The organism is Methylobacterium brachiatum, assembly GCF_020523825.1.
Taxonomy (GTDB): domain Bacteria; phylum Pseudomonadota; class Alphaproteobacteria; order Rhizobiales; family Beijerinckiaceae; genus Methylobacterium; species Methylobacterium brachiatum.
On record NZ_JAJALK010000005.1, the window covers coordinates 440,694 to 481,826 of the forward strand.

The window sequence follows — 41,133 nt, forward strand, 5'->3', positions numbered from 1 at the left end:
TGAACGCCTCCTGGATCGGATGGAGCGCGTTGCTGCCGCCCCGGTCGCCGAGGCCGGCAAGCCCCTCGACCGTGGTGATCTCGGCCCCGTCCTTCATGACCGCCAGCGTTAGGCAGGCATTCACCCGGGTGCCGTTCACCAGCACCGTGCAGGCGCCGCACTGGCCGTGGTCGCAGCCCTTCTTGGTGCCGGTGAGGTCGAGCTTTTCGCGCAGGAGATCGAGCAGCGTGGTCCAGGGCGTGACCTTGAGCGCCCGGCGCTGCCCGTTGATCGTCAGGGTGATGTCGAGCGCGGTGTCGGCCCGCACCGGCGGACTGTTTTCGAGGAGCATGCTGTCGTCCACGATCTGGGCCGGCCGCGGGGCCGGACGGGGAACGGAAGATCGGTCTGGGGCGGCGACGAGCCGGCGCCCACGGGGCCAGTCGATCGATAACCATTCCAAACTACGCCTGTTCCGCGGACGATCGGTCTCAGGGCCGGACATCCGGCCGTTGCCGGGCCCGCCCCGCCTCGGCTAACCCTGTCGTCGCGAAAAAATCCCTGCCGCATCCCGGAGCTCCCGATGGCCGCGCTCGACGCGATCCTCAACGACATCGACACGGACTTGGAGAACGCCCTGGAGCGGCTGTTCGCCTTCCTGCGGATCCCGTCGATCTCGACCGAGCCGGCCCATGCCGGCGATTGCCGGGCCGCCGCCGCCTGGCTCGCCCAGGACCTCACGGCGCTCGGCTTCGAGACTTCCGTGGAGGACACCTCGCTGCACCCGGTGGTGCTCGCGACCAAGCCGAAGCCCGGCGCGCCGCACGTCCTGTTCTACGGCCATTACGACGTGCAGCCGGTCGACCCGCTCGACCTGTGGACGACGCCGCCCTTCGAGCCGCGCATCGCGTCGGATGCGGAGGGTCGCAAGACCATCGTCGGGCGCGGGTCTTCCGACGACAAGGGTCAGGTCATGACCTTCGTGGAGGCGTGCCGGGCCCATATCGCCATGAGCGGCGAGCTGCCCTGCGGCGTCACGATCCTGATCGAGGGCGCCGAGGAGAGCGGCTCGCAGGGCCTGCCCGAATGGGTCGCGGCCAACCGCGACCGCCTCGGCTGCGACGTGGTGCTCGTGTGCGACACCGGCATGTGGGACCGGACCACGCCGGCGATCACCTCGTCGCTGCGCGGGCTCGCGTATTTCGAGGTGAAGGTCACCTGTGCCGACCGCGACCTGCATTCGGGCTTCTTCGGCGGCGCCGCCCGCAACCCGATCCACGTTCTGTCGAAGATCATCGCCGATCTGCACGATGAGGACGGGCGGGTGACGATCCCGGGCTTCTACGACGGCGTGCACGAGCGCCCGCCCGAGGTGCTGGAGCAGTGGCGCGGCCTGGGGCTGACGCCCGAGACCCTGCTCGGGCCGATCGGCCTGAAGGAGCCGGCCGGCGAGCGCGGGCGGATGCCGATCGAGCTGGTGCAGTCGCGTCCGTCCTGCGACGCCAACGGCATCATCGGCGGCTATACCGGCGAGGGCACCAAGACGGTGATCGCTTCAACCGCCTCGGCCAAGATCTCGTTCCGCCTCGTGGACGACCAGGACCCGAAGGTTCTGGCCGAACGGTTCGAGGCCTTCGTGCGCGAACGGGTGCCGTCGGACTGCACGGTCGATGTCATCACCTACAAGGGCTCGCGGGCGATCAGCCTGCCCTTCGACATGCCGCAGCTCGGGGCCGCCAAGGCGGCGCTCGCCGAGGAATGGGGTGTGCCGGCCGTCACCGTGGGCGCCGGCGGCTCGATCCCGATCGTGGGCGACTTCAAGCGGCTCCTGAACCGCGACACGCTGCTGATCGGCTTCGGCCTGGACGACGACCGGATCCACTCACCCAACGAGAAGTACGACCTGACGAGCTTCCACAAGGGCACGCGCTCCTGGGCGCGGATCCTCGCGGCGCTCGGTCAGGGCTGATCGTCAGGGCGGGACGCCGGCATCTTCGCGTCGATCCAGGCCCACAGGGCCCGGATCTCCTCGGCGGCGGGGCTCGCGGGCGCGTATTCCGTGACGCCGAGCCCGGTCGCCAGGGCGTCCTGATGGTCGACCCGGTGGATGATGCCGGGCTCGGCCAGCACCCCCAGCGCCCGCAACTGCGCGGCATAGGCGCTGGTGCGCGGCGAGGGCGGCGGCGGGCACTGGTTCAGCACCAGGGCGAACCGGCCGCGCAGGCCGAGATTCATCAGGGCCTGGAGGGTCGGGCGCGCCGCCACGATGTCGAGGCGCGAGGGCCGCACCGGCATCAGCACAAAATCCGCCCCCTTCAGGGCCGGCGCCAGCCCGGCGGAGCTGCCGGCGGTGTCGAGCACCGCGAGGGTCGTGCCCTGCTGGCCGAGGAGGTCCAGGATCTCGGGAAGCTGGCCGATCTCCCAGGGCTGGATCCGGTCGACCGCCACGGCGTTGCGCTCGCGCAGCGCCCCCCAGCCGGCCAGGGAGCCCTGCGGGTCGAGGTCGAGGGCGGTCACACGCTCGCCGGCCTGCGCCGCCGCGACGGCGAGCGAGGCGGCCAGCGTGGTCTTGCCGGTGCCGCCCTTCTGCACCGCCACCGCGAGGATCCGCGGCTGGGTGCTCCGGCGCAGGGCGCGCTCCGATACCTGTTCGGATCCTTGGGGATCCATGCCTCTCCTGCCTGTCGATCTCGGGCCCGGTCCCCGCGATCGTCGCAGCGCCGGAAGATGGTTGTCCGTACCCGTGTTGCGTGTGCGATCACCGCACCGGCGACCGTAGCCCAGCTACCATGACGATGTGATCATGAACACCGGAGGCTTGAACCCAGCTTATCCGGACACGATCCGAGCATCTGAAGACGAGCCGGCCGCGTCCCGACCGCATTTGATCTCCGGCCTCACGCTGATCTGCGCGATGACCGGCCGCCCTGCATTCGGATACGCGGCGTCCGATCCGCATCATTATTGATACTGATCGGGCCATAGCGTAGACACAATCGGAGTGTCAAGGAATTTATCAATACATAAATATCGGATTATTTTAGATCATCGTCCCATATTCGCTTCCAAAGATCTTGCCGAAAAGAAGCTTGCTATCCGGATACAGGACGACATGTCGTTCTTTGACGCTGGATACGCCGGATCGCATGATCGTGTCGGGATCTCACGATGGCTAGGTCGCGCGGCGATCCGGGGCGGGATCGGATCGCACCCTGCTCGGATCCGGGATCACCCGCCGCCGCCGCGCGTTGGGCCGCCGACCCGCTCGCCTGCTGCAGGAACCGCATGCCCCTCGACCGCCGCCGCCTGATCGGATCGGGCCTCGTCGCCCTCGCGGCCGGATCGGCCCAGGCGGGACCAGCGCCGGCACCGTCCGCCACGCCGCCCGCTGGCCGTGAGCCTCCGACCAGCCGCCCCGCCGGCACGCTGGAACTGGCGATGGCGGCCAACGCCCCATCGACGCCCACCGGCCTGGCGATCGCCCGGGGCGGCCGGATGTTCGTGATGATGCCGCGCTTCACCGGGTCCGAGCCGGTGACCTTGGGCGAGGTGCTGCCCGACGGTTCCGTGAAGCCCTATCCGGATGCCCAGGCCAACACGCCGGACCCGAGGGATCCGCAGGCGACGCTCTTCCACGTTCCCAACGGCGTGTTCGACCGCAACGACACGTTCTGGATCCTCGATTCCGGCCTGCCGCAGGGCAAGGGCAAGCCGGTGCCGGGGGCCGCCAAGCTCCTGGAGATCGACATCACGCAGGACCGGGTCCGCCGGGTGATCCCCCTCGATGCCGGCGTGGTGCCCGAGTCCTCGCTCAACGACCTGCGGGTCGATGTCCGGGCCGACCGGGCGCTCGCCTACATCACCGACCAGGGCCAGGGCGGCCAGGGGGCGATCCTGGCGGTCGACCTCGCCAGCGGACGGGTGACCCGCCGCCTGGCGGATCATCCGAGCACGGCGACGCAGGAGGGCCTGGTCAAGTTCGTGGAGCTGCGCCCGGTGATGGAGCAGAAGGGCGATGCTCCCGCGAAACACCCGAAGGGCGGGGCCAACGGCATCGCGATCAGCCCGGACGGCAGCCGCCTGTACTACGCGCCGCTGATGAGCCGGCGCCTCTACGCGGTGGAGACCGCCGCGCTCCTCGACCCGAACGTGTCGGACGCGGCCCTGGCCGCCAAGGTCCAGGATCTCGGCGAGAAGGGCATGACCGGCGGCCTGACCACGGATTCGAAGGACCGGGTCTATCTCAGCCTGCAGGAGCACAACGCCGTCGGCCGGCGCCTGCCGGACGGGACCGTGGAGGTGCTCGCCGCCGACGATCGCCTGATCTGGGCCGACACGTTCTGGATCACGCCGGACAGGTGGCTCTACATCTCGAGCGCCCAGGTCAACCGGCGGCCGGAATTCAACCGCGGCCAGGATTTGCAGCAGCCGCCCTACGCGATCCTGCGGATGCGCATCGACGCGGACCCGGTCCTGTAGGGTGGGATTCGGCACCGCGTGATCGGTACGGCCTCGGCTATGTGCTGCTCTCCTAGTGCAGCCGATTCCGGACCGCCGTGATGGACCTCTCGCACGATCCCGACTTCTTCGCCGTCCTCACCGACAGCTACCGGCGGCGCCTCGGCGCGGCTTTGGTCCCCGACGGGGCGGATGCGGCCTGGCTCTACGAGCAGGCGCCCTTCGTGGTGCTGGCCCATGACGGCGGCGCCGACCCGCGCTTCGTCTACGCCAACCGGGCCGCGCAGGCCTGTTTCGGCTATGCGCGGGACGAGCTGGTCGGCCTGCCGTCGCGGTTCTCGGCCGAGGCGCCCGAGCGTGCCGAGCGGCAGCACCTCCTCGACGCCGTGGCCCGGGACGGGTTCACCCGCGGCTACCGGGGCCTGCGGATCGCCAAGGGCGGCCGGCGATTCTGGATCGAGCAGGCGGTGGTCTGGCAGCTCGACCGCGACGGCGTGACGGTGGGCCAGGCGGCGACGTTCTCGCAGTGGCGCGACGCGTAGGGATCGGACGCGTCGTATCGGCGGCTGGACGCCCTTCGACGCGCGCTTCGCGCTTCCACGCGAGGGGAAGCGTTGAGGATTGGGGGCCGGCTCCGGGGAGGGAGCGGCAGGCCCGGCTAGCCTGACGATTCGTAAAAGCCGGCGTGGTCGCGCCTGCGGCACGCCCGCGCCCGTCACGTCAGGTCGAATCCGCGCCCCGAACGTCGGAACCAAATATCTGCCAATCCTTCGGTCGCAGCTCGAAACGCACCGTTAACCTTAATCAGTGATTTGCCAGATCATTAGTGGCTTCGCGCGGGCTGAATCGGCCGCCGCGCAAGGATGGCAAATCATGCGGCTGATCGTCGGCACCTTGGTCGTCTTCGCCTGCGTCTTCGGCAGCTACGCCGCGATGGGTGGTCACCTGCTCGTCCTCTGGCAGCCGTTCGAGTTTGTCATCATCCTCGGTGCGGCGATCGGAGCCTTCATCATCGGCAATACCGGGCCAGTGCTCAAGGCCGTGCCCGCCATGCTGGGCACGCTCGTGAAGGGCCCCAAATACACGCAGAACAGCTATGTCGAGCTGCTGGGAATGCAGTATTCGCTGTTCAAGCTTGCCAAGCAGAAGGGTTCGATGGCGCTCGAGCCGCACATCGAAAACCCGAGCGAGTCGACGCTTTTCAACGCCTTCCCGTCCTTTGCAGCAAACCACCACGCGGTCGAGTTCGTCTGCGACTACATGCGGATGGTCACGCTGGGCGCCAACAACGTCTACGAGATCGACGCCCTGATGGATGAGGAACTGGAGACGCACCACCAGGAGCAGGAGCGTGTCGTGTCGGCCATGCAGTCGCTCGCCGACGGAACGCCGGCGCTCGGCATCGTCGCCGCCGTGCTCGGCGTGATCAAGACGATGGGGGCGATCAAGGAGCCGCCGGAGGTGCTGGGCCATCTGATCGGCGGCGCACTGGTCGGCACCTTCTTCGGCGTCTTCGTCGCCTACGGCTTCTTCGGGCCCATGGCGCAGTCGCTCAAGAGCCTCTTCGAGGCCGAGTCGAAATACTACCTTTCCCTCAAGGCGGGTCTCCTCGCCCATATCGGCGGCCAGCCGCCGGTGATGGCGGTCGAATTTGCCCGCAAGTCTCTGATGAGCGACGTCCGCCCGACCTTCAGCGAAGTGGAAGCGGCAACCGCCGCTCTGCCCGCCCAGAACTGACCCGGTATCCGGCAGGGATTCGATGAGCACGATCATCATCAAGAAGGTCAAGAAGGCCGCTCACGCGCATCACGGCGGGGCCTGGAAGATCGCCTATGCGGACTTCGTAACCGCCATGATGGCGTTCTTCCTGCTGATGTGGCTGATCAGCATGACGACGCAGGAGCAGAAGGTCGGTCTGGCGGAATATTTCGCGCCGGCGGCGTCGAGCCCGGCAACCAGTGGTGCGGGCGGGATGCTGTACGGCACCGCCCTGGACACGTCCGGCAACAAGGCGTCCACGCCCCGGGACGCGCAGAGGGGCTCTGACGAGCAGGTGGACAGACCGCGCCAGACCCGTCCGGGCCGCGCCAACGAACTCGATACCAGCCGCCCGGCCGCCAGCGTGCAGGCCGATTACAGCGCCATCGCCAGCCTCCGGCAGGCGCTCGAGACGATGCCCGACATCGCCGAACTGTCGAAGAACATCGTGATCGAGCCGACCAAGGAGGGCGTGAACGTGTCCCTCGTGGACCAGGACGGCCGCGCCATGTTCCGCGAGGGCTCCGTCGAGCCCTACGAGCGCACCCGTCGCGTGCTGGAGGCGCTCGCGCCCGCCATGCGCCGGTTGCCCAACCGCCTCTCGATCACCGGCCACACGTCTGCCGCGCGCCCGGGCTCGGCGCGGGCCGGCGAACCCTGGAACCTCACCGCCGGGCGTGCGCTCGCCGTGCGCGACATCCTGTCGGGTGCCGGGGTTCCCAACGACAACTTCATGTCCGTGGTGGGACGCGCCGACACCGAGCCGGTTTTCCCCGACAATCCCTACATCGCGCCGAATCGACGGGTGACGATCACGCTGCTCCACGCGAACCCGCCGGTGCCGCCGAACCTGTTCCGCTGACGACGAAGCGCCTCGCGGCCTGAGAGCCTCCCACGAAACGCCCTCCGCGCTGTCTCGCGCAGAGGGGGCCGCCGGTCATCGGGCGTCTTGTAGGAGGCTCTCGGAGGCCGCTCGAGATCGAGATCAGGGCGCGCGGCTCGACGCGGCATCGATGCTCGCCGTCGCCGCGGCCCACCCAAAATCAGGCCCGCCCCTCCTGCACCGCGTGGCAGGCGACGCCGTCCAGCAGGGCCGGGACCTCGGTGCGGCAGCGGTCGTTCGCCAGGGGGCAGCGCGGGTTGAAGGTGCAGCCGGGGGGCGGGTCGATCGGGTTCGGGATCTCGCCGGAAACCGGCACCCGGGCGCGGCCGACATGGGCGAGGTCGGGCACCGCGTCGAGCAGCATCCGCGTGTAGGGATGGCGCGGCCGGGCGAACAGATCCTTCGCGGCGGCGACCTCGACCAGGCGGCCGAGATACATCACCCCCACCCGGGTCGCCATGTGGCGGACCACGGCGAGGTTGTGGGAGATGAACAGGTAGGTCAGGCCCAGCCGATCCTGCAGGTCGCGCATCAGGTTGAGGATCTGCGCCTGCACCGAGACGTCGAGCGCCGAGGTCGGCTCGTCGCCGACCAGGAACTCCGCCTGGCTGGCCAGCGCCCGGGCGATGGCGACCCGCTGCCGCTGCCCGCCGGAGAATTCGTGCGGGTATTTCCTGGCATCGTCCGCGTGGAGGCCGACGAGGCCGAGCAGCTCGCTGACCCGGGCGCGGATCGCTCCCTCCCCCTGGATCAGGTTGAACGCCCGGATCGGCTCCGCGATGATCTTGCCCACGCGCCAGCGCGGGTTCATCGACGCGTAGGGGTCCTGGAAGATCATCTGGATCCGCGAGCGCAGGCGCCGCCTTGCGGCCGCCTCCCGGGGATCGGTCATCGAGACCCCGGTGATCCGGACCTCGCCGGCCGAGGGCGGCAGCAGGCCGACCACCATCCGGGCGACCGTGGACTTGCCGGAGCCGGATTCGCCGACGATCGCGAAGGTCTCGCCCTTGGCGATGGTGAAGCCGACCCGGTCCACCGCCGTGAGGAACCGGCGGGGCTCGCGCTCGATCACCCGGTTGAGCCAGGGCTTCGAGACGTCGAACAGGCGGCGCAGGTCGGTGACCTCGACATAGGCGCTCACGCCGCCTTCTCCGTCACATCGTACAGGTGGCAGGCGACGCGGCTCGCGCCCACGAGGATCGGCTCGGGCCGCTCGACGCGGCAGCGGGCAAAGACCTTCGGGCAGCGCGGGTTGAAGGCGCAGCCCTTCGGGATGGCGGTGAGCCGGGGCATCGAGCCGGGGATCTGGCTCAGCCGGTCGGCCTCCTGCGACAGGGTCGGGATCGCCCCCATCAGGCCGACCGCGTAGGGGTGATGGGGCTCCCGCACCACGGCGGCGACGGGGCCGATCTCGGCCACCCGCCCGGCATACATCACGGCGACCCGGTCGGCGGCCTCGGCGATCACGCCCATGTCGTGGGTCACCAGCATCACCGCGGTGCCGTGCTCGCGGCAGAGGCGCTTGAGCAGGGTGATGATCTGGGCCTGGACCGAGACGTCCAGCGCCGTGGTCGGCTCGTCGGCGATGATCAGCTCCGGCTCGGCGGCCAGCGCAAGCGCGATCACCACGCGCTGGCGCATGCCGCCGGAGAATTCGTGCGGATAGCCGTCGATCCGCCGCTCAGGGGCCGGGATGCCGACCTCAGCCAGCAGGTCGATCGCCCGGGTGCGGGCCGCCCTGGCCGAGAGCTCGGTATGGGCGCGCAGGGTCTCGACGATCTGGTCGCCGACCCGGAACAGTGGGTCCAGGGAGGTCAGCGGATCCTGGAAGATCATGCCGATCCGCCTGCCCCGCACCCGCCGCATCGCCTCGGGAGGCAGGTTGTCGATGCGCTCGCCGCGCAAGGCGATCTCGCCGCCGCTGATCCGGCCGGGGCGGTCGATCAGCCCGATCACCGCCGAGCCGGTGACCGACTTGCCGGCCCCGGACTCGCCGACGACCCCCAGGATCTCGCCCCGGCCGATGTCGAACGAGACCCGGTCGATGGCGGTGAGCGGCCCGCGGCGCGTGTCGAACGTGACCGTGAGGTCGCGCACGGAGAGGATGGTTTCACTCATCGCGCGCGGGCTCCGACAACGGCGCGTGCTCCCGCCCGCACCCTCATCCTGAGGTGCGAGCGCAGCGAGCCTCGAAGGAGGCCTCCGGATGACGCGTGATCCCTGGAGGGCTCCTTCGAGGCCTCCGCTTCGCTTCGGCACCTCAGGATGAGGGCGCGGGTGGGATGAGCCCGGGAAACGCCGTGGTCCAACAACATCATTGCAGCTTCGGATTGAGGGCGTCGCGCAGCCAATCCCCCAGGAGGTTGATGGCGATGACGAGGCCGGCCAGCGCCAGGCCCGGGAAGGCGACGATCCACCACTCGCCGGAGAACAGGAACCGGTTGCCGGTGCGGATCAGGGTGCCGAGCGACGGCATGGTCTCGGGCAGGCCGGTGCCGAGGAACGACAGGGTCGCCTCGGTGATGATCGCCAGCGCCAGGTTGATCGTGGCGATGACGAAGACCGGGCCGGTGACGTTCGGCAGCACGTGGCGGACCAGGATCACCGGGGGCGTCAGGCCGATCAGCCGGGCGGCCTGGACGTAGTCCTTGCCCTTCTCGACCATCACGGAGGAGCGCACGGTGCGGGCGTATTGCACCCAGAACGACAGGCCGATCGAGATCACGATCAGCCCGATCAGCGGCCCGACATCGAGGGCGCCGCCGAAGCTCGCCCGGGCGACGCCGTCCACCACCAGGGCGATCAGGATCGCCGGGAAAGTGAGCTGCACGTCGGCGACCCGCATGATCAGCGTGTCGAGGGCGCCGCCCGCGTAGCCGGCAATCAATCCCAGTGCGATCCCGATGATGCCCGAAGTGATCACCCCGAGCACCCCGACGATCAGGGACAGGCGCAGGCCGTAGAGCACCGCCGAGAGCACGTCGCGCCCCTGGTCGTCGGTGCCGAGATAGAACGGCGCCTGGCCGTCCGCCTGCCAGATCGGCGGCAGGTTGGAGTTGATCAGGTCGAGCTGGGCCGGGTCGTAGGGGTTCTGCGGCGAGATCAGCGGCGCGGCGACCGCGAGCCCGACCATCAGGATGGTGGCCAGAAGCGCCACGATCGCCGTCTTCGACCTCAGAAAACTCGCCAGCAGGTCGGAATCGCGCCAGCGCGCGAGCCGGCCGGGCGTCGCCGCCTGCAGCGGGACCGGCGGGGCGCCGCCGGCGTCGATATCGCGTCCGCTCATCAACCGGCCCTCATGCCGTCGCCGAGGACAGCCGCAGGCGCGGATCGACCACGGTGTAGAGGATGTCGACCACGAGATTGATGGTCACGAAGATCAGCGCGACGAGCAGCAGGTAGGCGGACATGATCGGGATATCGACGTTCTGCACGGCCTGGACGAACAGCAAGCCCATGCCGGGCCACTGGAACACCGTCTCGGTGATGATCGAGAAGGCGATGACCGAGCCGAGCTGGAGCCCGGCGATGGTGATCACCGGTACGAGGGTGTTCTTCAGGGCGTGGCGCAGGTGGACGGCGCGGGTGGAGAGACCCCGCGCCCGGGCGAAGCGGATGTAGTCGGTGCGCAGCACCTCCAGCATCTCGGCGCGCACCAGCCGCATGATCAGCGTCATCTGGAACAGGCCGAGCGTGATGGAGGGCAGGATCAGCGCCTTGAGGCCGGACCAGGTGAGGAAGCCGGTGGTCCACCAGCCGAGCCGCACCGTGTCACCGCGCCCGTAGGAGGGCAGCCAGCCGAGCGTCACCGAGAACAGGTAGATCAGCAGGATGCCGATCAGGAAGGTCGGCAGGCTGATCCCGATGAGCGAGACCGCCTGGAACAGGCCGGCGAGCCAGGAATCCCGGCGCAGCGCGCAGAAGACCCCCATCAACACGCCGACCACCAGGGCGAAGACCGTGGCGCAGAAGGCGAGCTCCAGGGTCGCCGGCATGCGCTCGGCCAGGAGCTGCGAGACCGGCTGGCGGAACTGGTACGAGATCCCGAGCCGGCCCTGCACCACGTCGCCGGCATAGCGGGCGAACTGGAGCAGCACCGGATCGTCGAGGCCGAGGCTCTTGCGGATCTCGGCCCGCTCGGAGGCAGGCGTATCGGGCCCGACGATCTGGTTCACAGGGTCGCCCGCGAACCGGAACATCGAGAACGCGATGAGCCCGACGACCGCGAGCACCGCAATCGCCTGGATCACCCGGCGCAGGAGGAAAGCGAGCACGCCCGGCCCCTTACTGGGGGTCTTTCGAGACCCAGTAGAGCAGCAGCATGTTGTCCGGCCGCTGCACGAGATGGACCTTCTTGGACACGCCCCAGGCGAGCGCCTGCTGGTGCAGTGGGATGTAACCCCAATCGGCCTGGATCGTGTCGAAACCCTCCTTGATCAGGGCGTCGCGCTTGGTCTTGTCGGTCTCGGCCTCGACCTGGTCGGCGATGGTGTCGATCTTCGGGTTGCAATAGCCGCCGAGGTTCCAGCCGCCGCGGCCGGACTTGTCGCCGGGTTTCCGGCAGCCGGCGATCTCGAACAGGATGTTGTGGCTGTCCTGCGAGGACGGGGTCCAGCCTACGAGGTAGAACGAGGTGTCGAAGCCCGGCGACAGGACTTTGGCGAAGTACTTGGCCTTCGGCTGGGCGTTCAGGTTCACCTTGACGTTGATGCGGGCGAGCATCGAGACCACGGCCTGGCAGATCGCCTCGTCGTTGACGTAGCGGTCGTTGGGGCAATCCATGGTGAGCGAGAACCCGTCCGGATAGCCCGCCTCGACCATCAGCTCCTTGGCCCGCTTCAGGTCGGTGGCCGGGCGCTTGATCTCGTTGGCGCGGTCGAACAGCGTCGGGGCGATCAGAAGGGCCGAGGGCGTGGCCTGGCCGCGCATGACCCGCTTGGCGATCGTGTCCTCGTCGATGGCGCGGTAGAACGCCTCGCGCACCTTGGGGTCCTTGAACGGGTTCTTGCCCTTGACGCTCGAATCCTTCAGCTCGTCCCGCCACTGGTCCATGCCGAGGAAGACCGTGCGCAGCTCCGGCCCAGCCATCACGGTGGCGGTCCCGCTGCTATTGACCCGCTGCTGATCCTGCAGCGACACCGGATCGACCCAATCGACCTCGCCCGACAGAAGGGCGGCGACCCGGGTGGCGTCGTTGCCGATGGTGGTGAACACCGCCTCGTCGAGGTTCGACTCGACCTTGCCCCAGTAGCCGTCGAACTTCTTGAACACCGTCTTCACGCCGGGCTGATGCTCGGTGATCACGAACGGGCCGGTGCCGTTCTCGTGCAGGGTGGCGTAGCTCGGGGCGGCCGCGGTGGGCGGCGTCGGCTGGGTGGCGTTGTTCTTCTCCGACCAGCTCTTCGACATGATGTACCAGCCGGAGAACTGGTACACGGCGATGGGGTTGGGCTTCTTCAGCAGCATGTCGACGGTGTAGTCGTCGACCTTCACGAATTCGGCGTCGCCCGGCACGTTGGTCTGGAAGTTCGAGCCCGGGGCACGGACGCGCTGCGCCGAGAAGATGACGTCGTCGGCCGTGAACGGCGAGCCGTCGTGAAACTTCACGCCCTTGCGCAGATGGAAGCGCCAGCGGGTCGGCTCGGGCGTCTCCCAGGATTCGGCCAGCTGGGGGGCGAGCTTGAGGTCCTTGTCGCGGGTGATCAGGGACTCGTAGACGGCCCCGTGCATGCCGATCGTGAAGCTCTCCTTGAGGGAGTAGGGATCGAGCGACTTGATGTCCCCCTGGAAGGCGAAGCGGAACACGTTGGCGGCCTGGGCGGGCAAAGCCGTCAGCGCGAAGGCCGCGACCGCGCCTGCGGCCACGCCGCGGGCGAGGATCTTCAGGGTGGAACGGGACAAGCGGATCTCCGGAACCTTGGAAGTTGATGGCAGGCGGCCATCACCAGCGCAGGGGTTGAGCCTAGGCCGAGTGAAGCGCGCGGGCAAACCGCACCGGCCACACACCCACAGCAAGGTTCGGACCATCCGTATGCAAAATGCGGGGCCGAGGGGGCACGATGTTCACGGATCTCAGGACGAAGCGCGGGTTCCACTCTCCCCGTGTGCGGGAAGCGAGAGGCGAAGCCGCGGTGAGGGGCGTGACCGGATGAGTCTCCTCCGGGGCAGCCCCCTCACCCTCGGCTGCCGCCTCGCTCCGGCGACGACAAGGTCGCCGGAGCCCTCTCCCTACAAGCGGGGCGAGGGGATCCGACCGCGCAGGCCGGGGACGAACCCGAAGCCGGCAGCCCCTACTCGGCCGCCACGTGATGCGGCTGGTGGGCGGGCGCCGCGTCCGCGCCCTCCCCCCGCTCGCCGTCCGCAACGGCTTTGCGCCGGAACAGGCGCATCACCACCACGAAGAAGACCGGGACGAAAAACACCGCCAGCACGGTCGCGGTGATCATGCCGCCCATCACGCCGGTGCCGATCGCCTGCTGGCTCTTCGAGGCGGCGCCGGTGGCGATGGCCAGCGGCACCACGCCGAAGATGAAGGCGAGCGAGGTCATCACGATCGGCCGGAACCGGAGCGTCGAGGCCTCGACCGCGGCCCGGATCACCGAGGTGCCGGGCCTCCAGAGGTCCTTGGCGAATTCCACGATCAGGATCGCGTTCTTGGCCGACAGGCCGATGATCGTGATCAGGCCGATCTTGAAGTACACGTCGTTGGGCATGCCGCGCAGATAGACGGCCCCCACCGCGCCGATCACGCCGAGCGGGATCACCAGCAGCACCGAGACCGGGATCGCCCAGCTCTCGTAGAGCGCGGCCAGGCACAGGAACACGATCAGCACCGAGAGCGCCAGCAGCAGGCTGGCCTGGCTGTCGGCCTGCTTCTCCTGGAACGACTGGCCGGTCCAGGCATAGCCGAAGCCCTTGGGCAGCTGCAGCATCAGCCGCTCCATCTCGGCGATGGCGTCGCCCGAGGTGTAGCCGGGATTGGGCTCGCCGGTGATCCGGACCGACTGGTAGCCGTTGAAGCCGACGATCTGGCTCGGCCCCATGCCCCATTTCAGCTCGGCGAAGGACGACATCGGCACCATGGTGCCGGAGGCGTTCTTCACCGCGTAGTTGAGGATGTCCGACGCGTTCATGCGCTGGAGTTGCTCGGCCTGGACGTAGACGCGCTGCATCTTGCCGCGGTTGGGGAAGTCGTTGGTGTAGACCGAGCCGAGGTTGAGCTGGATCGTGGCGTTGATGTCCTCGAACTTGACGCCCAGAGCGGCCGCTTTCTCGCGGTCGACGATCAGCTCCGCCTGCGGGGTCGGCGGCAGGCCCTCGATCTTGACCTTCTGCAGGATCGGGCTGCCTTGCGCGAGCTTGAGCAGCTGGTCCTGGGCCGAGAGCAGGGCCGCGTAGCCGCGGTTGGCCCGGTCCTGGAGGCGGAACGAGAAGCCGGCGGCGTTGCCGAGGTTGTCCACCGGCGGCGGTTCCTGGGCATCCACGGTGGCGTCGCGGTAGCTGGCGAGCGCCGCGTTGGTGCCGGCCACCAGGGCGGCGGCCGAGTTCTTCGCGTCGCGCTCGCTCCAGGGCTTGAGGGTGACGAAGGCCTGGCTGGTGCTGGGCGCCTGGCCGGAGAACGAGAAGCCGTTCAGCATGGTCACGGTGGCGACGCCGGCTTGCGCCAGCAGGTGCTCCTCGACCTTGCGGTTGGCCTCCTGGGTGCGGTTGTAGGAGGCGCCGGGCGGCGTCTGGATGTCGACCGTGAAGAAGCCCTGATCCTCCACCGGCAGGAAGCCCTCCGGCAGGTTGACGAAGGCGTAGGCCGTGCCCGCCACCAGGGCGAGGTAGATCAGCATCACCCGGCCGGATTTGCGGATGAGGCCCGCGACGCCGCGGCCGTAGCGGGCGGTCTCGCGGTCGACGAAGCGGTTGAACATCCCGAACACGCCGCCCTTGGCGTGGCCGTGCCCCTTCTCCACCGGCTTCAGGAAGGTCGCGCAGAGCGCCGGCGTCAGCGACAGGGCGAGCAGCGCCGAGAACGCGATGGAGGTCACCATGGCGATCGAGAATTGCCGGTAGATGATGCCCACCGAGCCGGGGAAGAACGCCATCGGGATGAACACCGCCATCAGCACCAGGGTGATGCCGATGATCGCCCCGGTGATCTGCTCCATGGCCTTCTTGGTGGCCTCCTTGGGCGGCAGACCCTCCTCGTTCATGATCCGCTCGACATTCTCCACCACCACGATGGCGTCGTCGACCAGGATGCCGATGGCCAGCACCATGCCGAACATGGTGAGCACGTTCACCGAGAAGCCGGAGATCCACATCACCGTCACGGTGCCCATCAGGGCGATCGGCACGACGATGGTGGGGATCAGGGTGTAGCGGATGTTCTGCAGGAACAGGAACATCACGAGGAACACCAGCACCACCGCCTCGACCAGGGTGTGCAGCACCTTCTCGATCGAGGCCTCGACGGCCGGGGTGATGTCGTACGGGATGTCCCACTTCAGGTCCGGCGGGAAGAACTGCGACAGCTCCACCATCTTGGCGCGGATCGCCTTGGCGGTCTCGAGCGCGTTGCCGTCGGGGGCCAGCGTCACCGAGATGCCGGCCGCGGGGCCGCCGTTCAGCCGGGTGGAGAACTGGTAGGCGTCGCCGCCGAGCTCGATCCGGGCGACGTCGCGCAGGCGCACGTTCGAGCCGTCCGGGTTGGCCCGCAGCACGATCGCGCCGAAATCCTCGATGGTGCCGAGCTGGCCCTTCACGATGATCGGCACCGTGACCGCCTGCTTGGTCGGGCTCGGCTGGGCGCCGACCGAGCCGGAGGCGACCTGGATGTTCTGGTTGCGGATCGCCCCGGTCACGTCCTCGGCGCTGAGCGACAGGCCGCGCAGCTTGTCCGGGTCGACCCAGACCCGGAGCGAGCGCTCGGTGGAGTAGAGCGTCGCGCGCCCGACGCCCGGGATGCGGCGGATCTCGTTGATGACGTTGCGGATCAGGAAGTCGCCCAGGCCCACCTCGTCCATCGACCCGTCCTTGGAGATCAGGGTGATGATGTTGAGGGTCGCGGCCGAGGCCTCCTCGACCAGGATGCCCTGCTGCCGGACTTCCGCGGGCAGGCGGGCCTCCACGCGCTTCAACCGGTTCTGCACCTCGACAGAGGCGAGCGCCGGCTCGGTGCCGGGCAGGAAGGTCGCGGTGATGTTGACCGAGCCGAACGAGTCGGTGGTCGACTCGAAGTTCATGATGTTGGCCGCGCCGTTCAGCTCATCCTCGATGAGCCGGGTCGTGCCGACATAGAGGCTGTCCACCGAGGCGCCGGGATAGGCCGTGGACAGGGCGATCTGCGGCGGGGCGATCACCGGATACTGCGCGATCGGCAGGTTCGGGATCGCCAGGGCGCCGCCCAGGCAGATGAACAGGGCCACCACCCAGGCGAAGACCGGGCGGTCGATGAAGAAGCGTGCCATGCGCGAGGTCCCCCGGGCTCAGTGGCGGTTGACCGCGGCGGCGCGCGGGGCGGCCTCCGCCTTGTCGCCCGGCGCGTCGGGAGCCTCGTCGGCATCGTGCTTCGGACCCGCCTCGCCGTGGAGCGGCGTCTGGTCCACGGGCTTCACCTTCACGCCCGCGGTGATCTTCTGGACGCCGTCGATGATCACCCGCTCCCCGGCCTTGAGGCCGTCGCGGATCAGCCAGTTCTGACCGACCACCGGCCCGACCTCGACGGGCTGGCGCATCACGGTGTCGTCGGCCCGGACCAGCCAGACCTCGGCGCGGCCGTCCTCGGTGCGCTGGATCGCCTGCTGGGGCACCGCGATCGCGTCGGAATCGATGCCCTGCTTGATCCGGGCGCGGACATACATGCCCGGGAACAGCTCGTCATGCGGGTTGGGGAACTGCACCCGCAGGGTCACCTGGCCGGTGCTCGGATCGGCGGTGACGTCCGAGAACAGCAGGCGGCCGGCCAGCGGGTAGAGGGAGTTGTCGTCCATGATCAGGTGGACGTTGGCGGTGTTGTCCTCCAGCCGGGCGAGCTCGCCGCTGGCAAGATCCCGGCGCAGGCGGTTCAGCTCGCCCACCGACTGGGTGATGTCGACGTAGATCGGGTCGAGCTGCTGGATCGTGGCGAGCGCCCCCGTGGAGCCCGGCTCGATCAGGGTCCCCTCGGTGAGCAGCGCCCGGCCGATCCGGCCGGTGATCGGCGCGCGCACGTCGGTCCAGCCGAGGTTGAGCTGCGCCCGGTCCCGGGCCGCCTTGGCGCCGGCGACCTCCGCCTCCGCCTGCTTCTTGGCCGCGAAGGCGGCGTCGTACTGCGCCTGGCTGGCGGTCGCCCGGGTCAGCAGGGTCTCGAGCCGGTCGGCCTGCTGGCGGGCCAGAACCAGGGCGGCCTCCTGGCGGGCCAGCACGGCCTCCGCGCTCGCCAGCTCGACCTCGTAGGGGGCCGGGTCGATCTTGTAGAGGATGTCGCCTTCCTTGACCTGGCTGCCCTGCTCGAACAGGCGCTTGACCACGAGGCCCGAGACCCGCGACCGGACCTCGGCGATGCGCATCGGCGCCACCCGGCCGGGCAGGTCGCGCAGGTAGGGGATCGCCTGCGGCGTCACGGTGACGAAGCCGACCTCGGGCACCGGCGGCGTCGGCGCGGCCGTCTGCTTCGGGTTGCAGGCCCCCAGCGCGAGGGCCAGCAGGGCAGCCGATCCCAGGACGGTCACGCGCGGCGCGAAGCGCCGGACGGGGGACGGGGAAAGGGCGGACGAAGTGCGGGTCACGGGTTCCGACGCTCCTGGAGATACATGCGTCTGCAAAGGCCGGCGCGGAGCAAGGCCCGCGCGTCGTCGAGGCGGATCGCGCATCCTCCCCGAACGGGGTTTCCCGGCTCTCGGAAAGGCGATGCGGCGCGATCAGGACTTCAGGTTACCAGGCCGGATCCGGGATCCGGGACGATGGCCCTGCGCCGATACGGCGAAGATCGGGCGCCCGGCCGGTGGACGAACCGGCGGCGCGGATCAGGCCGCCCGGGGCGGCCGGTGCAGGGCCTCGTCCGGTCCGAAGGCCGGCGCGACGATCGGAGCATAACCATAGGATGCGGCGGAGGCGTGACGCGGCCGCGGGGCCTCGACCGGGCGGCGCGGAAGCCCGAGCTCGCCGCCGACCTCGAGATCGGCCGGGCACAGGTCGGTGCCGTCGAACAGAGCCCGACGGGCCTCGGGGGCGTTCTTGCGCGTCTCGACCTTGCGGGCGTCCGACAGGACGGCGACGTTCTGGCTGACCACCCAGCAGGCCGGACCCGCCACCGGCGCGGCCCGGGCCGGACGGGGCGCAGCCGTCAGCGCAGCCGCCGCGACGACGAGCACCGCCAGCACGGCGAGGCTCCGGACGAGGCGGTCCGGCGAGCCCGCGACGCGGCGGGCCAGAAGGGCGACGGATCGGATCACGTCCCGGAGATAAGCATGGCCGTCCTCCGGCGCAATCACCCACGGCGTCGCGCCGTTTTCCAGTGTTGCCCGGAGTCCACAGGGCTGGCCGGATTCGCGCGCGTCACCCCGCCGGCCTCAACCTTGCCGCGAAGTCGGGGCCGGCTCGCCGGAGGATCGCGGCCCACCCGCGACGACCGACGCCATCGGCACGAGAGGACGAATGACTATGTCGAGACGGATCGCGATGCTCGCGCTGGCGGGCGCCCTGCTGGGGAGCGCGCCCGCTTCCGCCGGCCCGCTGGACAGCGGGCCGCTCGCGGATTTCATGAATGTCTTCCGCACCCAGGCGATCCCGCGCGAGACGATCGGCTGGAACAGCACCGAGAAGCCCGGCACCATCGTGATCTCGACCCGCCAGCGCCGGCTCTACTACATCCTCGGGAACAGCGAGGCGATCCGCTACGGCGTCGGCGTCGGCCGGCAGGGCTTCTCCTGGTCCGGCACCAAGACGGTGACGATGAAGAAGGAATGGCCGGCCTGGCGCCCGCCGCAGCAGATGCTGGCCCGCCGCCCCGACCTGCCCCGCTACATGGCCGGCGGCCAGGACAACCCGCTGGGCGCCCGCGCCCTCTATCTCGGCTCCTCGCTCTACCGGATCCACGGCTCGAACGAGCCCGAGACGATGGGCGCCGCGGTCTCCTCGGGCTGCATCCGCATGACCAACAAGGACGTGGTCGATCTCTACGACCGGGTCCGGGTCGGCACCAAGGTCGTCGTGCGCGACTGAGCGAAAAGCCCGGCGGCCGGCGCGGATCGCCGGGCCGTCGGGCGTGGAGCGCGCATCCCGGTTCCGATCATGCGCGAGCCGGTGGCCGGTCCCGGGCCGATCCAGCCGAACCTGCGGCGGATCGTACCGGCGGGATGTTCCATCGACACAGGAACATATATAGAACATCGAGACGACATCGCGCAGGATGCGACAGGAGCCCCGATGGCCCGCTACCGGTTCCACTGCACCAACGGTCTGGAATGCGTGTTCGACGCGCGCGGCGCGGATATCCGCGCGGCCGGGCGGCTGCCCCTGCGAGCGCGCCGGGTCGCCGTCGACGTGATGCGGGCGCTGTCCGACCGGACCGACTGGTCCGAATGGCAGGTCAGCGTGCACGACCTCACCGGCCGGCGCGTGATGGTGCAGCCGTTCCGGCAGCTGGTCGGCGATCGCCCCCTCGCGGCCTGATCTGGTCCACCGCCGGCGCGTTCGGTTATCATGCCGGCATGATCAGATCCGCCGGTTTCCGTCCGCGCTGATTCGCCGCCTGTCTGGGCCTCTGCCTGTTGCCGGCCTTCCCCGCCGCCGCCCAGGCGTTCCTGTCGCTCGTGGGTTTCGCGCCGCTGCCGTCCTTCGCCCTGGATCCGGTCGAGGATGCCGGCCGCTGGACCGGCTCCTACGCCCGCCTGTCGACCGGCTACGCGGTCAGCACGTCCCGGCATGTCGGAAGCTATTCCGGCCCGACCCTCGGGTTCGAGGGCGGCCGGATGTGGCAGGAGGGGCCGATCCTCTACGGGATCAGCGGCGGCCTGGATTACCTCGCCGGCCTCGACGGGACTCTCACCCCGGGCTTCGGGCGCCTCGCCTACAGCCGCGACTTCGCCGGCGCGCTCGAGGTCAAGGTCGGGACGCTGCTGACACCGGACGTGCTGCTCTACGCCAAGGCGGGGGCGGGCGCCGTGCACGACACCCTGCGGGTCGGGCCGACGCCGTTCAGCCCACCCCTCACCCGGGAGGACATCGCGATCCTGCCGAACGCCCGCTTCGGCGTCGAATGGGCGGTTACGGACCGCCTTTCCGTGGCGGTCGAGGCCGGCGTGGTACGCAACGGGCTACGCTGATTCGTTTTCGTTTGGGGTCGCCCGACCAGAACCGTCTTGCGAGCGCGTCAGCCGGAAACCGGACCCCGCCGAAGCGCCGCAAGATCGCGCCAGCCATAGGCGACCTCCTCGAGCGTGGCCCGCTCCCGCCGCTCCACCCGCTCGCCGACCACGACACCGCCGAGGCGCGCGTAGAACCGCCGGGCCGTCGCATTGTCGCGCAGCACCCACAGGCTGGCGGCACGATAACCGCTCCGTCGGAGATGGGCCGCCAACGCGGCCATCAGGGCGCTGCCGGTCCCGCGCCGCTGCGCGGCGCTCAGGACGTAGATCGCACTGACCTCCCCGTCGAAGCCGTCCGCCGCCAGCTCGGCCGCGCGCTGGGCGCCGCAGGACCCGAAGCCGACGAGACCCGCAGGCCCCTCGGCGACCGCGACCGCCGTGCCCGATTCCGGCCCCCGAGGATCCGCGTCCAGGCCGCGAGGCGGCGCTCCACCGTCTGGGCCGCGATCATTTCAGGGGGCAGGAGCCCGGCATAGGTTTCCTGCCAGGCGGCGACATGGATCGCCGCGATGGCCGGCGCATCGTCCAGGCCCGCCGGCCGGATCGTCACGGCCTCCCTCGATGGGACAGGATTCATCGGGCGCTCCTGTGAGGGCCGGACATCGCGCCCGCTGCCGGGCGGGCGACGGCGTTCCGATACATCGGCGCCGGACGCGGGCAGCAGACACCAAGATATCTGTGCGCCCTCCCCCTTCCGCAGAGCGACGTCCTATACGGGTTACGACCGTCGCCGAAGCATGCCCTGAGCGCAGAAGGCGCGGGCCCCCTCCCCCCCACGGGAGAGGGGGCGCGTCGCGGTCTGCAACGGCGCCTGCGCCGCAAACCCGTGTCGCTCGCAGGCAGAAGGGGAAGGGAAACCGCCCCCTGTGCGGACCGCGCCCTCTGTGGAGCTCTACTTCGGCACGAACGCCCAGTAATCCAGATCGAGGATCACGGCCGGGTCGTAGCCCTCGCCCGCCCGGTCCGGGAAGGCGCCGCAGGGCTGGTTCTTGGTGGCCACCGTGCGCAGGCGCAGGAGGCCGACATCGTCCCGGCCGACATCGGCCGCGGCCAGGATCTCGCTCCAGGCATAGACCGTATCGCCGGCAAAGAGCGGCGCCACGTGGCGGCCGGCATTGATGCCGGCCAGCGCGAAGGCATTGCCCAGGCCGTTGAAGCTGAGCGCCCGGGCCAGCGAGATCACGTGCCCGCCATAGATCAGCCGCCGGCCGAACCGGGTGTCCTTGGCGGCCAGCCCGTCGAAATGGACCTTGGCGGTGTTCTGGAACAGGCGCGTGGCGATTTGGTGCTCGGCCTCCTCGACGGTCATGCCGTCGACATGGTCGATCTTCTCGCCGACCGCGTAGTCGGCGAAGCGATGCGGGCTGCCGGCGAGCTCCGAATCGTAGGCGGCGGCGGACAGCTTCGGCAGGGCGCCTGCGAGGTCCTGCGGGTCGACCACCTTGGCCAGCGTCGGCACGTGCTCCTCGGCGATGGCCGCCTCGGGGTCGCGCTTGCGCACCAGCACCCAGCGGCAATAGCTCAGCACGGTCTCGCCGGATTCGTCCGAGCCCACCGAGCGGACATAGACCACGCCGGTCTGCCGGTTCGAGCTCTCCTTGAGGCCGATCACCTCGGAGACGGTCGACAGGGTCTCGCCCGGATAGACCGGCCGGCGGAAGCCGCCCTCCGCGTAGCCGAGATTGGCCAGCGCGTTCAGCGAGACGTCCGGCACGGTCTTGCCGAACACCATGTGGAAGGTCAGCAGGTCGTCGAGCGGGCTCTTCGGGTAGCCGAGGGCCCGGGCGAAGGCGTCCGACGATTGCACGGCGAAGCGCGGGCCGTAGAGGCCGGTGTAGAGCGCCACATCGCCCACCGTCACGGTGCGGGGGGTGGCGTGGCGGATGGTCTCGCCGAGGCGGAAATCCTCGAAGAACCGGCCTGGATTTGTCTTCACGGTCACTCGATCCTACTGCGCGTAGATATACGCCTGGGGCACGGCATATTCGTGCAGAAGGCGGCTGATGAACAGCAGCAGCAGGATCAGGATGATCGGCGAGATGTCGACGCCGCCGAGATTGGGCAGCAGGTTGCGGATCGGCCGCAGCACCGGCTCGGTGATCCGGTAGAGCACCTCGCCGATCTGGGCGACGATCGGGTTGCGGACATTCACCACGTTGAACGCCACCAGCCAGCTCAGGACCGCGCTGGCGATGAGGACGTAGATGAAAAGCTGGACGACCGTGTCGAAGAGCCAGATCAGGGCGTTCATGCAGGTCCGCGCACTATCCTCGGGGCGCCCGCGCGGCAGCACCGGGAGCGGTGTGCGGCAGGCGGCGGTGAAACAGGAATTGACAGGCTGAGCCGCCCGCGCCTACAAGGCCGGCGCCTCGACGGGGCTGTAGCTCAGATGGGAGAGCGCCGCAATCGCACTGCGGAGGTCAGGGGTTCGATTCCCCTCAGCTCCACCAGGCCTTCCTGGTGAAAAGTCAGTCTTCTGCTCTCGGCGGCGATATCGCTGCTGGGACCAGGCTTTAGCGGCAGCCTACACGGTCTCCCGCAACCGTCGACATCTCTCCGCCGGCCAACTTCGGGCGTGAACACGCGCCCGTTCTCGGCGTGGGCAGTGCCGCTTTCCGGCTCGCCAAGCTGACGTAGGCTCGGAGACCGTTTCGCACCTCGGCTTGAGACGCGCGTTCGCGGGGAGATCGCGCTGTCGTGGATCCAGGCAGAGCGCAACGCGGATCGGGAATCGCCGGGCAGCGAGGCGCGGCGCTTGGGAGCGAGTCTTTGATCAACGGTGGCAGCCTACGGTCCGAGGCGACGGCTCCTCCGCCCCATGGCAGCCCAGCCGCGTTGCTCTTCGCCACGATGTTCCCGCAAGCCGCCTTGTCCATGCTCAGTCTCGCGCCGCCGGTCATGGCGGGGGAGGTCACGCATAGCTACGGCCTGCCCGCCGAGATCACGGGGGCGTATTCGGGCCTGGTCTACGCCTTCGTCCTCCTGGGCAACCTGCTCGCTACGCCGCTGATCCAGCGCTTCGGACCGTTGCGGCTGAGTTTCGCCTGCGTGGTCGGGGGAGCTCTCGGCCTCGCGATCTTCGCCTAGGCCGGGATCGTCGGCCTGCTGTCGGGCGCCGTCCTGATCGGGCTGTGCTACGGACCCCTCACACCCGCCAGTTCTCAGGCGATCGCCCATCAAGCGGGATCGCCCGCATTCGTGTTCATCGTCTCGGTTCGGCAGACGAGCGTGCCGCTCCTGCTGGCACGCTTCGACTGGAGCGGCACCTGCGTGATCCTGGCCGGCGGCAGTACCCTCGCCGCGCTCGCCTTTGCAGCCGCCCCCCCCTAGTCAGGACGGAACGCGCCGCCGGTGCACCGAGCCGGAACCGGCGCCTGCTCGATCCGCCGTACCTGATCGTCCGCAACCCGGCACTGCTGAGGCTGGCCGCAGCCTCCGCGATCTTCGGAGCTATCCAGCTCGTCCTGAGTGCCTTCCTGGTGGTCTACCTGGTGAGCGTGGTCGGGCACGATCTGATCACCGCGGGTGCCCTCCTCTCGGCGAGCCAAGTGGCGGGCATCCTCGGTCGGCCGGCCTGGGGGTATCTGGCCGATCGCACCCAAGCCTCGCGCAAGGTGCTGATCGGGCTGAGCCTCGGCATGGCGCTCAGTTGTACGCTCGCCGCCGCGCTCGCCCCGCTCGGCCCCTCTTGGCTGTCCCTACCCGTGGTGATCGTCTTCGGCGCTACGGCCACAGGCTGGAACGGGGTCTTCCTGGCGGAGATCATGAATGCCGTCACGCCCGCGGAGGTGGGTGCGGCGACGAGCGGCGGTCTTCTGTTCACGTACGGCGGCATCGTGGTCGGACCGACCCTGTTCGGCGCCCTGGCCCACAGCGCTGGCTTCGTCGCCGCTTTCCTGACGCTGGCGCTCGGCGGCCTGATCGCGGCGCTTCTTGTGAGCGCGATGCCACGATCCCGGCCGGTCGCCCACTGACACCCGCGCGTCTTTCGCACCTGCGCCGCAGCGGTTAGCGATGCGGAGGTGGAAATCGAGGGCCCCGCGATGATCGAGCTGTATGCCTGGAACACGCCCAACGCGCGCAAGATCAGCATCGCTCTTGAGGAGATGAGCCTGCCCTACCGGGTCAGGACCGTCGACATCACGAAGGGGGAGCAGTTCGATCCGGCCTTCCTGGCGATCAGCCCGAACAATCGCATCCCCGCCATCGTCGATCCGGACGGGCCCGGCGGTCCGATCTCGGTGTTCGAGTCGGGCGCGATCCTGCTGTACCTCGCGGAGAAGTCGGGCCGGTTTTTGCCAGCCGATCCGCGCCAGCGCATGGCCGTGTTGGAGTGGCTGATGTGGCAGATGGGCGGGTTTGGACCGATGCCGGGGCAGGTCCACCATTTTCTGGGCGTCGCGGAGAAGGACCGGGCCTACGGGTTGGAGCGCTACCTGAAGGAGACTCACCGGCTCTACGGGGTGCTGGATCGGCGCTTGGCGGCGGCGGAGTTTGTGGCCGACGCGCTGTCGATCGCGGATTTTGCCATTCTGGGTTGGGCGTGGCGGCACGAGCGCCATCAGGTCGACCTCTCCGACTATCCTCATGTGAACCGCTGGTACGATGTAATGATGGCCCGGCCGGCGGTGCAGTGTGGCTTCGCGGTCGCATTGAGCTGAGACGCAGACAGCTCGTAACTGCTCTCTCGGAAGAAAACTCAGACGGAGAAAATTCGCCGCCGCGCTCGAAAGCAGAAAGTCCGCAGTCAAAAGAAAGATGCTGCTTAGCGCCAAGAGCGGAAGTCGGCGGTCCGCCCGGAAGCGGACGTTCAGTTTCAGGTGAGCGACCGTCCGGTGTCGACCCGACCCAGTTACTCCGGCTTTGCGCCGCGATGCTCGGAAGCGGACGTTGAGCGAGCAACTTCTGTACGACTGAATCTGGTCGAAAGCTGCCTGTCCGGTTCTTAGCGTCATGGTCGCCCTCGCCCGTGACGCGTTGATGGTCGTCGGCGCTGGACACGGTCTCGGCGAGCGATGCCGGCCCCAGACAGTGCTCGTCGATCGGCGCCTGGAGGCCGGCCTAGGTAAGGTCAAAATACAACCTCAGGAAGCCGCCGCCGAAATCGTCGAGATCGGGCATGGCCTCGCCCCCCGGGACGGACCGTCCTCGGCTCTCGGCGTCGGATTGCATCCTAAAGCAAGCCAGCCGGCGCATCAGGATCTGACACCGAGCACATCCCTCAGGCCAATCCCAACACCGCCAGCAAGAAGGCAATTGGCGGCGACGAGATGTGCGACGAGGATCTTGGCCTGTTTCGATGGCTTGGCCGGCTGTGCGCGGCATCCTAGCCGCCAATAATTATATCTGAAACTTAACTTGAGCCGATATCGTACCGCCGTCAAACGACCTGATAATATTCGTGCCGAAGGCTTTCCTTTCGTACACACTATCGTCTGTCCAGATGGCCAATAACCATCAAATGATTGGATTCTATATATCGGAACAATGCCGGAAAATATCTGTTGTGACGAAGGTTGAATAAGTCATTCAGCACTACAGGAAATCTTGCATGAAAAATTTCAATCTCGCCCTCGTCGCCTTGACCGCCCTTGGCGGCGTCGCCCTCGCGGCCGGTTCGGCCAGCGCCGCCCCGATGTCCGTCAACGGCCTCCAGTCCGAGAGCGGCGTCACCCAGGTCCGCATGATGCACGGCGACCGGATGATGATGAAGAAGCGCATGATGCGGAAGCAAATGATGAAGCGCCGCATGATGAAGAAGCGGATGATGAACCGCGGCATGTGATTTCAAGCGCCTGACAGTCCCGGAGGTCCCGATGAAGGGACCTCCGCCCTGCCGGCCACGATTTCAAGGAAGACCGCTTGGCCCGAACCTATCTCACCCGATCAGCGCCAGAGACTGATGAGGTCGAGCGTCGCCGATGGATGTTCCGGCATCCCGTCGTCATCCGCATCACGCACTGGGTGAACGCGGTCTGCCTCCTGGTCCTGCTGATGAGCGGCCTGCAAATCTTCAACGCCCACCCGGCCCTTTACTGGGGCAGCGTCTCGACCTTCGACACGCCGCTGATGGCGATGTCCTCGACCGAGGACGACCCGCCCAAGGGCGTGACGACGGTGTTCGGTCACGGCTTCGACACGACGGGCTGGCTCGGCTCATCGGTCGGCTCCAATGGCGAGGCTGCCGACTGCGGCTTCCCGGCCTGGTCGACCCTGCCGAGCGACCAGGACCTCACCGGCGGCCGCTCCTGGCACTTCTTCTTCGCATGGGCCTTCGTCCTGAATGGGCTCGCCTACCTGCTTTATGGGCTAGTCAGCGGACAGCTTCGGTTCCGCGTGATCCCGTCGCGCGACCAGATCCGGCATTTCGGCGCGTCGATCCGGGAGCACCTGACGCTGCGCTTCCCGCAGGGCGACGAGGCCAAGCGCTACAACGTCATCCAGAAGCTGACCTACCTCGTGGTGCTGTTCGTGTTGCTGCCGGTGCAGGTGCTGGCCGGGCTCGCGATGTCCCCGGCGATGGACGCTGCCTTCCCGTACCTGCTGACGCTGTTCGACGGGCGCCAGTCGGCGCGCACGGTCCACTTCGTCGTGGCGGCCCTGCTGGTCTTGTTCGTGGTCGTTCACGTCGCCCTCGTCCTGCTCTCTGGCTTCTGGAACAACATGCGCGGCATGCTCACCGGCTGGTTCGTGATCGAGCGCAAGGTCGAGCCCACCGCCGCCACGGGTGAGCCCCGGCCATGAGCAGATTACCCAGCCGACGCGCCCTCCTGACGGGGGCCTCCGCCACGGCCGCGGCGGCCATGCTGGGCGGGTGCGACCGCCTCGGCAACTCGGAGTGGTTCCGGCGCACCCTCAAGACCGGCGAGGACGCCAACCTGTTCGTCCAGCGCCTGTTACTCACCGACCGGGCGCTGGCCCCGGAATACGCCGAGGCCGACATCTCGCCGTGGTTCAAGCCGAACGGCACCGAGGACCCGCCGGACAAGGCCTACAAGGCCCTCGTGAAGTCTAAGTTCGCCAAGTACCACCTGGAAGTCGACGGCCTCGTGGAGGCGCCCTTCAAGCTGTCCCTGGCCGAGCTCCGCAAGCTTCCCGCCCGCACCCAGATCACCCGGCACGATTGCGTCGAGGGCTGGAGCGCCATCGGCAAGTGGACCGGGGTGCCGCTCTCCGACCTCCTGTCCCGGGCCAAGCTGAAATCGGAGGCGCGCTACGTGGTGTTCCACTGCGCCGACACCATGGATCAGGGCAACGCACTCGAAGGCGGGGGAGACGGGGAGGAGGCCGACAAGGCCCCCGCCGGCAATGCCAACCCGAGCATGACCAAGCAATCGGGTAGCGGGGAAAGCAGGAAGGATTCAGGTGGCCAGCAGGCGTCGGATGATGACGCGGCCAGCGGCGGATCGCCGGTCCGGTATTATGAAAGCATTGATCTCGTGGACGCGTTCCACCCGCAGACCATCCTCGCCTACGACATGAACGGAGAGGCGCTTCCCGTGTCGAACGGCGCACCGCTGCGGCTGCGCGTGGAACGCAACCTCGGCTACAAGCAGGCGAAATACGTGATGCGCATCGAGGTGGTCGAGAGCTTCGCCAGCCTCGGCGATGGCAAGGGGGGATACTGGGAGGACCAGGGCTACGCCTGGTACGCCGGTATCTGAGGTGACGCGATGGTCGCCCTTTGCGGGAGGGTCAGACGTCTACCCTGAGGCAACGCTCGGGCTGTCGCCTCCGGTTTGAACCCCGCTCGGCCAGCAGCCGAACGCAGACTTTCGACGGATGCGAAGTCGTCCAGGGTCGAGAATGGCCCCCGGCACCCTCGGTTTTCGGAACAGGATTCCGTTTCCGATTCAACCCGTCGAACCCCGAACCCGCTGCGCTCTTTCCTGCCGCGGCCCGCTTCAGTTCCCCGATCCCCGTGAGGAAGAACATGACCTACCTTCGATACGCACCCGACGTCGAGAAGCCCGATCCGGACGAGCAGAAGACGATTGACGGCATCATCAACGGCATGACGCAGCAATCGGAGACCGTTGAGGCACGCGAGCACCATGCCGTGCGTGCCAGCCACGCGAAGAGCTCGGCCTGCGTCACCGGCGAGTTGACGATTGCCGCCGGCCTGCCGCCCGAACTGGCCCAAGGGCTGTTCGCCACGCCCGGCACCCACCCCGTGGCGGTTCGCTTTGCTCAGGGGCCGGGCGAGACCCTTGGCGACCGGGTCTCGACCCACCGCGGCATGTCCATCAAGGTGTTCGACGTGCCCGGCGAGAAGCTGCTCGGCCACGCCGTCGACACCCAGGACTTCGTACTCGCGACGGGCACCACGTTTCCCTCGGGGACGGCGGCCGGCTTCCTGCGGGACGGCACCGTCATCGGGAAGTCCACGGGGTTGCCGGAAGGGGTGAAGAGCGCGGTCTCGTCGACGATGCGCAACCTCAATCGCGCGCTGCACGCCTTCGGGACGGAGAGCGCGCTGGCCGACTTCTTCGGCCATCCCTACAGCCACCCCCTCGCCGACAGCTACTTCAGCCAGGCGCCGGTCCGCTACGGCGATTATGTGGCCAAGCTCGGGGTCGTTCCGGCGACGGGAAGCCAGCGTGCCCTATCCGAGTGGCGGCTCGATCCGCATCAGGACGAGGACGGCTTCCGCCATGCCACGGTCGCCTTCTTCCGCGACCACGAGGTAGTGTTCGAGTTGAGGGCCCAGATCTGGGCCGACGCCGAGAGCCAACCCATCGAGGATGCCTCGGTCGACTGGCCGGTCTCCATCAGCCCCTACCGTACGGTCGCTACGCTGCGCCTGCCCCGCCAGGATGCCTACGGCGCGGACCGCGTGCGCTACTTCGACGAGGTGATGACCTTCCGTCCTGCCCATAGTCTCGCGGCTCACCGGCCGCTTGGTTCCGTGATGCGCGCACGGCTTCGGGTCTACCAGGCGCTGAGCGATTTCCGCCACAGCAAGAATGGCGTGGCGTCCGAGGATACCGCGAGCATTGATCACGTTCCAGCCTAGGCGCGACATGACCGACATCGGACAGCCAGGGTGGGGCCGACAGGCTGGTTAATGTCGCCCGGGCGCACGCCTGTGAGTTCAAGGGCCCCTCCGTCTCCGATTGAACCGACGATGCGGTGGTGTGCAACACACACATCGACCGCGGCGGCGCCATCTTGACGTAGACGGTCGTGATCGAAGCCCTCAGGTTCCGGATCAGGGAGCCGATCGCAAAGAACTGAAGACGATGGTGAGACGTTCCCGGGGGCTGGATGGCTCCGTGCCGTCAAGTCTCCGTCCATCGACCGTTTGGAGCCGGCGTGATCGCACGGACCGCGCACGACGATGCTGGCTCGGCAAGCGCCAGCCCGGCCATGGGTTCATGTTCTGATCGCCTGTGCGGGTTCACCCAATGCCGCGGCGGGTCACTCGACCTCGATGCGTCCGATATGAGCGGCCCGCGGACCTGACTGGCACTCTCGGCCTGACGAAATCTGCGACGGACCAGTGTTCGTATTGCAGCGCGAAAATTGAAGGACAATGCCGTCATGTCCCTACATTTCGAACGCCTCGGCACGGGCCGGCCGCTACTGATGGTCCATGGGCTGGGGGCCAATCTCCGCGCCTGGGATCCGCTCTTGAGCGCATTGCGCGGCTCGCGCGAACTGATCTTGGTCGACCTGCCGGGACATGGCAGATCGGCCCCGCTCGCGGGCCGGCAGACGGTGGAGGCTTATGCGGACGCCCTAGCCGGCTTCGTGCAGTCCCATGGCCTGACGACGGCGGACCTTGTCGGCAGTTCGGTGGGGGGCCGGCTGGTGCTGGAGTTGGCGCGGCGGGGCATCGGTCGGCACTGCGTGGCGCTCGATCCCGGCGGTTTCTGGCGCGGGTGGGAAACGCGCTGGTTACACTGGACGCTCGCGGCATCGATACGCCTGGTGCGGCTGCTGCGGCCCTTCCATCCCGGCCTGTCGCGCCATGCCGTCACCCGTACGCTGTTGCTGGCCCAACTGTCGGCCCGTCCGTGGGTGCTACCACCGCAGCTTGTCGAAGAGGAGCTGCGGAGCCTGGCGGCCACACCGGTGTTCGATGCGATGCTGCGCGAGCTGGCACGCGGACCGTTGCAGCAGGGCTCGGCAAAGACGCCTGGCCGGGTCACCATCGGCTGGGGCCGCCAGGACCACCTGCTGCTGCCACGCCAGGCTGCACGCGCCCAGGTAGCCTTCCCGTCGGCCCAGTTGCACTGGTTCGAACGCTGCAGCCACTTCCCGCATTGGGATCAGCCTGCCGAGACGGCGCGCGTGATCCTCGAAACGGCCGGGGAGGATGCGCCTTGAAATGGCTTCTTGCACACCCGAGCCCGCGGTCATCCCCGGATCGTCAAGCATATCGGCCGAACTTGCCGCATCCGCTCGGGATCCGGTCCATGGTCCGCTCTTTAATCGCCGCGGAAATGAAGCAGCGCTTCAAAGCCAACCTAGAGCGCGGCATTTCGAGGCTGCGCTGATCGCGCTGACCTGCTCTGGTTGCGCTCCACATGGCCCATCCCGCGAACGACCGCTTTAATTAGGCTTGCCGTTTCCAGGCTCGACAACGGACCGTCTGAACTCGCGCTCCGGGCATTCCCCATGTGTCCTAAAGGGGATCGGCTACCGAACGTTTCCGCTCACGACCCCTCTCGGACATTCAAAGCGTCCGCTTCCGGGTAACTTCGTCGAAGGCTAGCTAGGCCGCCGCCTCAACGATGGCACAGACGGCAGCGACTTTGACCTGACCGGCATTTCGGACAGGGTCAGATGAGATGCTACTGCATCTTGGCGACCATGGGTGGCTGGAAAGTCAGATCCGGGAAGGTGACGGGCGCGGGCTGGAGGTCACCCAGCGATAAGTGCGGCCGGACACGGTTGTATGTGGTTTGCCAAAGACCGACCACGATCTCTGCCCTCTCTTGTGAGAAGAAGATCTCCTGGCTCAGATGACTTGACCGGCTGGCTTTGGATCGGGCTGACTGAGGAGATCAAACTGGACTCGGGTTATAGGGATGAAGCGGGGACAAAGGCCGAGTCTCAATTATTCACTTTGACGCGCTTGGGAAATCATATACACAAACTATAGACTCAAAAATAGAATAGGATAATTACAGTGAACCGGTTCAATTTAGGTCTAGCATTTGATGGCGAGCGTGTGAGCTTCCAACCTGCCGCTCCTTTAGTCGACAAACTAGAGCATACGTTTGGACACTCTCTACGCCATTGCAAGTTCTATGTTTTAAAGGGCGGAAGAAAACCGACCATTTCTTTTAGTCATGGTGGCGATGTTTCTATAGCGGAAAATGATTTAACATCGAAAGAAGATATTTACGAAGCTGCCATTTCACATGAAGTCTGTCATTATTTACAAAAGAATATCCGTAATGCAAAAAATACTATTGGAACAATGTCACAAATCGAGTTGGAGGCCGAGCTGGCATCTGTGCATTTTGCCTTCGGCAAAAAAATAAATCTAAGTTTTAATGACTACTCAACATCAATTCGGTTTTGGGATAAAGCGGGTCATTATTATACGACAGTACTTTGCTACCTTGCAGCAGGTTGTGACCCTAGGGAGGCCAGTTTAATCGGAAAGCGGGCTTGGCTACCTGACGCAACTTTAAATCATGCGGCCGTAAATGCGCTCATATCTGCTGCAAAGGAAAATTCATATAGAAAGGCCACAGAGGCGTTTCTGGATTATAAGCTGGCCAAGACTCCGGAGCAAAAAACTGCAGCAATCGCTGCTGGCGCTCGTCTTGGGTTGAATGAAACCGTTCGTGCCATCCACATGGGATTGCATGCACTGACCAGCAAAAACGTTTTCAAGGAACGAGAAGCCAGGGAGGGAGTAATTTTGTCTGGCAGAATGCAAAATAGTTTCCTGACAGACATTGCACATCACCCGTTTGGTAATTGCTATTCACATATGCAGCTTCCTGATGACGACTCAATGTGCGTGGCTGGAATGGGGCACTACGATGCTACACAACCCGAAGAGGGACATGAGTCAGATCAAATTTGGAATATTAAGAGGTCAAAACCTTATATGGATTATGTAGGAAAATTATACGAACTTGCATGTAGGAGGATGAAAACAGTCTATCGCCAAGAAACCTTAGATAACATTCTTTTTGCCATGAACCCGATGTACCATAAGACGCGAAAATTTGCGCTTGCGCGGCCGGTTGAAAATGCAAGGAAATTGGCGACTTTACCTGACTGCCGGTCGGAGGATGAGTGCGCGAATCATCTTCAAGCCGTTGCGCTCGGAATACTCGGTAACAAGAAAAATATTTATGATTACAGTTGCCCGGAAGGACTTAAGTGGGCTCAGTACAAAAATCATATTGAACATCGCGACGTTTTTCACGGGGACGACTATGCTTCATCTTACTACCTTTCTGGAAATAAAATATTCCCGGATGGCGGTTGGGAAAGAGGCTATGATTGGTTGGGCGCAGCAATTCTTGCTGCTGCCTGCGATTGGGCGGAGTTAACTGGAAGCAAAATCGATCGGTCCCTTGTTGTTCCAATTTACCCGAGGCTCCCAGAGAGGGACCCTAATGCAATAGATCTTGGATATGGCCTTCAATATAGCGAAATAAAATTTTGATTTATTTGTTATATATTGGATATTGTAAATAGCCGTGATTGACGCAATGCGGGACTTCTCGTTTCCGCAGTTGAGGGTTGACCAATAGTACGGGTATTGCGGACGAGGTTTGCATAGCACAGTCAAAGCAGTTGTGCCGGCAGAGCCCTCCGGCCGATGCGCCCGTAGTGAAGGGGACTATCGCCGAGTTTGGTGGATCAGGCGGCGAGAAGGAAGCGACGGGTGGTGTGGGGTTGCCCTCGACCTCCCGGCCGGCCTGCTCACGATCCGTCGGGGCTACGCGATCAGCGTGCGACGAGACGGCGACAGCGTGCACCTGCCGGGTTCTCACCCTACGTGCTCGAACCGGCACTGCGCATCCTGCGTGAGACGTAGCCGTTCGACCGCGCCGAGGTTCTATACGCGCGCTTATGCGAGGACCTGACTGCGGGAGAGATCGCGTCCGCTTCTGGGCGACGAGCCAGCTACCGCTCTCCACCCAAAAGTGACGCTCCTGAACGTTCACAACTGCCGCTCGTTCTCATGGGTGACGCTGGACAAGGAAGCCGTGTGCTCTCGATCTTCGATCTCACCGCCCTTCTCCTGACCCTGTCGGCCCTGTTCGGCTGGATCAACCGGCGCTTCGTCCACATGCCGCACGGCATCGGCCTGCTGGTGATGGGGCTCGTGGCATCGCTGCTTCTGGTGCTCCTCGACGTCGCCTTCCCCGGCCAAAACCTCTACGGCGCCCTGAGTGACGTGCTGAGGCAGATCGACTTCACCGACGTGGTGATGAACGGGATGCTGGCGTTCCTGCTGTTCGCAGGCGCCATGACCCTCGACCTCGGCGCCCTGCGCGACCGGGCCTGGCCGGTCGCCACGCTCGCGCTGGTCGGTACCGTCATCTCGACGGCCGTGGTGGGCTGCGCCTTCTGGGCCGTGGCGCAGGGCGTCGGCCTGCCGGTCACCCTGCCGTGGGCGCTGGTGTTCGGTTCGCTGATCAGCCCGACCGATCCGGTGGCGGTACTGGCCACCTTGAAGAACGTGAAGGTGCCCCTGGCCTTGGAGATCGAGATGCAGGGCGAGGCGCTGTTCAACGACGGCGTCGGCATCGTCCTGTTCACCGTCCTCCTCGGCTTCGCGGCCGGCATCGGCGGCGAGGCATCCGGCCCCGCCGGGATCGCCCGCCTGCTGGTGCAGGAGGCGGGGGGCGGCCTGCTCCTCGGCGTCGTGACCGGCTACGTCGCCTACCGCGCCATGCGGACCATCGACGACTTCCCCGTCGAGGTCCTGATCACCCTGGCCCTCGTGACGGGCACCTACGCCCTGGCCCAAAAGCTCCACATCAGCGGCCCCCTTGCGGTGGTCGCGGCCGGGCTGCTCGTCGGCGACAGGGCTCCGCGTGATGCCATGAGCGAGCGCACCCAGGGTTACGTCTCCGCCCTGTGGAGACGTGTCGGAGGCGGAGGCATGCACCGCGCTTTCGCGGATACGGCGGCACAGCTACATATCTGACGTGCCCATCCTCCTAGCGCTCGGCGCCCTCCTGTTCGGCCTTGTGTTTGGCCCCCACTGGTGGGTGCGCCGGGCGATGCGGCAACACGCGACCGAGCGGCCGGATCTGCCCGGGACCGGAGGTGAACTCGCCCGTCATCTGCTCGACTTGGCGGGGCTGAAGCACGTTTCCGTCGAGATAGCGCCAGCCGACCACTTCGACCCGGTCGCGAACGTCGTGCGGCTGTCGCCGGGGAACCATGACGGCCGCTCGATCACGGCGGTCGCGGTCGCGGCACACGAGGTCTCCCATGCGCTTCAGCACGCGGCGGGGGACCGGCTTTTCGCGGCGCGGGTGAGGTTTGCCCCGGTCGTGCAGGGCTTCGAGTTTGCTGCGGCAGTAGTGATGATGACTGCGCCCGTGGTGCTCGCTCTCGTCCATTCGCCGGTGCTGCTCGCCCTACAGGTCGGTGTCGGCATCGCACTCCTCGGCGTTCGCCTCGTGTTCCACGTCCTGACACTGCCCGTCGAACTCGACGCGAGCTTCCGCCGGGCCCTGCCCATCCTGGAGACGGGTCACTTCCTCGACGCAGGCGACATGCCCGGCGCCCGCACCGTACTGCGCGCTGCAGCCCTCACCTACGTGGCCTCGTCCCTCATAGCGCTCGTGAACATTGCCCGCTTTCGGCGGCTCCTCCCGTTCTAAAACCTCCGAGGCGAGGGGCCGATGCGCCTGCCCGCCAAGCCGCGAGCGGACCGCCACCTTCGGAACCAGACCTGGCCATTCCTCTCAGTTGCTGTGCCTTCCAAGCGGACATTCGAATAGGCGGGCGGGAGGTCCGCAAAGGGTCAAGACCTACCGGTACGGGCGGTGGTCAGATACACCCCGTCACTCCTGAGGCACGCTGATGATCGGGATCAGCTTGCGCTGCTCGGCCCATACGGCCGACAGCCCGCGGCACAGCCGCGCCGCGCCGTAGCCCGCCGCCAACCGACCCTCGATCGCCGCCTCGACGATGTCCGGCGCTAGAGCAGCCAGCGGCAGCAGCATGCGCACGTGCCGTTCGCTGCAGCCCGCGCGCGCCGCCAACATCGCCGTGTCCGTCGCCCGCCCGCTGGCCAACGCCTCCGTCCACGCCCGGGCCCGAGCGATCGACACGAGCAGTTGGCGCCGCACATCCTCCGGCATCGGCTGCCGCGCCCGGCTCGGATGCGCCGCCCGAGCTTCGGGCGCGAGCACCGCCGCCCGGCTAGACCGTCGCTGGCTCGACCATGGCACGACGATCTCGTCCGCCTGCGCGTCGGCACCGTCGCCATCCGCGGAGGCGGCGTCCGCGCGCAGCGTGATGACCAGCGCATCCGTTCGCACGACGACCCGCTCGAGCCAGCGCTCGACCAGAGCCGGCATCATGGCCTCCGACCTCGGTCGGTCGTCGTGGTAGAGGGCCGCGGTTGCGGTGGCTCCGATGCTCTGCTCGATGGCCGTACCCGCTGGCGTCCGCCGGCGCACGGCCCCGCCCAACGCCGCCAGGACCGCCTCCTCCAAGGCCGCCGCCGGCACGCGGCCGGGGCTGAAGTCGGTGCTCGCCGCGCCTCGCTGGCGGGCCCGACCCCGTAGCAGCGCCTGCGAGACGTAGTACCGGTACAGCACCCCGCCTTTGCGCGTGTGGCTTGGGGTCATGGCGTTGCCGTCGGCATCGAACAGCCGCCGGCCCAGCAACGCCCCGGAGGCCGAGCGCGTCCGCCGTCGCTGGGGCGTCTGCGCGGCCAACTGCTCCGCCACCGCCGCGAACAGCTCAAGCTCGATGATCGCCGCGTGCCGGCCGGGATGGCTCGCGCCGCGATGCGTGATCTCGCCGAGATACACCCGCGCGGCCAGCAGCTTGTACAGGTGCCCGCGCGAGAACGGGCCGCCGCGCACCCGCCCACCGGTCACGCTGCGTCGGTCCGGTGCGTGCGCCCCCTCCCGTTCCAGCTCCGCCGCCAAGGCGCCGACGCTGCCGAGCGCCCGGTACCGCTCGAAGATCCGCCGCACCAGCGCGGCGTCCTCCGGCACGACGTGCAGCGCCCGCGCCTCGACCCGGTAGCCGAGCGGGACGATGCCGCCCATCCAGATGCCCTTGCGCTTCGAGGCCGCGATCTTGTCGCGGATGCGCTCGCCGGTGAGTTCGCGCTCGAACTGGGCAAACGACAGCAGCACGTTGAGCGTCAGCCGGCCCATGCTGGTCGTGGTGTTGAACGCCTGCGTCACCGACACGAACGACACCCCGTGCCGGTCGAACAGCTCGACCAGCTTGGCGAAGTCCGACAGCGCCCGGGTGAGGCGGTCGACCTTGTACACGACGATGACCTCGACCCGTCCGGCCACGACCTCGGCGAGCAGGCGCGTGAGCGCCGGCCGCTCGAGCGAGCCGCCGGAGAAGCCGCCGTCGTCGTAGCGCTCGGGCAGGAGCCGCCAGCCCTCGTGCGCCTGGCTCTTCACGTAGGCCTCGGCCGCCTCGCGCTGGCTGTGCAGCGAGTTGAACGCCTGCTCCAGCCCGTGCTCGGTCGAGACCCGGGTGTAGATCGCGCAGCGCACCTGCTGCGGCGTCGCCGGTGCGCGGACCGGGGCTTTCACGAGACCACCTCCGTCTGCGCCCGCAGCTCGGGTCTGATGCGCTCGCGCAGGCCGAAGAAGCGCGGCCCGTTCCAGCGGGTGCCGGTGATCGCCTCGGCGATCGGTGACAGGCTGGCGTAGATCGCCCCGTTCCAGAGATAGCCGGCCGCGGTGACGCTGACGCGGTGGACCTGCCCGGCATGCTCGCGCACGAGCTGCGTGCCGGGGCTGGGCCGGCTGGTGTCGCGGGTGGCCAGGGTCTTCGCCGGATCGGCGCCCGCGGCGAGGCGGTCGAGCAGGCGGGCGGTGTCGCGAGACAGGCCGCCGTAGGCACGCACTTGCATCTCGTAGGCGAGCAGGCGCGCGAGCATATCCCGACGCAGGCCAGGGGGCGCCGGGCGGCGGGTCAGCCGGCGCCAGCGCTGGCGGAGCGCGTCGAGGTCCAGGGCAGGCAGGGCGTCGAGCTCGGCGAGAAGTGGGTCGGCTACAGGGATGGGTGAGCGGTCCATGACATCCCCTCAGCGCGAGGCTACTGGCGTGGCAGGGGCTGCCTCGCTCGAGGCGCTCGTCGGTCCGGAGGCGGACTCGGCGGTGGTCTCGATGCGATAGACCGTCCTGCCGTCGGCCTCCCGCTTCCGGACGTGGATCGCGTGGCCCTTGCGGCGCAGGCCGGTGAGCGCGGCGCGGGTCGTGTGCGGCAGCCAGCCCGTGGCGGCGGCGAGCATCTGGAGGTCGGCACCCTCCGGCCGTCGCAGCAGGGCCAGGACCCGCGCGATCTTCGTCCAGGCCCGCGGCTCGACCGCCGTGCAGATCGGCGTCCGCTCCCGCGATACGCCGACTCCGGCACGAGCATCGACATCGATGATCGCGAGCCCGGCCACGGTCAGCTGAAGCCCCTTCGCTTCCCCGGACGGGACGCGGACCCAGATCGGCTCGTCCGCCGCCGTGACGGTCTCGGCGACGCTGAGCGCGACCAGCTTCTCGCCGAGGCGGCGCCTCGCACCGCCCGTCACCCGCTCTGGTGGGGTGAGGCGATGATCCGGCCTGCGCGCCGCGGCGGCGAGCAGATCGCGATGTTGCGGCGTGAGCAGCGGATCAGTCGGCATCGTCGGGCTCTCAAGGGTCGGACAGCCCGCGCTGGGTCTGCCACCGCCTACAGCCCCGACCGCACTGAGGGCAGCGGGGGTCGGGGGGTATCGGCGCGGATCGACCGGCCGTCAGCGGCAGCGTATCGGCCACCGGGGCGAGCCGGTGGGCATGTCTGCCGGGGATCAGGTGTCCGTTTCGGCGGCACGCTGCAGGCGGCCGATCAGGCAGACGGCGCGGTGCAGGGTGTCGGCCTCGTTCAGCAGCGTGTCGAGCTTCATGGCGATGCGCACCGCCTCGCGCTCGGACCCGGCCTCGGCGCAGGCGAGCGCCGCCTTGGCGATCGCCGCCGCGTCGGTCAGCCGGCCGCTGATCTCGCTGAGGCCGGCGGTGATGCTCAGTCCGGATGTGTTCATGGTTTGTCTCCGCCGGGCCGTCGGGTTGCTTCGCGCCCGCCTCGGTCGCCGGACGCACACACGCTCCGTCCGCGACGACAGTCCAGCGGAATCTGCCGGCTCACTCCCGCGGCGTCTTGCGCAGCTCTTTGAGCAGCTCGTGCGGGTCGAAGCCGATCACCTCGGCGAGGTCGAGAAGCTCCACGAGGTCGACCCGACGTTGGCCGCTCTCGATCCCGCTGACGAACGGCTGATGCCGGCCGAGCTGCTTGGCGACGTCGGATTGCTTCAGACCGGCCGCGTCGCGGTACCGGGCGATCAGCTCCGCCAGGCGCCGATGGCGACGGGAGCGCAGGGAGGGGGGCATGGCGGGCCGGGCAGACGGGGTCCGGCAGGCCCAGTACCGACGACATCGCCTGATCCAAAAATCAGATATCTATAAACCGGATATTCCGCTGGACTGTCCGCCCCGGCAGAGCGACGCCTGCACCCCGGAGGATCGGCCTCCGCATCGGGCGCTCGCACCATGACCCTGCACATCCCCGTCCCACCCGCCGCCATCCCCATGCCGCCGCTCGCCCCCAGCGCGGTGCGGTACATCAAGCTCGGGCCCGGCGGCGCCTGGGCGAAAGCCTGTCTAGCCGAGGGTGTGATCCGCTTCGGCAGCCCGGACGAACCGCACGCCGAATGCCTCGCCGGCGACTGGGATGGCGCCCGCGCCGCGCTCGCGCGCGACGGGCGCCGCCCGCCGGGCGAGGTCAGCCAAGTGCTGCGCGAACTCCGGGACTTCCACACCTTGCCGGCCGAGGCACTCTGGATCACCTTTGCAGAAGGCAGGCTGTGGTGGGCGTTCGCCGAGCCGGAGGTCACGCGCGTACCGGTGGGCACTGACGGCGTGGTCGAGCGCCGGACGCGGGCGGGATGGCGCGACTTCAACCTACTCGGCGCGCCGCTGACGACCGCGAGCCTGAGCAGCCGCCTGACCCAACTCCAGGGGTACCAGCGCACGATCTGCAAGGTCGCCGCGGAGGACTATCTCCTGCGGCGAATCAACGACATCGACGAGCCCGCCGTCGTTCGAGCGCGGGCGGTACGGGCGGAGATGATCCAGGCCGCCGAGGCGCTGATCGCCGGGCTGCACTGGGCGGACTTCGAGGTGCTGGCCGATCTGCTGATGGCGCGCTCGGGCTGGCAGCGGGTGTCCGCGCTCGGCGGAAGCCAAGCCGAAGTCGACCTCGTCGTCGAGCAGCCGGCGACTGGCGAGCGCGGCTTCGTGCAGGTGAAGTCCCGGGCGACGCAGGCGGTGCTCGCCGACTCGATCGCGGCCTATCGCACGAGCGACGGCTACGCGCGGATGTTCTTCGTCTGCCATTCCCCGGTCGGGGCCTTGGCCGCGGACGGGCCCGACGTGCATCTGCTCACCGGCGGGGAGCTCGCCCGGCGCAGCGTCGAGGCCGGCCTGCTCGACTGGCTGATTGAGCGCAACGGTTGAGCCCAGCGGCTAGCCTGCACTCCTGATAGGATACCTTGTTGACACTTCAATATAGGCGGCGTAGTTCGAGTTCATGTTGGACGCGAGCTACGCCACTTTCAAACGAGATCAGGTCGAGCAGGCGATCGCCATCGCCTCGGGCATCAACCCGCAGCACGAGCCGAAGCGCTTCGACGCTCTCAGGATCGAGTTGAAGCGTCTGCTCGACCGCGACCGTAGGCAGGAGCAGGAGACACCCCGCGGACGGCCTGTCCGTCGAGCCTTCCATGGCGAGGGGCCGCCCGGTCGCGGCATCGACGTCCTGTACAGCGGCTACGAAGCCTTCGCGTTGCTGATCGCGCTGCGGTTGATGCGCGGAGGACTGACCCAGGCTCGTGCGGTGGATTTCCTACGCGACCTGCGGGCGCCACTCGCCGGCTTTCACTACGAGACGCTGCGGCAGGATCCACACGACCTCCGTCCCGATGTGGACCCCGGAGATCTTGAGAACCTCATCCGGATTGGCGCGCTCATCCGTGAACCAGAGGATTTGGCGCATCTCACCGCCCTGGCAGGCGAGCATGCCGAGGCGTTCGATGTTTCCTCGCCCGAGAAGAAGCCGGTGTCAGGCAACATCTGTCGCAGCCTCGACGATCTTTGTCATCGCCTGCGCTGGGCGAGCCATGAGGGCCACGCTCTGATCGTGGTCGAGCTCGTCAATGCTGCCCATCAACTCGCCCACCACCTGAAGCGGATCGAGCCGCGCCCGCGCGGCCGCCGGTAGGCGAAGCTTTCACACCCACCGCAACCTTCAAGAGGAGAACATCGTGTCACGATCAATTGGAACCCACACTGAGGTATCTTATGAAACGGGTCGTCTCGTCCCAAAGCTCGTCGATCGCATCACGATCCGGCCGCTCGCCGAGTTGCGGCCGGATCCGCGCAACCCTCGCAACCACCCGCCGAAGCAGATCGCCAGGCTAGAGCGTTTTCGGTTTAATCTGGGTCGTATCCTGCGGCAGCGAAGAAGTTGGCGCACTCGTCTGGGGTGACAGTG

General features: G+C 67.6%; 40 protein-coding genes, 1 tRNA gene and 1 pseudogene (1 of these 42 cut by a window edge). 23 read left to right on the forward strand and 19 right to left on the reverse strand.

Features of this window, described 5'->3' with window-relative positions; translation table 11 throughout:
- Positions 1-331, reverse strand: partial view of a (2Fe-2S)-binding protein gene (locus tag LGR69_RS15010; protein ID WP_091861208.1) — the 5' portion only. Its footprint begins 194 nt before the window's first position; only the first 331 of its 525 coding nucleotides appear in the window; its start codon is at positions 329-331; the stop codon falls past the left edge of the window.
- A 231-nt stretch (positions 332-562) separates the two neighbouring features.
- Here LGR69_RS15010 and LGR69_RS15015 point away from each other — a divergent pair, with 231 nt between their 5' ends.
- Complete coding sequence (locus tag LGR69_RS15015; RefSeq protein ID WP_091861211.1) at positions 563-1,948, forward strand: M20/M25/M40 family metallo-hydrolase; 1,386 nt, start codon at positions 563-565, stop codon at positions 1,946-1,948.
- Here the strand turns inward: LGR69_RS15015 and LGR69_RS15020 are convergent.
- On the reverse strand, positions 1,939-2,649 hold the full coding sequence (locus LGR69_RS15020) for a ParA family protein (RefSeq protein WP_230366489.1): 711 nt from the start codon (positions 2,647-2,649) through the stop codon (positions 1,939-1,941). The two genes, LGR69_RS15015 and LGR69_RS15020, sit on opposite strands and share 10 nt — an antisense overlap.
- Before the next feature lie 615 nt (positions 2,650-3,264).
- Here LGR69_RS15020 and LGR69_RS15025 point away from each other — a divergent pair.
- From LGR69_RS15025 to LGR69_RS15040, 4 genes are all read left to right on the forward strand, one after another.
- A complete protein-coding gene (locus LGR69_RS15025; RefSeq protein WP_230366490.1) occupies positions 3,265-4,458 on the forward strand; it encodes an SMP-30/gluconolactonase/LRE family protein in 1,194 nt (397 codons plus the stop codon).
- Positions 4,459-4,538: 80 nt separating this feature from the next.
- Positions 4,539-4,979 (forward strand): MEKHLA domain-containing protein, encoded by a 441-nt coding sequence (locus LGR69_RS15030; protein ID WP_230366491.1) that lies wholly within the window; start codon positions 4,539-4,541, stop codon positions 4,977-4,979.
- Between the two features lie 331 nt (positions 4,980-5,310).
- Positions 5,311-6,174 (forward strand): flagellar motor stator protein MotA, encoded by an 864-nt coding sequence (motA, locus tag LGR69_RS15035; RefSeq protein WP_007567682.1) that lies wholly within the window; start codon positions 5,311-5,313, stop codon positions 6,172-6,174.
- A 22-nt stretch (positions 6,175-6,196) separates the two neighbouring features.
- On the forward strand, positions 6,197-7,057 hold the full coding sequence (locus tag LGR69_RS15040) for a flagellar motor protein MotB (protein WP_007567684.1): 861 nt from the start codon (positions 6,197-6,199) through the stop codon (positions 7,055-7,057).
- Positions 7,058-7,238: 181 nt separating this feature from the next.
- Here the strand turns inward: LGR69_RS15040 and LGR69_RS15045 are convergent, their stop codons facing one another.
- The 8 genes from LGR69_RS15045 to LGR69_RS15080 form a co-directional block, all read right to left on the reverse strand.
- On the reverse strand, positions 7,239-8,219 hold the full coding sequence (locus tag LGR69_RS15045; protein WP_007567686.1) for an ABC transporter ATP-binding protein: 981 nt from the start codon (positions 8,217-8,219) through the stop codon (positions 7,239-7,241).
- On the reverse strand, positions 8,216-9,196 hold the full coding sequence (locus tag LGR69_RS15050; RefSeq protein ID WP_091861227.1) for an ABC transporter ATP-binding protein: 981 nt from the start codon (positions 9,194-9,196) through the stop codon (positions 8,216-8,218). The genes LGR69_RS15045 and LGR69_RS15050 overlap by 4 nt, the downstream gene beginning before the upstream one ends.
- Positions 9,197-9,392: 196 nt before the next feature.
- On the reverse strand, positions 9,393-10,364 hold the full coding sequence (locus LGR69_RS15055) for an ABC transporter permease (protein ID WP_007567690.1): 972 nt from the start codon (positions 10,362-10,364) through the stop codon (positions 9,393-9,395).
- A 10-nt stretch (positions 10,365-10,374) separates the two neighbouring features.
- Positions 10,375-11,352 (reverse strand): ABC transporter permease, encoded by a 978-nt coding sequence (locus tag LGR69_RS15060; RefSeq protein WP_230366492.1) that lies wholly within the window; start codon positions 11,350-11,352, stop codon positions 10,375-10,377.
- Between the two features lie 10 nt (positions 11,353-11,362).
- Positions 11,363-12,979 (reverse strand): ABC transporter substrate-binding protein, encoded by a 1,617-nt coding sequence (locus LGR69_RS15065; RefSeq protein ID WP_091861233.1) that lies wholly within the window; start codon positions 12,977-12,979, stop codon positions 11,363-11,365.
- 389 nt (positions 12,980-13,368) lie between these two features.
- Entirely contained in the window at positions 13,369-16,536 is a 3,168-nt protein-coding gene (locus tag LGR69_RS15070) for a multidrug efflux RND transporter permease subunit (RefSeq protein ID WP_230366493.1), read from the reverse strand.
- A gap of 18 nt (positions 16,537-16,554) precedes the next feature.
- A complete protein-coding gene (locus LGR69_RS15075) occupies positions 16,555-17,778 on the reverse strand; it encodes an efflux RND transporter periplasmic adaptor subunit (RefSeq protein ID WP_039904072.1) in 1,224 nt (407 codons plus the stop codon).
- Positions 17,779-18,072: 294 nt separating this feature from the next.
- Positions 18,073-18,540 (reverse strand): hypothetical protein, encoded by a 468-nt coding sequence (locus tag LGR69_RS15080; protein WP_007567699.1) that lies wholly within the window; start codon positions 18,538-18,540, stop codon positions 18,073-18,075.
- Between the two features lie 169 nt (positions 18,541-18,709).
- Between LGR69_RS15080 and LGR69_RS15085 the strand changes: the two genes are divergently transcribed.
- From LGR69_RS15085 to LGR69_RS15095, 3 genes are all read left to right on the forward strand, one after another.
- Positions 18,710-19,270, forward strand: coding sequence for a L,D-transpeptidase (locus tag LGR69_RS15085; RefSeq protein ID WP_091861368.1), 561 nt, complete (start codon positions 18,710-18,712; stop codon positions 19,268-19,270).
- A gap of 204 nt (positions 19,271-19,474) precedes the next feature.
- On the forward strand, positions 19,475-19,720 hold the full coding sequence (locus tag LGR69_RS15090; RefSeq protein ID WP_007567703.1) for a DUF6894 family protein: 246 nt from the start codon (positions 19,475-19,477) through the stop codon (positions 19,718-19,720).
- A 98-nt stretch (positions 19,721-19,818) separates the two neighbouring features.
- Positions 19,819-20,373 (forward strand): outer membrane protein, encoded by a 555-nt coding sequence (locus LGR69_RS15095; RefSeq protein ID WP_230366495.1) that lies wholly within the window; start codon positions 19,819-19,821, stop codon positions 20,371-20,373.
- 47 nt (positions 20,374-20,420) lie between these two features.
- Here the strand turns inward: LGR69_RS15095 and LGR69_RS15100 are convergent, their stop codons facing one another.
- The 3 genes from LGR69_RS15100 to LGR69_RS15110 all read right to left on the reverse strand — a co-directional run bounded on the left by LGR69_RS15100 (position 20,421) and on the right by LGR69_RS15110 (position 22,666).
- The gene (locus LGR69_RS15100) at positions 20,421-20,828 is read right to left on the reverse strand and encodes a GNAT family N-acetyltransferase (protein ID WP_230366526.1); all 408 of its coding nucleotides are present in this window, start codon (positions 20,826-20,828) and stop codon (positions 20,421-20,423) included.
- A 479-nt stretch (positions 20,829-21,307) separates the two neighbouring features.
- Positions 21,308-22,351, reverse strand: coding sequence for a MaoC family dehydratase (locus LGR69_RS15105; RefSeq protein ID WP_230366496.1), 1,044 nt, complete (start codon positions 22,349-22,351; stop codon positions 21,308-21,310).
- Positions 22,352-22,363: 12 nt separating this feature from the next.
- Positions 22,364-22,666, reverse strand: coding sequence for a YggT family protein (locus tag LGR69_RS15110; protein ID WP_007567711.1), 303 nt, complete (start codon positions 22,664-22,666; stop codon positions 22,364-22,366).
- 123 nt (positions 22,667-22,789) lie between these two features.
- Here LGR69_RS15110 and LGR69_RS15115 point away from each other — a divergent pair.
- From LGR69_RS15115 to LGR69_RS15155, 10 genes are all read left to right on the forward strand, one after another.
- Positions 22,790-22,865 (forward strand) — tRNA-Ala (locus LGR69_RS15115).
- 418 nt (positions 22,866-23,283) lie between these two features.
- Positions 23,284-23,502 carry a hypothetical protein gene (locus tag LGR69_RS15120; RefSeq protein WP_230366497.1) on the forward strand — a complete coding sequence of 73 codons (219 nt, stop codon included), beginning with the start codon at positions 23,284-23,286 and terminating at the stop codon, positions 23,500-23,502.
- Positions 23,503-23,613: 111 nt separating this feature from the next.
- A complete protein-coding gene (locus LGR69_RS31855; protein ID WP_268868595.1) occupies positions 23,614-23,745 on the forward strand; it encodes a hypothetical protein in 132 nt (43 codons plus the stop codon).
- 44 nt (positions 23,746-23,789) lie between these two features.
- The gene (locus LGR69_RS15125) at positions 23,790-24,389 is read left to right on the forward strand and encodes an MFS transporter (RefSeq protein ID WP_268868592.1); all 600 of its coding nucleotides are present in this window, start codon (positions 23,790-23,792) and stop codon (positions 24,387-24,389) included.
- A 69-nt stretch (positions 24,390-24,458) separates the two neighbouring features.
- Entirely contained in the window at positions 24,459-25,076 is a 618-nt protein-coding gene (locus LGR69_RS15130) for a glutathione S-transferase family protein (RefSeq protein ID WP_230366498.1), read from the forward strand.
- An 890-nt stretch (positions 25,077-25,966) separates the two neighbouring features.
- A complete protein-coding gene (locus LGR69_RS15135; RefSeq protein WP_230366499.1) occupies positions 25,967-26,200 on the forward strand; it encodes a hypothetical protein in 234 nt (77 codons plus the stop codon).
- A gap of 140 nt (positions 26,201-26,340) precedes the next feature.
- Positions 26,341-27,159: a cytochrome b/b6 domain-containing protein gene (locus LGR69_RS15140; RefSeq protein WP_230366500.1), complete on the forward strand. Its 819-nt coding sequence runs from the start codon at positions 26,341-26,343 to the stop codon at positions 27,157-27,159.
- Positions 27,156-28,079: a molybdopterin-dependent oxidoreductase gene (locus LGR69_RS15145; protein WP_230366501.1), complete on the forward strand. Its 924-nt coding sequence runs from the start codon at positions 27,156-27,158 to the stop codon at positions 28,077-28,079. Before LGR69_RS15140 ends, LGR69_RS15145 begins: the two co-directional genes overlap by 4 nt.
- A 269-nt stretch (positions 28,080-28,348) precedes the next feature.
- Positions 28,349-29,431, forward strand: a complete 1,083-nt coding sequence (locus LGR69_RS15150; RefSeq protein ID WP_230366502.1) for a catalase family protein — start codon at positions 28,349-28,351, stop codon at positions 29,429-29,431.
- A gap of 527 nt (positions 29,432-29,958) precedes the next feature.
- Positions 29,959-30,747 (forward strand): alpha/beta fold hydrolase, encoded by a 789-nt coding sequence (locus LGR69_RS15155; protein WP_230366503.1) that lies wholly within the window; start codon positions 29,959-29,961, stop codon positions 30,745-30,747.
- A gap of 467 nt (positions 30,748-31,214) precedes the next feature.
- On the opposite strand, the gene LGR69_RS32205 is transcribed toward LGR69_RS15155, so the two are convergent.
- Positions 31,215-31,385, reverse strand: coding sequence for an integrase core domain-containing protein (locus LGR69_RS32205; protein WP_370881367.1), 171 nt, complete (start codon positions 31,383-31,385; stop codon positions 31,215-31,217).
- Between the two features lie 167 nt (positions 31,386-31,552).
- Here LGR69_RS32205 and LGR69_RS15160 point away from each other — a divergent pair, with 167 nt between their 5' ends.
- The 3 genes and pseudogenes from LGR69_RS15160 to LGR69_RS15170 all read left to right on the forward strand — a co-directional run bounded on the left by LGR69_RS15160 (position 31,553) and on the right by LGR69_RS15170 (position 35,234).
- Positions 31,553-33,055 carry a hypothetical protein gene (locus tag LGR69_RS15160; protein ID WP_230366504.1) on the forward strand — a complete coding sequence of 501 codons (1,503 nt, stop codon included), beginning with the start codon at positions 31,553-31,555 and terminating at the stop codon, positions 33,053-33,055.
- Positions 33,056-33,604: 549 nt separating this feature from the next.
- A pseudogene (locus LGR69_RS15165) lies at positions 33,605-34,483 on the forward strand (cation:proton antiporter); the annotation flags it as partial.
- Between the two features lie 67 nt (positions 34,484-34,550).
- On the forward strand, positions 34,551-35,234 hold the full coding sequence (locus LGR69_RS15170) for a zinc metallopeptidase (protein ID WP_230366505.1): 684 nt from the start codon (positions 34,551-34,553) through the stop codon (positions 35,232-35,234).
- A gap of 183 nt (positions 35,235-35,417) precedes the next feature.
- On the opposite strand, the gene LGR69_RS15175 is transcribed toward LGR69_RS15170, so the two are convergent.
- The 5 genes from LGR69_RS15175 to LGR69_RS15195 form a co-directional block, all read right to left on the reverse strand.
- A complete protein-coding gene (locus LGR69_RS15175) occupies positions 35,418-37,145 on the reverse strand; it encodes a recombinase family protein (protein ID WP_230366506.1) in 1,728 nt (575 codons plus the stop codon).
- Positions 37,142-37,633 carry a DUF2924 domain-containing protein gene (locus tag LGR69_RS15180; protein ID WP_230366507.1) on the reverse strand — a complete coding sequence of 164 codons (492 nt, stop codon included), beginning with the start codon at positions 37,631-37,633 and terminating at the stop codon, positions 37,142-37,144. Before LGR69_RS15180 ends, LGR69_RS15175 begins: the two co-directional genes overlap by 4 nt.
- Positions 37,634-37,642: 9 nt before the next feature.
- Positions 37,643-38,230, reverse strand: a complete 588-nt coding sequence (locus LGR69_RS15185; protein WP_230366508.1) for a DUF3489 domain-containing protein — start codon at positions 38,228-38,230, stop codon at positions 37,643-37,645.
- Between the two features lie 165 nt (positions 38,231-38,395).
- On the reverse strand, positions 38,396-38,626 hold the full coding sequence (locus LGR69_RS15190) for a hypothetical protein (protein WP_230366509.1): 231 nt from the start codon (positions 38,624-38,626) through the stop codon (positions 38,396-38,398).
- 100 nt (positions 38,627-38,726) lie between these two features.
- Positions 38,727-38,972 carry a helix-turn-helix domain-containing protein gene (locus tag LGR69_RS15195; protein ID WP_230366510.1) on the reverse strand — a complete coding sequence of 82 codons (246 nt, stop codon included), beginning with the start codon at positions 38,970-38,972 and terminating at the stop codon, positions 38,727-38,729.
- Positions 38,973-39,131: 159 nt separating this feature from the next.
- Here LGR69_RS15195 and LGR69_RS15200 point away from each other — a divergent pair, with 159 nt between their 5' ends.
- Positions 39,132-40,097, forward strand: a complete 966-nt coding sequence (locus tag LGR69_RS15200) for a restriction endonuclease (protein WP_230366511.1) — start codon at positions 39,132-39,134, stop codon at positions 40,095-40,097.
- Positions 40,098-40,173: 76 nt separating this feature from the next.
- Entirely contained in the window at positions 40,174-40,860 is a 687-nt protein-coding gene (locus LGR69_RS15205) for a hypothetical protein (RefSeq protein ID WP_230366512.1), read from the forward strand.
- The last annotated feature ends 273 nt before the right edge of the window (positions 40,861-41,133 follow it).

Coding starts and splice junctions, on each gene's coding strand:
- LGR69_RS15015 (WP_091861211.1), top strand. CDS start 563: ATGGCCGCGCTCGACGCGATCCTCAACGACATCGACACGGACTTGGAG.
- LGR69_RS15020 (WP_230366489.1), bottom strand. CDS start 2,649: ATGGATCCCCAAGGATCCGAACAGGTATCGGAGCGCGCCCTGCGCCGG.
- LGR69_RS15025 (WP_230366490.1), top strand. CDS start 3,265: ATGCCCCTCGACCGCCGCCGCCTGATCGGATCGGGCCTCGTCGCCCTC.
- LGR69_RS15030 (WP_230366491.1), top strand. CDS start 4,539: ATGGACCTCTCGCACGATCCCGACTTCTTCGCCGTCCTCACCGACAGC.
- motA (WP_007567682.1), top strand. CDS start 5,311: ATGCGGCTGATCGTCGGCACCTTGGTCGTCTTCGCCTGCGTCTTCGGC.
- LGR69_RS15040 (WP_007567684.1), top strand. CDS start 6,197: ATGAGCACGATCATCATCAAGAAGGTCAAGAAGGCCGCTCACGCGCAT.
- LGR69_RS15050 (WP_091861227.1), bottom strand. CDS start 9,196: ATGAGTGAAACCATCCTCTCCGTGCGCGACCTCACGGTCACGTTCGAC.
- LGR69_RS15055 (WP_007567690.1), bottom strand. CDS start 10,364: ATGAGCGGACGCGATATCGACGCCGGCGGCGCCCCGCCGGTCCCGCTG.
- LGR69_RS15070 (WP_230366493.1), bottom strand. CDS start 16,536: ATGGCACGCTTCTTCATCGACCGCCCGGTCTTCGCCTGGGTGGTGGCC.
- LGR69_RS15085 (WP_091861368.1), top strand. CDS start 18,710: ATGTCGAGACGGATCGCGATGCTCGCGCTGGCGGGCGCCCTGCTGGGG.
- LGR69_RS15090 (WP_007567703.1), top strand. CDS start 19,475: ATGGCCCGCTACCGGTTCCACTGCACCAACGGTCTGGAATGCGTGTTC.
- LGR69_RS15110 (WP_007567711.1), bottom strand. CDS start 22,666: ATGAACGCCCTGATCTGGCTCTTCGACACGGTCGTCCAGCTTTTCATC.
- LGR69_RS15130 (WP_230366498.1), top strand. CDS start 24,459: ATGATCGAGCTGTATGCCTGGAACACGCCCAACGCGCGCAAGATCAGC.
- LGR69_RS15135 (WP_230366499.1), top strand. CDS start 25,967: ATGAAAAATTTCAATCTCGCCCTCGTCGCCTTGACCGCCCTTGGCGGC.
- LGR69_RS15140 (WP_230366500.1), top strand. CDS start 26,341: ATGTTCCGGCATCCCGTCGTCATCCGCATCACGCACTGGGTGAACGCG.
- LGR69_RS15145 (WP_230366501.1), top strand. CDS start 27,156: ATGAGCAGATTACCCAGCCGACGCGCCCTCCTGACGGGGGCCTCCGCC.
- LGR69_RS15150 (WP_230366502.1), top strand. CDS start 28,349: ATGACCTACCTTCGATACGCACCCGACGTCGAGAAGCCCGATCCGGAC.
- LGR69_RS15155 (WP_230366503.1), top strand. CDS start 29,959: ATGTCCCTACATTTCGAACGCCTCGGCACGGGCCGGCCGCTACTGATG.
- LGR69_RS15180 (WP_230366507.1), bottom strand. CDS start 37,633: ATGGACCGCTCACCCATCCCTGTAGCCGACCCACTTCTCGCCGAGCTC.
- LGR69_RS15185 (WP_230366508.1), bottom strand. CDS start 38,230: ATGCCGACTGATCCGCTGCTCACGCCGCAACATCGCGATCTGCTCGCC.
- LGR69_RS15190 (WP_230366509.1), bottom strand. CDS start 38,626: ATGAACACATCCGGACTGAGCATCACCGCCGGCCTCAGCGAGATCAGC.
- LGR69_RS15195 (WP_230366510.1), bottom strand. CDS start 38,972: ATGCCCCCCTCCCTGCGCTCCCGTCGCCATCGGCGCCTGGCGGAGCTG.
- LGR69_RS15200 (WP_230366511.1), top strand. CDS start 39,132: ATGACCCTGCACATCCCCGTCCCACCCGCCGCCATCCCCATGCCGCCG.